Origin of the sequence: Pseudoalteromonas sp. SR43-7 (assembly GCF_014163785.1) — a bacterium.
In the GTDB taxonomy this organism is placed as follows: domain Bacteria; phylum Pseudomonadota; class Gammaproteobacteria; order Enterobacterales; family Alteromonadaceae; genus Pseudoalteromonas; species Pseudoalteromonas distincta.
In genome coordinates this window covers 173,015-230,685 of sequence record NZ_JACJDY010000003.1, presented here as the reverse complement: position 1 = coordinate 230,685, position 57,671 = coordinate 173,015, and the positions used below count along the sequence as shown (strand labels likewise).

Here is a 57,671-nt window from a genome sequence, read left to right as displayed (position 1 = left end):
AGAATTACACAGACTACAAAACGTAAACAGTAAACGCTTGCAAAGTAATTTAGCATTTTCTTTTAAGCAATTAATGCCTATTGAGCAAGCAAATCAAGCTGCAGAACTTAGCGCCGCAATGATCGATGGCCTATGGTTAAGAGCAGTACTGAGTAAATCAGACAATAATCAGTTTAAACACAGTGAAAAGTTAGCAAAGAGCTATGTACTTTCACTTATCAAGCAATATGGAGCCTAGCGTGACTACACCTGTCTATCAAAATTTTATTAACGGCCATTTTCTTGCAAACCAGAGCGGCAAAACATTTGATGTAACAAACCCAGCAACGGGTGAGGTTATTTACGCAGTAGAAATTGCCGACGAATTTATTCAAAACGCAGCCATTGCCAGTGCAAAGCAAGGTTTTGCACAGTGGTCAGCAATGACACCTATTGAACGTAGTCGTATTTTATTAAAAGCAGTGGCTATTTTACGCGAGCGCAATGATGAGCTAGCACTTGTAGAAGTACTCGACACCGGCAAACCAATGCAAGAAGCTAATTGTGTTGATATTGAAACCGGCGCTGATGTAATTGAATACTTTGCAGGCCTTGCGCCAGCACAAGTAGGCCAACAACAAATGGTTGGTGATGACTTTTACTACACACGTAAAGAGCCATTAGGTATCTGTGCGGGTATAGGTGCATGGAACTACCCACTACAAATTGCATGTTGGAAGTCGGGCCCTGCCCTTGCTGCTGGTAATGCATTTATATTCAAACCATCTGAAGAAACACCACTTGGCGCAATTAAACTTGCAGAAATATTTGTTGAAGCTGGCGTACCTGCAGGTGTGTTTAATGTTGTTCAAGGCGCAGGCGATGTAGGCCAGTGGCTAACGCAGCATAGCGATATTGATAAAGTATCGTTTACGGGTGAAGTAGGCACAGGTAAAAAAGTAGTGGCAAGTGCTGCCGGTACGTTAAAAGATGTCACGATGGAACTAGGTGGTAAATCTCCACTATTAGTATTTGATGATGCCAACATAGAGCAAGCGGTTAGCGCTGCTATGTTAGGTAACTTTTATACGCAAGGCGAAATTTGTACTAACTGTACACGTATTTACGTTCATAAAAATGTATATCAGCAGTTTATTGATGAGCTTAAAGCGCGCACTGAGAAAAACATTATTGCTGGCGACCCACAAGATTTAAATACAAACTTTGGCGCACTTATCTCTAAAAAGCACCAAGAACTAGTAATGAGCTACGTTAATAAAGGCATCGAAGAAGGTGCAACGCTATTAACTGGTGGTACAACGCTTTCACCTGAATCTGCACCTAATGGCTATTTTGTAGCACCGACTGTGTTCATTGATTGCAACGACGATATGACAATCGTTAAAGAAGAAATTTTTGGCCCTGTAATGAGCGTGCTTGTTTTTGACGACGAAGACGATGTTATTGCACGCGCTAACGCAACCCACCTAGGCTTGGCCGCAGGCGTATTTACTAGCGATATTAAACGTGCGCACCGCGTTATCCATAAGTTACAAGCCGGTATTTGTTGGATTAATGCATACGGTAACTCACCTGCTGAAATGCCTGTTGGCGGTTATAAGCAATCGGGTATTGGCCGTGAAAATGGTATACAAACTCTTGATCAATACACGCAAACTAAGTCTATTTATGTTGGTATGGCCGACATAGAAAGCCCATTTTAAGGCGCCCTACTATGAGTAATAATTACGACTATATTATTGTTGGCGCGGGTTCGGCGGGTTGTGTTTTAGCAAACCGTTTATCTGAAGATTCAAGTAACCGCGTGTTACTACTAGAAACTGGCGGTAGTGATAAAAGTATTTTTATAAAAATGCCAACCGCGTTATCTATTCCTATGAATAGTGACAAATATGCATGGCAGTTTCATACGCAGCCTGAGCCTCATTTAGATAACCGTGAGATGCATTGTCCTCGAGGCAAAGTATTAGGTGGTTCGTCATCTATTAATGGCATGGTATACGTACGTGGCCACGCAAAAGATTTTGACGAATGGCAGCAACACGGTGCAAACGGCTGGGATTATCAATCGTGTTTACCGTATTTTCAAAAAGCAGAAAGCTTTTATCTTGGTGAAAATACTTACCGTGGTGGCAAAGGCCCGCTTGGCGTTAATAACGGCAACGAAATGAAAAACCCGCTTTACCGCACCTTTATCAAAGCAGGTGTACAAGCCGGTTACGCGTCTACAGATGATTATAATGCATCGCAGCAAGAGGGTTTTGGCCCAATGCACATGACCGTAAAAGACGGCGTGCGCAGCTCTGCTTCGCGTGAGTATTTAGACCCTGTTAAATCGCGTAGTAATTTAACAATTATTACAGGTGCGCTAGCACAGCGCGTGATTTTAGATGGTAAAAAAGCCACTGGCATTGAATACAAAGTAAATGGCGACGTTAAAACAGCACATGCTGCAAAAGACGTAATATTAAGTGCAGGCCCAATCGGCTCTCCACATATTTTACAACTCTCTGGTATTGGTGATACTCAAGCGCTTGAAAAAGCAGGCGTTGAAGTACAGCATCATCTACCAGGTGTAGGTCAAAACTTACAAGATCATCTTGAGTTTTACTTTCAATACAAGTGTAAGCAACCTATCACGCTTAACGGCAAACTAGGCATTGTTTCAAAAGGGTTGATTGGTGCGCGCTGGTTATTAACGCGTTCGGGTTTAGGTGCAACGAATCATTTTGAATCGTGTGCGTTTATTCGCTCAAAACCAGGTGTTGAATGGCCAGATATTCAATATCACTTTTTACCAGCGGCTATGCGTTACGATGGTAGAAGTGCATTTGCAGGTCATGGTTTTCAGGTACATGTGGGTCATAACAAACCAAAAAGTCGCGGTAGTGTCACTATTGCATCTGCGAACCCTGAGCAACCACCAACCATTTTATTTAATTACCTTGAACACCAAGACGATATTGAAGGCTTTAGAGCGTGCGTTCGCTTAACACGCGACATAATCGAACAAAGTGCCTTTGATGAATACCGCGATGAAGAAATTCAACCAGGTAAACATATTCAAACAGATGAAGAAATAGATGCCTTTGTACGCCAAGCCGTAGAAAGTGCCTACCACCCTTCTTGCTCATGCAAAATGGGTGAAGATGATATGGCCGTTGTTAATTCAAATACGCAAGTACATGGTATTGAAGGACTACGTGTTGTTGACTCATCTATATTCCCAACAGTTCCTAACGGAAACTTGAATGCGCCTACAATTATGGTTGCCGAAAAAGCAGCTGACATAATTTTAGGTAAAGAACCATTACAGAAATCGGATGTGAATGTTGCCATAACAACAAACTGGCAAGAAACACAACGTAGTACGGAGATCTAACTTTAGCCACATGCTTAGGTTTCGTCTCGTCGGGCTAAACCATTGCGTGCCTTGCAGTGGCACACGATGTAAATAGGTTACGTTGTGTTAATGCGAGAATAAAACAATAAAATACGGAGTGCTTATGAATTATTTTTATTCATTATTGGAGGGTAACAATGACTATTTGGCTTAATGCAGGCATCATTTTTACCTTACTTGCTATTATCACTATTTTAATTAAATGGGGTAACGTTCGCGTAGTAGGTGTAACGCCAGTTCGAACCTTTACGTTTATAGCAATACTATTTACTTCTGGCCTTGATGTTGGCCTTATTATGTTTCCTTTAACTGAGTTTGCAGGTTATGCAGACATAAAAGCAAGCCCAGAATACGCGTTTGCAAATCCACTGGCTATTGAGTTTGGCTACTGGGGATTTTTGATCTGGGGATTTTACTTTCTTACGTGCTTTTATTTCTGTGTAATAGAACCTAAAGTGAAATTTTTCGAAATTCCTTGGGTTAAATTTATCAATAACGTTGTAATTATTGGTACATGTGCATTTACCGCTTATTTACTGCTTACAAACCTACCGTGGTATTTACCGGAATTAGGCGATGGAACAAGTATAGTTTCTGGGTTTTATTTAATTGTATTCGCGGCTATTTGTTTTGCTGTGTACTCAAGTACTGACATTAAATATGTACGTATTTTAAGTATCTCTACTACGTGGTTATTCTTAGCTTTAATCGCCTTTATGTGGACTGGCGCATTTGTGATAGGTGATAGTCAAATGTCAGCATTTACAGATAACTTAGGTTCTATTGGTACTTACTTTGCAAACATTAATGAATTTGTTTTACCGCTTAATGATTACCATGAGTTTTACTTATTCTGGTGGTTTGCGTGGAGCATAATGATTGGTCAATTTACATCACGCTTTGTTGGTGGACTTAAAACATACCAAGTATTAGGTGCAATGTTGATTTTCCCTTCTATTCCTATTGCGATTTGGTTTAGCGTACTTTATCACTACCATGAAGCGGGCATCCCAACTCAAGGTATTAAAAACTTCGCTATGGTATTTGTAGGTATTGTATTTGTAATTAACTCACTTGATTCGTTAGTGCGTTTATATACAGATAACCTAAACTTTACCGTAAAGCGTTTTGGCAAAATGAAATACATAATCGGAAATGTTGTTGCTCTATCATTACTTACACTATTGTTTAAATTAGAATTTTTACAAATTCAGTGGGTAGGCGCATTAGTTATCGGCTTGTTCTTTATCTGTGCAGCATTTATTGGTTACAGTAAATTTAAAACAGTAACGAATATAGATAGCTCACCAAAAGCAAACGCAATTGATTACACAAAAATAGACACAGTACACTAGGGATTAATAATGAATAACAAACTAAAACAACTTGTAGTAGCACTACCATTTGCACTTTTATCAACAACTGCAGCAGCTGATTGGTCAACAACAATCACTGCAGCGTCTGACTACACTTTTAATGGTGTAACACAGACCGATAGCGACCCTGCAATTCAAGGCAGCTTAGATTATGCTTTTGATAGTGGTGTTTACACTGGTGTTTGGGCTTCAAACGTAGATTTCGGTGACGACACTGATTTTGAGCTTGATGCTTACTTAGGTAAATATGTACAACTTGATGAGCAATTTAGCGTTGATTACGGTATCGCTTATTACACTTATCAAGGTAATAACAGTGACGGTAACTACGCTGAAGCTTACACTAAGTTTGGTTATGCAAGTGAATACGGTCAAACTGAGCTTAACTTTTGGTATAGCTGGGATTACTTTGGAACAGGTGCGGGTCATGTAATTTCAATGGTTGCTCACACTTATGAACTAGCTCCAAATCACGCACTACGTGCAAGTTTTGATATTTCAAACTCACTTGATGGTGAAAAGTGGGCTTGGGATACAAACCAGAAAAAATCGTACAAGCACTACCGCCTAGCTTATCAAACAAGCTACGAAGGTTTTGGTATTGAAGTGGCTGCTGAAAACACTAGCTTAGATTACGATTATGCTGATGAGCGTATTGTACTTGCTGTTTCACGCACATTTGATCTTTAATACATTAATTACTGATTAAACAAAAAATGCCACTCTATTTAGATTGGCATTTTTATTTTTCAAATAACTAACCAACTCACCAACTCACTAACTAACTAACTAACTAACTAACAATATCCCACGCACTTGTACCCGATGCAGAAAGATTGCTGGTGTTATTACGTAATACTTTATTACCTACATTAACTGATGACTCAGGGCGGCTTACTAAATACCCCTGAACTGAACTCACACCCATTTTTTTAACAAGCTCAAACTGCCCTATTTCTTCAACGCCTTCAGCTACAATTTTAAGGCCCAGCTTTTGTCCAAGCTCACTAATTGTATTTAATATATCGTTATATTTTTGGCTTTTATTGGCTTGAGCTATAAACGAGCGATCAATTTTAATAACATCAATTGGTAGATCAGCTAATGTACTCAACGAGCTAAAACCTGTACCAAAGTCATCAATTGCAATAGTGATGCCTTCTTCTCTTAATCTACTTAGCTCTTTGATTATTCTAGGACTGGCTTGAATAAATGTTGATTCGGTAATTTCTAGCATTAAAGACGTCGCCGGTAAGCCGGTTTTTTTTAGCTTCTTCATTATCCAATCATAAATATCACGGTGCTTTAACTGAATGCCCGAAACGTTAACAGATATTTTTACTTTGCGCATACCTGCATTATGCCATGCAGCCATTTGCCGACACGATTCAAGCATAATCCAATCGCCAAGCTCTAAAATTAAATTCGACTCTTCTGCTATTGGAATAAATTCTGAAGGTGGGATCATACCTTCAACTGGGTGGTCCCACCGGGTAAGCGCTTCAAAATAATCAATCATACAATCTTCAACATGTACAATTGGCTGAAAAGACAAGTAAAAATCTTTACACGCGAGCGCTAAACGCAATTCTTCGAGTAAATAATGGTAACGGCGCATTTTGTTACCCATTTCTGGCGAGTAAACTTTAAATATTCCCTTACCATCACTCTTAGCTCTGTACATAGCAACATCAGCTAATTGTAAAAGTGCTTGTGGGGTTGACGCACTTTCTGGGTAAGCAGCAATACCAATACTGGCACTAATTTTTACTATTTTATTGCCAAGCACAAAGTCTTTTTCAAGCTCACTTAACACGTGCTTCGCAATGTCAACAACTCTGTCGCTATCATCAAGTAGTTCTATAAATATGGAGAATTCATCTCCACCTAATCTTGATAAGTTTTGCTCTAATTGATTAGCGCTATTAATATTACTTAACTTATGGTGACGTAAAACATTTGCAAGTCGACTGGCCACTTGAACTAATATTTCATCACCAAAACTGTGGCCAAATGAATCATTTACTTGTTTAAAGCCATCCAAGTCGATAAATAGAAGCGCACATTTGAGATCTTCCTGATTAGCATGATTTATTTGTCTGTCTATGTGTTCAATATATGCATGGCGGTCAATTAACAGCGTGAGTTTATCTTGACAAATACTTGTTTGAGTTTGTTTTACATAATTAACTACGTGTGAATTTAAGCTATTTATAGATTGACTTAAGCTGCTTACACCTAATGGGTTCTCTGCCGGTTTAACTTGTAAATTAAATGCAGTAAGTAAGCTATTGGCTTGGCGGTTGAGCTCCGCTATTTGATTTTTATAATGACGTTTTCTACGTTCTCTACGTAAGTAAATACCTGAGCCAAATATCAATATACATAAAAATAAAAAGTTCATGGGTGATGAGAGTGTCATCATGATTAACTTATTAGAATCAGCGGCTACAAATTGGGTATCAGTGGTTTTAATAAGTAAAAAATCAGCTGTTGGCTGCTCAATTATATAATGCCCATTTAAAATGGGATTATACCAAGGAGCCATATCAAGGGAGGTATTCGTGATCTCGAAACTTCGTATATCAATATTAGTCTGAAATAGATTTATACGGTTTATCTGATTCGTTAACTCTATGTTTATGCAGAAACAAAATAGAACTATGATTAGGAAAATAAAACCGAGCGGCTTAAGTTTATTCATAAAAAAAATCCATCTATTTTGCTTCTCCTATCAAACCTATTACCAAAAGCGGATTATATCGCTTGCATTTAGTACTACGCAAGCATTGATATAACCCTAAGCCATTAGAATAACAAAAAATTGTAACGATAATGGATTAACTAACTATATCTACATATAGTATAGATGGGATTAATAAAAATAAACAAAAACGTTTTAATTGTTTAAAATTTAATACATACCGTCAATAAGCTCTATAATTTTTTCTTCCGCATTTATAAATTTATCCAACCCACCACCCGTGCGATAAGATGCTTGTGCTATTTTTTCATTTGTTTCAACATCTTTTACCCATATATTTGCGTATGCCATATATAGTGCTAAATCCCAACGCCAATTTGCTACATAGTAAGCCACGGCATTACAACCAGTAGTATCTGAATCAGATAATTCAGTCTGATAGTCTTGGTGTTTCAATACGTAATTAGCTGAAATAACTCGAGTTTCTACCTCATGCTTTGCAAAACCTTTTTTCATCGCATCAATAACACCCTCTTTAACAGCCTTATGTTCAGCAATACACACTGTTTTAGGTTTGTTTGTTTCAAAGCGAGTAATGTCTTGCTTGGCCGCACAACCCGCCAAGGTAGCAACCATTGCTGCTGCAACTGTTATTTTTAAAGTTTTCATATTTATTCCTTTTTTTTAATATTTAAAGCTGCCATGCATAGCTAACTTTTGTAAATAAGGTACGTTGATCCCGCTCAATATTTTTAAGTGAATCGTCTTGGTAACCTCTATCTGAGTAACCCAAATAAAACAGTGTTTGCGCATTAATTTTATATGAGTAAACAAGCTGACTACCATAGTCTTTGTTAATTTGGCTAACTTGATAAAAGTAGGCATTTTCGTCTCTATCAATATCTTCAAATTGTAAAATAAGCTTAAGAATTGAACGCATACTAAATTTATAATGAAGCCTAAAATCAACTAAGTTAGCTGTAAATACACGCTCCCCTTGTGGGTTATCTAATTGGCTGTAGTTATGTTTTACATCGAGCTGCCAATGGTCGTTAATGTCCCACACCATTTGGGTTTGGGTATCAAACGCATCGCCTAATTGCTCATTTGCATAATCAATGCGGCTAGCGTATTCAACATATAATGATAACTTTAAATCTTTAGTGGGTTTAAAGCCCGTATAAATGTAACCAATATTTTGATTATAAAAATTGTCATTATAATTTTCATAACGGTGTACTAAACCAATTTCAAAAATAGATTGTTTTTGACCTTTAAAACTCAAAAAGCCTTCGTATTCTTCTTCAAGTAAGTCGCCATTTTGTGCCCACGTTTTATCCCAGTCAGCTTCGTATGACCACGAGGTAAGTAAATCAGACTCATCTCTGTACCATGTTTGTCCGCCACCAAAGCCTACTTTTTCATAATCGACTTTAGCTTGATAACCTAAATCAGTGCGGTAGTCCTGCCCAATATTTTCATAAGATGCAAATAATTTGTAATCACGTTTATCGCGGGTAAGTTCTAGAGCATAAGCTTCATCTGATTGAGTTTCAGATAAGTTATAGTTTTGAATTAAAAATTCAGAGTTACGAGTATCAGCAGATGACACTTGATACAAAAGAGTATCCGATTGATTAAACCAGTAGGTACCATCCACTGATAATACAGTGTTGTGATAGTCATCACTTTCTCTGTGCGTGCTTGAAATACCAATAGTACCTTGCTGACCTAAGTCATATTGATAACGCCCTGCGGCTGCATTCGTTTTTTCGTTTAAGCTTGCAAAGCCAGAGCCCTGATTCGTTGGCAGTAAAATATTACTATTGTCGTCATCAGCTAGCATTAGCGCATAACTATGATCACCCGTTTTACCCGTCAGCTTTGCACCTAAAGTAGGCTCTGCAATTGTACGTGTGTATAAAAGCTCAAATAAGCTACTTTTAAAGTAAGAAGCACCATCTAAAAAGAAAGGACGTTTTTCAGCGTAATAAATTGAGAAGGTTGTATTTACATCAAGCTCTAAAGAGTCAGTTTCTACTTGCGAAAAATCAGGATTAATTGTCGCGTTTAAAACAGCATCTTTTGTTAAACCCCAGCGTAAATCTAAGCCCACTTCAGTATCTATATCACCCTTATCCCAATCACCCGGCAACGCAGATTTATTATCGTTACGCAGTGTGGTTAATGTAGGTGTTAATTGGATATTTTTACTTGATTCAATGTCACTAAAGCCAACTAACTTATCAAACTGGCAAAGGCTGCATTTCACATTTCTATCAAACCCCATATTTGATAGCTGATATAGCACATCACGTTGATAGTTTCTCATTACAGAAAAACCCCACGTTAGCTCATTTTGATTTTCGGGGAAACGTAGTGCCTTAAAAGGAATACGCATTTCAACAACATAACCTTGTTCGTTAATTTGCCCTGCGCTATCCCAAATAGCATTCCATGAGGTATCAGAACTCCACCCATCGGTGTCGGTCATTCGTATATCGCCTTGCGCGCCCAGCGGGTTAACATGGAATTCATAACCACTGCGTTCATCATTAAATGTATCAATAACAAGAATAACTACGTCGTCTTCCCATAGCGTATCGCGATCACGAAGTGATGCACGAATTTGCGTGGGGTCTGGGTCTTGTGCAACATAGGCAACATATAAGTTAGTGCCATCTTCGTAAATAAAGGCATCAGTTTTTACAGGGGGTGTGCCTTTTTCGTTAGGCTCATCTTGGTAGAGTAAAGATATACGTGTTGCATTTTGCCAGTGCGCCTCATCCATAACACCATCAACGGTGATATTTGAATTAATACGGGACAAGGATACTTGCTGTTTTTTAGCCGCTACATCTAGGCTTGAAAGTAATAAAGCGAAACTTAAAAATAGGAAGGTTAACTTTTTTATTATAGTTATAAAGTACTGCATAAACATCCATTTAGACTGTAATTACTCATAAGGAGCAACTTAAGCTGAGGATTGTAATTTATCCAGGTACATTTGTTAATACTTTGAAATGAAAAATTAACTATTTAATGATAAAGGAGTAACTAATTGTTATATATTACGTTTCGAGTAGTTTAAGCTTATCGTCTATGCCATTCCATACATCAGCGTCCTCTGGTGCAGGTTTAACCGCTGTAATGCGCGGCCAGACCAGTGCAAGTTCAGCATTCAATTCAGTAAACTCTTTTTGAGACTCTGGTAGCTCATCTTCTTGGTATATCGCATCAGCTGAACACTCAGGGACACATAAGCCACAATCAATACAATCAATCGGGCTAATTGCTAAAAAATTAGGGCCTTCAAAAAATGCATCTGCTGGGCACACTGATACGCAATCGGTGTACTTACATTTTATACAATTTTCGGTGACAACAAACGCCATACTATTTTAATACCTAAGATTTTGAACAACAGTTGTGGATCATACCCATCCACTCCAAAAATACAATAAATAAGTGCCATATCAGGCTATTTTAACGTAAAATGCGCGCCTAATGTTTGCACACTCGTTGTGCCCTGCATCCCCTTATTGTGAGCGGTAATAATACCCCGCTATGACACCTAAAAGAGATATAAATGATACGTTTAACCGAAATAAAGCTGCCACTTGATCATGACGAAGACGCAATTGGTCAAGCAATTGTAAATAAACTAAAAATCCAACCTGAACAATTGCACAGTTTTAATGTGTTTAAACGTGGTTATGATGCACGTAAAAAATCAGCTATTTTACTTATTTACACACTCGATATAGAAGTTGATAACGAAGCCGAGCTACTCGCAGCATTTGAAAAAGACCAGCATGTAAAAGTAGCACCAGACACAAGTTATAAATTTGTAGCCCAAGCTAACAATAATATCAAAGAGCGCCCTGTCGTGATTGGTTTTGGTCCTTGTGGTTTATTTGCGGGCTTATTACTTGCTCAAATGGGCTTTAAACCCATTATATTAGAGCGCGGTAAAGAAGTACGTGAACGTACAAAAGACACGTTTGGCTTTTGGCGTAAACGCACACTTAATACAGAATCAAATGTACAATTTGGTGAAGGTGGCGCAGGTACATTCTCAGACGGTAAGTTATACAGCCAAGTAAAAGATCCAAAGCATTATGGCCGAAAAGTCATTACTGAATTTGTAGAAGCAGGCGCACCCGATGAAATTTTATACGTAAGTAAGCCACACATTGGTACGTTTAAACTTGTCACCATGATTGAAAAAATGCGCGCTCGTATAATAGAGCTTGGCGGCGAAATTCGCTTTAGCACACGTGTTGACGATATTCATTTAGACGACGGGCAAGTAACAGGTTTAACGCTTTCAAATGGCGAGCAGCTAAACACTCGCCATGTTGTATTAGCCGTTGGCCACAGTGCACGTGACACGTTTGATATGATCCACAAAAAAGGGATTTATGTTGAAGCAAAGCCATTCTCAGTCGGTTTTAGAATCGAACATAAACAATCAATGATCGATGAATGTCGTTTTGGCATAAATGCAGGAAACCCAATTTTGGGCTCTGCCGATTATAAACTTGTTCATCACTGTGACAATGGCCGTACAGTTTACAGCTTTTGTATGTGCCCAGGTGGCACAGTAGTCGCTGCAACCTCTGAAGAAGGTCGCGTTGTTACCAATGGTATGAGTCAATATTCACGAAGTGAGCGCAACGCTAACAGCGCTATTGTGGTAGGTATATCACCAGAGCAAGATTTCCCTGGTAATCCACTTGCTGGAATAGACTTACAACGCAAACTTGAAGAGCAAGCGTATGAGCTTGGTGGTAGCAACTACGATGCACCAGCGCAGTTAATTGGAGATTTCTTAAAAGGTAAATCATCTGCAGACTTAGGTGAAGTACAACCCTCTTACACACCTGGTATTAAGTTAACTGACTTGAGTAAAGTGTTACCACAATTTGCAATTGATGCTCTTCGCGAAGCGATACCAGCGTTTAATAAACAAATTCGTGGTTTTTCAACTAACGACGGTTTATTAACCGGTGTGGAAACACGTACTTCGTCGCCTATTAGTATTAAGCGTGATAAAACATTCCAAAGTATTAACACCAAAGGGCTTTACCCTGCAGGTGAAGGCGCAGGTTACGCTGGCGGTATTTTATCAGCGGGTATTGATGGTATTAAAGCAGCTGAAGCGGTCGCACTGTCTATGTTAGAAAACGCTTAAACCTCTTTTTTAAGCTGTTTATCGAAAAGCCTCACTTTGTGAGGTTTTTTTGTGCTAAGTGTATAGAAAATAATAACACCTCAAGCACCTCAACAATGATCAAAACATTTACCTTTTCGTTGCTTATTGTATTAGCAATTTTTAACGCTAAAGCACAAGAGCTAAAAACCATTGATGAAATCCACACTGCATATAAAAATAATTCTATTAATGCACAGCAACTCACCCAAAGTTATATAGAGCGAATTAATAAACTTAACCCACAATACAATGCAGTTATTAGTATTGAACCTACAGCTATTGCTCAAGCTAAAACGTTAGATGAACTTGCCGCCAAAGGCTCTTGGGCAGGTCCATTACACGGAATACCTGTACTTCTTAAAGATAATATAGAAACGAAGGGCACACTTCCCACAACGGCTGGCTCTTTAGCACTTAAAAATAACGTTACTAATAATGATGCTTTTGTTGTTAAACAACTACGTAATGCGGGCGCTATAATTTTAGGCAAAGCTAATTTAAGTGAATGGGCAAATTTTCGTTCAACCTATTCATCGTCAGGCTGGAGTGCCGTAGGCGGACAAACACATAATGCGCACGATGTAACACGTAATCCATGTGGTTCTAGTGCAGGCTCTGCTGTGGCAGTCGCACTTAACTTTGCGCCCATAGCATTAGGGACTGAAACAGACGGTTCAATTACGTGCCCTGCCTCAGTAAATGGAGTTTATGCAATAAAACCGAGTATGGGCCAAGTATCACGCTCAGGTGTTGTGCCTCTTTCTAGTAGTCAAGATTCAGTAGGGCCGATGGCGCATTCACTTAAAGATGCACTGCTGGTTTTGTCGGTTTTGCAAGGTGAAGACTCTCTTGATGCAACAACTACAGGGTTTAAATTAAAAAAAGGTAATCTAAAATCAAAACCATCACTTATTATTGGTGCGCTGCCTAGCGACAAATTTACAATTGAAACGCAGCGCCTTTATGCCAAGCAGTTACAAGCATTAAAACAGGCTGGGCACACTATTATTAATGTAGATATTACTGATAACTTAGATACGCTATTTGTTGATGAATACTATATTTTACTTTATGACTTCAAAGCTGAAATTAATCATTACCTCGCAAGCACTCCAACACAAGTGGCTGTTAGAAGCCTAAAAGCACTTATTAATTTTAATATTCAAAATAAAAATACAGAAATGCCCCACTTTGAGCAAGATATACTAGTTCAATCGCAGGCTATTGATTTAACTAACAAAAAAAATACCATGAGACTAAAGAACGCTATCGCACTTTAGCAGCGACAGCCATTGCCAATGTATATAAAAACAACAAGCTTGATATTGTTATAGCGCCTACAGTATCACCCGCCTGGAAGACAGACTTAGTTAATGGTGATAATTTTAATGGCAGTAGTAGTTCGTTATCTGCTATTGCAGGCACAACTCACATAACTCTGCCGGTAGGCAAAGTAAGTGGTTTACCGGTTGGTTTGTCCATAATAGCAAATAAAGAGGGCGAGCAAGCGTCTTATGTATACGCAAATATTATTGATGAGGTGTTATCATCAGGCACAAAAAAACCTGAGTAAACTCAGGTTTTTTAAACTAAACGGCGTTAACTATGACTTTTTAAGTGACAGTTTTTCGCCTTTTAAGCTTTTACGAACGCTTGAAATACGTGAGCGATTTACTGCTCTCGCTTCACCGGTAGCTTGTCCTGATAACTTGTTAGAACGTGTACGGCGTAAATGCGCTGGTTTTTTACCAATTTTATCAATGAGTACTTCACGGTTACTTACTTCGTAACCTTCTAAATATACACGTTTGATTTTTTGACCGATTAACGTTTCAATTTCAAACAAAGTGTTTTCTTCTTCGCGGCTAACAAATGAGATTGCTTGACCTTGGCGACCAGCACGACCTGTACGGCCAATACGGTGAACGTAATCTTCTGCAAGCCAAGGTAAATCAATATTAATAACACGAGGTAAACCATCAATATCAATACCGCGAGCAGCCACTTCTGTAGCTACTAATACACGTACTTTGCCTTCTTTAAATTCACGTAAAGCACGACGACGGTTACCTTGAGATTTGTCACCGTGGCAAACGCCTGCCGGAATACCATCAAGGTTAAGCTCTTTAACAAGCTCGTCAGCTGTTTCTTTCATGTTTACGAAGACAAGCACTTGTTGCCAGTTTTTCTTACCAATCAATTCAGAAAGTAGTTCTTGCTTACGACGTTCTTCAACAGGGTAAACAACATGCTCAACAGTACTTGCTGTACTGTTAGTTTGATCAACACGCACTATTTCAGCTTGTTTTAATACTTTAGATGCAAATTGTTTAATTGCTGCAGGGAAAGTAGCAGAGAAAAGTAAAATTTGGCGCTCTTCTGCACAGCTTTTAATCACGTTTTGCATGTCTTCAATAAAGCCCATATCAAGCATACGGTCGGCTTCATCAAGAACAAGGTGTTTTACACTTGCAAGGCTTAAGTTACCTAAGCGAATATGATCAAATAAACGACCTGGTGTTGCAACAACAATATCTACACCTTCTTTTAAAGCATTTGCTTGGCCGGCGGTACTAACACCACCAAATAAACTAACGACTTTAAGTGATGTATGCTTTGCAAAATCTCTAAAATTATTTGCAATTTGTTCTGCAAGTTCACGCGTTGGCGCAAGTACTAACGCATGAGGTGCATTCGTTGTGCTGAGTTCAGACTCAACCAATTTTTGGATGATAGGTAAAGCAAACGCGGCAGTTTTGCCGGTACCAGTTTGTGCACTGGCTAAAACGTCTTTACCTTTACGAACAGCAGGGATTGCTGCGCGCTGAATGGGCGTAAGAGTGTGATAGTTAAGTTCGTCCAACGCCTGGATGATTTCAGGAGCGAAACTAAAAGATTTAAAATTCATGCTGTATAACCTACGGCCACATTATCAAGGGCCGCAAATTATACAGCAAAAACGAGTCAACAGTTAGTCATTAGTTCTATTTTAACGCGTTTAATCTGCTTTATAACGTTTAAATATTAAAGAGGTGTTAATACCACCAAACGCAAAGTTATTACTCATCACATAATCGGTATTAATCTCACGTCCTTGATGCCTTATGTAATCAAGCTGAGCACATTCGTCATCAACGTTATCTAAATTAATTGTTGGTGCAAACCAATTATCAGCCATCATATTAATGCTTGCCCATGCCTCTATTGCCCCACAAGCACCTAATGTATGCCCCAAATAACTTTTTAACGAGCTAATAGGTTTACTACCCAATGCTTTAAACGTTGCGTGAGACTCGGCAATATCACCTTTATCTGTTGATGTACCATGAGCATTAACGTAACCAATTTTTTCTGGTTCTAAATTAGCATCTTGTAGTGCCATTTCTATCGCTAGTTGCATTGTTTTTGATGTTGGTTGAGTAACGTGCTGTCCATCAGAATTACAACCAAAACCAACCACCTCAGCTAATATTGTTGCTCCGCGCGCTTTTGCATGTTCGTATTCTTCTAAAATAAGAGTACCCGCGCCTTCGCCTATCACTAAGCCATCACGATTTACATCAAAGGGACGAGGTGTTTGTTTTGGTGTGTCATTTTTTGTAGATGTTGCATAAAGCGTATCAAATACTGCAGCCTCTGTGATGCATAATTCCTCCGCTCCACCAGCCACCATTATTTTTTGTCGGCCAAACTTAATCGCTTCATAGGCGAAGCCTATTCCTTGAGATCCCGATGTACAAGCAGAGCTTGTTGTTATAACACGCCCTTTTAGACCAAAAAACACACCAACATTTACAGGGGCAGTATGCGCCATCATTTTAATGTAACTCGTGGCTGTTACACCTGACATCGACCCCGTTTCCATCATATTTGCAAAGGCGAGTAGTGGCTCAGTAGAGCCCGTAGATGAGCCATACGCTATGCCCGTAGAGCCATCAGTTAGACTTTCGTGCTCTAGTAGTTTGGCTTGTTCAAGTGCGCATTCAGTAGCACGAGTTGACATAAGTGACACTCGCCCCATTGAACGGATTTGTTTTCGTTTGTAATGACTTGGTCGCTCAAAGTGTTTAACTGGCGCGGCTAAACGGGTATTGAGTTCGTTAGCTATGTCCCACTCTGGCATAGTAACAACCGCATTTTCGCCTTTAATTAAGGCTTGTTTGAATTCAGACCAATCATCGCCCAATGCAGTGACCACCGACATCCCTGTTACAACAACGCGTTTAATCAAACCATACCACCATTAACCGAAATCACTTGGCGTGTTATGTAAGCTGCATCATCAGACATTAAAAAAGCAACTGTTCCCGCAACTTCTTTAACGCTCCCCATGCGTTTAAGGGGGATCATTTTCATCATTTCATCAATAGGTAATTCATCAGTCATCGCGGTTTCTATTAAACCAGGTGCCACACAATTAACTGTGATTTTGCGTTTTGCCAATTCTAATGCAAGTGCTTTAGTAGCTCCAATAATACCGGCTTTTGCTGCACTATAATTTACTTGCCCTCGGTTACCTGCAATACCTGATACCGATGACATTGTAATTATTCGCCCACCTTTACGGCTTTGTACCATAGGCATTACAGTTGGGTGTACTACATTATAAAACCCATCAAGGCCTGTACGTATTACACAATCCCAGTCTTCCCCTTGCATAGCAGGAAATGCCATATCGTTAGTAATACCTGCATTACACACCACGCCATAATAAGCGCCATGCTTAGCTATATCTTCTATTATTTGTGCTTTGGCTTGCTCTCTGTCGCATACATCAAATTGTAATAAACTGGTAGCTCTACCTAATGCATTAATCTCATCGCATGTTACTTGAGCTTGCTCAACACCGGCTCTGCAATGCACAGCAATATCAAACCCTTGCTCAGCAAGTTTTAACGCAATAGCTTTACCAATACCACGGCTTGAACCTGTAACTAAAATTCTTTTTGTCATTGATTTTCTCTTATAAATTCCAACGGATTTTCAGGCTGAAATACATTAATTTTTGCTTGGCAAAGTAGGGTTTCAGACGCGTGTATTTGGCATTCAAATACACTTAGACCTGACTCTTCTTGATATAGTTTTTTCACTTCAATAGTCAGCTTACTGCCGTTTTTAAAACACGGTCGATAAGTTTGATATTTCCGCGTGCCAATTAAAAAACCAATTTTTACAGGTTTATTTTCATCATTCGCTAACGCACCAGCGTAAGCGGCAATAGACTGCGCCATGTACTCAACACCAATATAGCTAGGTACGCCATTAATTGCAGGACTAAAAAAAGGGCTTTGCTCAGTGATAGTAACGCCGCATTGAGCTTCATCTTCGCTGTGTGTTAAAAGGCTATCTATTAAAATCATAGGCGCATCATGCGGGACTACTTGCTCTATAGGGTAATTAGTCAACGTTAACTCCCAATATTAAGCTGGCATTATTACCGCCAAACGCAAATGAATTAGATAAGCAGTATTTAAGAGCGGGCTTAAACGCTTGTTTTATTATTTTTATATCAGCCAAATCACTGCCTTCTTTAATCACGTTATACGGCAGCATATGTTGGCCGCTGTCTTTTAATAATAACCAACATATACCGGCTTCAATGGCGCCTGCAGCACCAAGAGTATGTCCTGTTAAATGCTTACTTGAGCTAAGCGGGGTATTGTTGCCAAACACGCGATTAATTGCAAGTGCTTCCATTTCGTCATTTTTTACAGTAGCCGTACCGTGAGCGTTAATATAATCAATATCACCAGAAGATAACTTTGCACTTTTTAGTGCTTTTTCCATTGAGGCTTGGGCACCCATCCCATTAGGATCGGGGGCTGACATATGATGCGCATCTGAGCTTTCGCCACTGCCTAGTAACATAACGCCGTTATTTGTTATTGGCGTATTTTTAGTCATTACAAATAAAGCGGCCCCTTCACCAATATTAATGCCGTCTCTGGTGCTAGAAAAAGGCTGGCATAGACCCGAGCTTAAAGAAGCGAGCGAATCAAAGCCATTAATTGTTAATTGGCACAAACTATCTGCACCACCACAAATTACCACATCGGCTAAATCAGTATTTAGCAAAGCTCGAGCGCTAATTAACGCTTTAGCGCTCGACGTGCATGCAGTAGAAATACTGTAACAAGGGCCTAGCGCCCCTATTTTATGTGCAATGTAATGAGCGGGTGTTGCTAGCTCTTGATCACTGTAACTAAAGTCACCGGGCCAGAGTTTTGTACTTTCATAGCTTTTACGCGCTCTTTCGCCATCATGAATACCTGATGTACTAGTACCCATTACAATTGCGATACGCGACTTATCAATATTCGAAAGTTTATCTAAGGTGGGCTTAATCTGCTCTAAAGCTAAATCAATAAATGTATTGATACGTTTATTATTTGATAAAGCAATAGACTGAACTTGCCCGACATACAGCGGAGTTTGCTCAGCACTTAAACTTTTATTTAAAGTTAATAAAGGAGTTGCAGGGTTATATTTATTTAAGCTTGTTGTGGTTGCATCTTGGCCTATGCCCATCGCACTCACAATGCCTAAATCATTCAGCCAATATGTCACTGTTCTACCTTTTTAAATGTTATTTGATACTGATGTAAAATATTGTTCAACGTTGTCGACTCATCACTATAGTCAATGGTAATTAATGTACCCTCATCGTTAAATACCTGCCGATTAGAGCCAACCTGCTCTATTAAAGCACCCTCTAACTGCTTTTGTAAAAATGCTACTGGCCAATGTACTAATGCAATATCCGCCAAAATATAATGAGGGTCTATCCCTTCTACCGCCAGCATATTTCGTGTTTTTACTGGGCCATTTAAAGGTTTTTCAAGCTCCATAATTGGAAAGCCTTGCACTGTCATTAACAATAACTTAATTGCACCTTTGTCATTTATAGCTAATTGGGCAAATACAATGTGTGTTTTTTGCTGATTCGTAATATACAAAACATGCTGCCAAGACTTATTAAACATTTGTGCTGGTACACTATTAATATTTAATTGAATATTAGGTGATAGATACACTCTATTTTTAGATGCTGTAAAACTCGTACATGCGCTTAATACAGCAAATATAAATACACTACACACCACATACTTAATTAATTTTGACATAACTGAGCCAACACATTTAAACGGCGTTCACTTTGTGCAACAAATGGGTTATTCGTATCCCATGCGTAACCCGCTAAAATAGCACTGATCATTTCTCGTACTTGGGTATTTTGTTCAGAGTAAAATATCACATCCTGAAAACGCGTATCGTACCACCCTGTTACAAATGTTCTAAAACAATCGACTCCAGCTTGTAATGGCTGTGCATAGTGAGCGTCAAAATCGACGACTTCGTTTTTTAAATAGCGATCAACAAGTGGGGCAATTAAATTTGCAGATTTGAGTGCAATTGTTACACCTGATGAAAATACCGGGTCTAAAAATTCCCCCGCATTACCCAATAAAGCAAAGTGCTTACCATATAACTTACTCACATTTGCCGAGTAGCCTTTTATATTTTTTGCTGGAGTTAATAACTCACGCTGTGCTAACAGTGTTTTTAAATAAGGGTCTTGCTCTATAAATTGATTTAGTAAATCGCTAGATTCATCATCATTAAAACGCTCTGACTGCGCCACAACCCCAATACTCGCAGTACCATCACTAAAGGGAATAAGCCAATACCACACGTCTGAATATTGAGGGTGTACGGTAATCAAAATTTTATTTCGATCGAAGCTTGTATCACTAATATTGTCTTTAAAGTGACTAAAATAAGCGCTTCGAACAGGAAAGTTAGAAGGAAGCTCTAAATCTAACAATTTTGGTAATACACGCCCAAAGCCACTTGCGTCCAATACAAATCGGGCATTAACGCGGTAAGCTTGCTGCTGCTCATTGTGTACCACTAATGATGCACCATTTGGCTCATCACAGTAGTCAACCACCGTGTGCTTATATCTGATTTCTACGCCTTGTCCTTGTGCTTTGTCTGCTAATAATTTGTCAAAGTCGGCTCTTTTCACTTGATACGTAGTGCCTGGGCCTTTAGTAAATTTTTCAGTGAAATTTATAGTTGTATTTTGCCCTGCCCGATGAAAAGCAGCGCCATCTTTAAACTGAAAACCTAAAGCCGCTGCATTGTTATGTAGTGTATCGATTAAGCCCGCGTCTTCTAAGTACGCCATACATTGCGGCAGTAAGCTTTCACCAATTGAAAAACGTGGAAACGCCTGCTGTTCAAGTACCAGTACCCGCCATCCCTTTTGAACTAAAAGACTACTAGCCAATGCACCAGAAGGCCCAGCGCCAATAACAACAACATCGTACTGCTCAAGATTATTCAAATTATTGTTCCTTTTGAGGCTTTAAAACACTCAGCGGTGATAAAAAGTAAATAGCTAAAATCCCTACCATTACACTCAGTCCAAAGCTAAAAATAGCGGGTGTATCAGAAGCACTCAACATGCCAAATACCCACATTGATGACGCAGCCGATAAGCTAATCGCTAACACATTTTTGGGCTCTAACTTATTTATTTGATAAAAAACGAGGTAATCAATTGCTAAGGCAATAACAAGTAACGCACCGAGTAAATTAAATAACGACAAGCTACCTTGAATCGCATTACATACCCAAAGCATGCTCAACACCACAACAGATAAAATGTTCACCTGCAGCAGCGCTATCTTAATCGTAAATCGCCAACTAAAAAGCAGCCAACTAATAAAACCCGCAAGCACTAGGCTTAATAGTAAATATTCACGGTAATCACTTAATAAAGCACTAATTTGTTTAGGTTTATTATAAAGGTAAATTCCATTGTTTTTTTCAACCTCATTAATTAGTTGATCAGATGAAATACCCGAAATAGACATCCATGTTATCGATTGACTTGGCTCAACAACCATTTGAGAAAGCAGTAATGGTTTAAATGTACTCGTGGCGAGTGTTTCATAAGTTAATAACGGTGCCTTTGTACTTGTTAACGCTTGCCCTGTAACGCGCTCTGCAATATCCAAAGTCCCTTTGTTTTTAGCCTGTTCAAACAAGGCTTGGTTATCCCTCTGCTTTTGTAAACTAGGCAACCAATGGCTAATGCTATTATTTTTAAAATTAGGGTTTAGTTGGGTTAAGCGTTTTAAAAATTGTTCTTGTTTTTGTAAAAGCGCTTCGTCGCTATCTGCAAACATAAAAACAATTTGGGTGTCCCATTGCCCAAGTAATAACAAATGCTTTTTTTCGTTTAGCATTAAATGTTCGGAGCTTGCATTTAATAGCTTTACATCATCATTAAAGCTAATAGGTTTTATTAAAAATAACGCACTTATAAGGGCTAATAACGTAATGAGTATTGGTTTTTTTAAACTATTACAATATAAAAAACCCTTAATGAGCTTTTGACTCATCAATAGACTCGAAGGCGATAACGTGAGTGTAGATTGCCACAATGGCAAAACTAAAACTGTAAATAGCCAAGCACTCACTAAACCCGCAATAACAAACACGCCAACTTGAGATAATAACGTTAGTGGCGCACCTAGTAAGCAGCAATAACCCAGCGTAGTCGTAATAAGAGACAGTAAAAGCGCAGATTGAGTCCCTTTGCTGTAGCCTTTTTCATGCTCTTTTTTGGCTAAGTCAGTCATACCATGAAATGCATAATCAATGGCAATACCAATCAAGGTGACTGCAAAAACAAGCGTTAATAAATGAATAGTATTAAACAGCAACACCATAGCGATAGCGCCACCAATAAGTGCGCTCAGTACGGTAAAGCTTGCTAATAAAATACTGTTTAAACGCCTAAATACCCAAAATACCATCGCAATAAGGGCTAATAAGCTAATGCCACCAAACAAGCTCATCTCGTATTTAGCTTGTTTAGCATTTTCAGCCGTATGAAATAGCACACCAGAGTAAGTAATGCTTAAATCAGGGTAGGTTTCATTAAGTAAATTGATCTGTTTAATTATCGAGCCAGCTAAATCAATTGATTTATTAACCCCTAAATTTTCAGGCGCTAAGTTTGCCAAAATGACACGGTATTCAACGCCTTTTAAACGTCGAGTTAAACGACCTTGTTCAAGCGTAAACAATTGGCTTTGTTTTAAGTTATCTTCTATAAATGCCGCTAAGCTCAAACTTGTATCTTTGCTTAAGGTAGCACTTACAAATGGGTTGCCTAACTGATTTAATTGCTCAAGGTAATAATGTTCAAACGTTGTTTTTTTGCTTAATGTTTGCTTGTAAGTATCACTTAATAACGCATGTTTGAAAGGTGAGAATGTTTGCGCTAAATCGTTAACGGACGGAAAGTTAAATGTGCTTTTAATTGCATTATCGTCGAGCCATTTTTGGAAATCTTCAAATGCTTTATTTTTATTATTTCCTGCAAACGAGAACATAATACGGTTAGCATTTTGCTGAAAAAAAACATCTTCCGCATGTGCAATTTGGGAGTGCGACTTTGGCAATAAGCTAAACATATCGGCGCTAAACGTTGGTTTAGACAGCCAAAAAGCTGCAGCAAAAAGTAAAATTAAACTGCTAAACCACCCTACAATAACGGTAATTCGTTTTGCCACTGCATTATTTAAAAACATAATTTTATTTGGAATAAGTAAACTCAATTTTTGTGTTATTTCCTGAGTGCTCATTTAGTGTAATACTGCTCACTTGCTTAGCAGTTTCACATAAAATAAAATCACTAAATAATTGCTTTAGCATAGCTTCTTTTGGTATTAACTGTGTGCAACTGTCTTGCATTTTAGCAATGTCAAAACGTGTTTCCAGAGCACTCATATTTACGCTGAGTAAGTCACTCAGTAATCCTACAAATTGCTCGCTACCGGGTTGTGGTATTAACTCACCATTGGCATTTTGTGCAAGTACTTTGCCGTTTTCTATTATGAGCATACTCTCAACAGGCATTTTCACTTGCCAAATGAGCTTTTCGTCAATTAACGAAAAAACACCCGACGAAATAAAAGGCTTAGCAAATCCATTAAATTGCTTATATTGCTTAAACTCACCTTTAATAGCTGCTGCATTTACTACAGTGCAAAACAGTAAAAAGCTAATAGCTATGCTCAATGTAAAACATTTTAAAAAATTCATTTAATCGCCTATAAAATAAAAATTTAATTCAAAACCGCTTTTAACTTATTAAATAAAATAGCGGGTGATTCAAATTGCATTTCTTTGGAGCTAACCTCAACCGCAACTTGCGTGGTTGAGGCTTTAGTAAGGCGCTTATTAGTTAGCGAGTCAGTGATTACGTAATCAATCCGTAGTCTATTCTCGTATTCTTTTAAATAAGCCGCTACTTTAATTTTTTGAGTAAATACTGCTGAGGCAACATACTTTATTTGCATATCAACGATTGGCCACGCGTAGCCCGATTCATGCATTTGCGGGTAATCATAATCAAATAACCGCAGTAACTCGCAGCGCGCTACTTCTAAATAACGTGGGTAATTACCATGCCATACAACATTCATCGGGTCGCAGTCATGAAATGGAATTTCAATTTCTACCACATGCGTTAATAATGCACCTTTACTATTCATACAACGCCCAACGTTTAGTTTGAATATACCCTATTGTTTGCCTTAGCACGGCTTCCATTGGTCTATCCTCAGTGAGGTTTTCAAAGTAATCAGTTATATCGGTATACATGTTTTGCATATCTTGCGTTAAAGTCGAAAACTCAAGATCGCCTTGCTTAATACGTAATCTAACACCTTGAATGCTGGCTAATAACGTACTTGCTAACACTTGTTCTGTTAGCTGTAAAATACGTAAACAATCGCGAGACGCAATAGTTCCCATACTCACTTTATCTTGATTATGACACTCCGTAGAGCGAGAAAAAACGCTGGCCGGCATGGTTAGCTTTAATGCCTCTGCAGTGTAAGCACTACAGCCAATTTGAACCGCTTTAAAACCATGATTAATATAGCGGCGCTCTGGTGCACTATCAGACAAGTTTGAAGGTAGGCCATTGTTGTACTTAGTATCAACCAAAGAAGCGATTTGTCTGTCTGCTAAATCAGCAAGGTTTGCAACGGCTGTTTTCATGCTATCCATTGCCATAGCAATGTGGCCTCCGTAAAAATGCCCGCCGTGCAATACATGCTCACCTTGGCCGTCAATTATTGGGTTATCGTTTGCTGAGTTAAGCTCGTTTTCTATCATATGCCTAAAAAACGGCAGACTGTCTTGCAGCACACCAATAACATGGGGTGCACAACGGATTGAATACCTATCTTGAAGTCTGTCGGCATTACGAGGGTGATCGTGATGGTTTAAATCTTCTCTTATCCAACGTGCAATTTGTTGCTGCCCAGGATGTGGCTTAACTGAAAATAATATCTCATCAAAATGATGGCTATTTCCTTTAAGCGCTAAACTTGATAATGCAGTAATACGGCTCGCCAGTTTAGCTAAGTAATTAGCCCTATCAAACGCTAAACACGCTAATGCAGTCATTACCGCTGTGCCATTCATAACGGCAAGACCTTCTTTTGGCCTTAGAGTGAGTGGCTCTAAGCCAACTTCTTTCATAACTTCTGCACTGTTACGTACTTGGTCTTTGTAAAACACATCACGTTCGCCTACCATCGCACCTGCAACGTAAGATAACGGTGTTAAATCGCCACTGGCACCTACTGACCCTTCTTGAGGGATCACAGGCACTATATCGTTATTTAAGTAATCTTTAAGTAGATGCAGCATTTCCCAGCTAATACCAGAGTAGCCCTGTGAAAGTGATGTTAAGCGGGTCGCTAAAATTGCACGCCCTTGCACTTTATTAAATACATCCCCGAGTCCACAGCCGTGAAAGCGAGTTAAATGCAGAGGTAATTCATCAACTAAATCAAGGGGTACAGCCACCGTTACAGAATCACCGTAACCAGTAGTAACGCCGTAAATTACGCCATCTTCTTTTAAAAGTGTGTCTAAAAAATGCAAAGCGCTATTAATTTTAACGCTAAAAGTTTCACAGCTATTTAATTGCACTTGTGTTTCATTAAAGGCAACTCGAACAATATCTTCAATTGATAATCGCTGATTGCCAAAAAGCTGTATATTTTGTTCAGTCACACTTGTTCTCCATTGATTGATCGCGCACTACCTGCTGATCACTTTTCCAAAAATCGTAAAAATTAAACCACTGATAAGGATATAAAGCTGCGTAATAACTCAAACGCTGTGCATAGTCAGTAATAATAAGTGTTAGCGCCTGCTGTCGCTCTCGTCGAGGCATTTTTAATGATTGGCTGTAATGTTCAAATATCACTTGATACTTTTTGCTTTTTTTATCTTTTAAACAAAACAAAAAGTAAACAGGGCAATCAAGCAGCGCGGCTAATATAAAAGGTCCCTGTGAAAATGGGGCTTTTTTGCCTAAAAAAGGTACCTGTACCGACCGAGAAGCCGTTGTTGTGCTTGTTCTGTCACCAACAATAACGATTATTTCTCCCTGCTCTACTTTTTCTTTTAGTAAAATAGCTAAGTCAGGCCCCATATCAGTCACTTGTATTAAATTAACCGACACATCTGGGTTAATCTTTTTAAGCATTTTATTAAATTCAACAGCGTGATGGGTAAACACCAGTACATTTATTTTTTTACTGCTGCGGTGCTGGCTAAGTGCCCTGCACACCTCTAAATTACCCAAGTGGGAACCTATAAAAATAGCCCCTTGATTCTGCTCATCTAGCTCAGCAAATAAATGCTCATTAGTGTATTTAATATCACGTTGGGTTATTCGCCCAAGCCAAGCATCAATTTTATCTAATGCGCTATCTGCAAAACTGCAAAAGTGCGTTAATTGCATTTTAAACGTAACAGGTTGTTTGCAGCCTTGGTAAACATAAACCTGCTCTAAAAACGTTTTAGATGCTACACGCGCTACTTTTCCTGTTAAAAAAAGATAAAAAACCACAGGAAACAAAACAATCCACAGCCCTTTTCTACCCAGTAATTTATGAGCAAACAACAGTATTTGAATACCTAAGAAATTACCGCGCTCTTGCATTTTAGACCAGTGTTTAGCGGCCATAACGCCTCTTTAATTTATGCCAAATTAACACAGGAGAGCGAATCAACATTCCAAAAAACAAGCGGGTGTGTAACCAAGAAATACGCACGTTATCGTGTAAAGGCTGAAAATGAGAAAGCCCATTTTCGGGGTAAATTACTTGGCTAGGTAAAAATACAAAAGGCACATTGCGCCAATATAAACGCACTAAAATTTCGGGGTCAAAATCCATGCGTTTTCCAAGCGATACCTCATCAATTAGCTTTGTACTTTGCTCAAGCGGATACACTCTAAAGCCACACATCGAATCTACAATTGTAAAACTTAACGTTTCAATCCATACCCAAACATGCGTTAAATAACGTGCTAAATAACGGTGTTTAGGCACTGAATCGTCATATATTGGGCAACAGCTTATAAGCGCTTTAGGCTGAGCGTTTGAAAGCGCTATTAGTTTTTTAATATCAGATAAGTCATGCTGACCATCAGCATCAACCTGTATCGCATGCGAAAAACCTAGCTTATATGCTTGCTTTAAGCCTGTCTGTACCGCGCCGCCTTTACCTTGATTATCGTCGTGGGTAACTACACTCAACTGCGTGTATTTTGCATCAAGCTTACTGAACACACTTTTAGCTTCGGCGTTGCTTGCGTCATCAACCATAATAATAGGAAGATTAAATGACGATAATTGGCTCAGTACATCATCAATTACCGTAATGTGATTATAATTTGGGATAACAATACAAAAGTTATTCATTTATTAGGCTATCAAAAACAACACGGCCAGATGCATGCTGTCCTTTGTTTGAATTATACGAAAAGGTATATTTATTCTCTGCCTTTTGCTCAAGCAATAATTCAACTGTTATACCTGGGGTAATCACTACCTGAAACTTTAATACTTCAACATTTTTAACAGATTGCTGAACATTATAATATTTACAAATTGCAGCCACAGCCCAGTCTAACTGCACAACACCTGCGAGTATTGGACCACCCGTAAAGTGTCCTTTGAAATAATCTAAATCATGAGGAACTAGTAAGCTTAATTTACACTTTTGCTCTACTTGTTCACAAGACAGTAAATCAGGCTGTGTTTTAGTCAACTTTTGCAAAAAGACTCTCCAATGCTTTTAAATTTAACTTTGCCTGTGAGTTGTATGGTAATTGTTCTACAAAACGCCACTTTTTAGGGATACAAATTCGCTCAAAGCGCGCTAATGCATGCGCTTTTAATAAATTATTTGTAGCTAACTTACCGTCACCATTAAAAAATATCTGCCCTTTATGCGTAAGCACAATAATAGCGCCTACTATTAATCGCTCACCAGGCAAGGCAATTACTTTAGCTTCACTTACCCACTCACTAGTACACAAATGCTGTTCTAGCTCGTCTAAACTTAATCGCTTTTCTTCTAATTTTATAATTCGATCGAATCGACCTAATAATCTAAATTGACCATTTTTAAGCACTTCGCCTCTATCATCTAGAGGGTAATTTTTGTCAGGAACGAGCGGTGAGTTTAAAATTAAACGCTGATCGTCCAAGGCCCTTACTTTAATACCCAAGAATGGCTGCCAAAGGCTAACCTTTTCAAGTGAAGTAACTTGTCGATATGCAATACCACCTGTTTCGGTACTACCAAAAACTTGTGTGACTGGTTTATTCAATTGCGTAAACAATGATACAGCATCTTCGTTCAGTAGCGGTCCACCTGATGAAAATATCCATTGTAAATTAGACTTATTATCCACTAAAACATTATCAATACATAACCGTTTTAACTGCGCAGGGCTTGAAACAAACACTACTTTTTTAAATAACTTAAGCTTTGTAGCTACATGTTCTGGGTAATGCAGTAGCTCAGTATTTACAACCTTTTCTGCGCGTAATGGCCACAATAATCTAAACAATAAGCCGTATATATGCTGATGCGAAACGCTCGCTATAAAAATAGGATTATCAACCAGTGCGTAGCTGTTTATTAATGTATTTAATTCTTTATTTATTACCTGCCACGTTTTTACAATTGGCTTTGCTTTACCCGACGAGCCCGACGTGTAAAAAACAATTGTACCTTCTTCAGGCCATTTAATTATTTCAAGAGATACGAAATGAGGTTGATTGTCTAACGTACCTACATCTAAAAAATCAGCCTCTAAATCGGCTACTAATTCAGATTCACCAATAAAAAAAGGCGTTTGTTTAAGTAAGGAGTTTAACGTTGCAGGTTGCCCATTCGACGGCAAAATCACTGCGTTACCGTGTAATGCTAAAGCAAATAGGTACACGGCAAATTCATAGGTGTCTGTGGTGTATAAAACAACCGATGATTTAGTATTTAACGTTGATAGCTTTGCTAAAACTTGGTTTATATCACTAACAAACTGATACTCTAAAATATTATTGTCGTTATGATTAAAACATGCTCTTAACGCATTACTCTGAAAAGCATTAAACACCGGCATTCCTTTTTACTTTTTGTCTGACTAGCCACTCTATCGCAAACAATGCGCCCATGCCTAAGTAAGCAATAAAACCATTATAAAAAGCCCAAGTTTCTAGGCTACTGAAAATACTGGTGTACAGGGCAATACCACCGTTTAATACAAAAAACACACACCACACTAGCGTTACTTTTTTTGTATAAATTACACCGTTTTCATCAAGTGAGGGCTCAGTAATTCGCGCAAAGGTTTCAATAATAGAAGGCCCTTTATACAAAGAATACGCAAACACAACTAACATAACTAAATTAATGATTACGGGATACAAACGCAGCCCTAAGTCGCTATCCATTACCTTGGAAATCAAAATAGTAATGGCTGCTAAAAATGTAGCGGGCTTTAACCACGGCATTTTATCAAACAAGGTTCTGCTTAACCAAAGTCTAAGCCCGAGTAAAAATAGCAGTAATACTGTAATAATCTGACTATTAAAACGCGTAAGGCCTACGTACACAATAATAGGGTAGCAAGCCAAGCAAATCATAATTAACGTTGTTAAAACTGCTTTTAACATAGTATTAGTTAACTAACTTTTCTATTTCGGTGACTATGTCTTGCACTGTGCGCACAAGCTTAAAGGCATCAGGCTCAATTTTTTTACCTGTGATTTCTCTTAATTTTACAACTAAGTCAACTGCATCAATACTGTCTAAATCAAGATCTTGGTACAGGTTAGCCTCTAAGCTAATATCTTCTGGGTCTATTTCAAATTCGTTTTCTAAAATGCCGTGTAATACATCATAAATTTCAGCAGCGGTTTTCATCTTTCTTCCTACTTTTATATATTAAGAACGTGCTTGTTCAATAAATTTTGCTAAAGAATTAACTGAGGCAAAGTGCGCTTTAGTTTGCTCAGAGTTTGCATCAATTTTCACATCAAATTGCTTCTTTATCGCAAGGCCAAGTTCTAATGCATCTATGCTATCTAGCCCTAGGCCATCTACAAATAAAGCGTCATCATCTTGAATGTCAGCAGTGGTCATGTCTTCAAGGTCAAGGCTTGAGATAATCAGTTGTTTTATTTGTTCTTTTAATTCGCTCATATATTTTTTAGCTCTTGTGTAAAATAATGTTGTAAATCTTTAGTCAATTGGCGTGATTGCATCGCAGGCATATCGCTGTGGTACGTTGCACAATTAAACTGCTGGCTCGCAAGCCCCATTGTAAAATGCGCCTGATATGGCGCGACCTTATACCAAGGTGTGCCTTTGGTTAAAGTGTTTGGCTTCATTTTAATTAAAAAAGTAGTAATGGGCGCATGACACCTAATTGCAATATTTGCAGCGCCTCGTTTAAACTTTAATGCTTTGTTAGGCTCTGTCCGTGTCCCTTCTGGAAATACAATTAAGTTATTACCCTTTTGCAAACTACGCTCACACTCTCGTAATAGCTCCTGTGGGTCATCATTACTTATGTAGCCGGTGCTTTTAATAACGCCACGCATAAAAGGGTTTTTAAATAAATGTGCTTTTACTACGCAATCTGCATTTTTTACTACCGAAATTAAAACAACAACATCAATTAAAGAAGGATGGTTTGCTAATATCAATTGCCCTTTTAAGCCTGCAATTTTTGCTTTATCGTTGACATGAAATCGAATAACGCCCGTTACATGCATTAAACTAACAAACCATTTGAAGCTATAATGTACTGTTTTTCGAGCCTTAAGCTTTTGTTTAACTGAGTCACTTTGAAATAGGCGCTGAGCAGGAAAAACAATAAAGGCTAATACTAAACCACCAATTCCAAAAACTGAAAAGCAAAATGCAGTCGCAATAATCCGCCAAATCAATCCACATAGCCTTTGTGCATTTTTAAGCATGGTACGTAAGCTGCCAATCGTGCTCAAGCGTGTTATGAACAAGTAATGTATTGCTTCGCTCATACAAAGCTTTAGCGCATTGGATACTCATTGGTAAGTCGCTTTTTTCCATGCCCATATTAAATACTTTATTTAAACTAAAATAGGGTTCGCCTTTTTGCGGCGCTCTTATTATTAAACCAATAGAGTGTGCTATTTGCTGTTCATCGGCATACTGAGCGTAAATATCGGGGAGAGTCTCATCGGTGTGAACTATTAACATGTGTGGCTGATCGTTATCAGCAAGTCTTACAAAGCCATCTACGAGTGCATAAATAAAGCTTTCGGCTCCTGCAGCAATAGCATTTGTAGCACTTGTATTACCCAGTATTATCCCGAAAAGCCCCGATGCGGCATTATGCACACTTAACCCAAAACCAGTGGGCGACAATGGCTGATCATTTACTACATCAACAAGTAAGTTAGCCGTTTTGTGAAAATCGCCGTGGCGAGAAGAAAAGACACTCGGTAAGTTAACATAGTTACCTTGTGTGCTTACTTGATGAGCACTAAAGAGTGCCATTTTAATAAAGGAAGTCATTCGGCGTCGCTGCATAGCAGGCACCCAACTAAGATTTAATACGGAGGAATCAAACCAATTACTCTCTTTTATTTGTCGCTGTTCGGGCTTTATCCATATAGCGAGTTCTTCAACAACAAATTTCACAGCTCTGCATATTTTATAAGATATAAGGGAGGGAATTTTACCGATTTTAGCAATAGAAGTAAATAATCATTAATAAAAAGCACTGAACTAACCCCTTGTTCAGCGCTTGCTCATATTGCTAAGAAAGTAGAGCTATATCATCCTGCTTTATGCACTTAGCTTTACCGCCGACAACATCGTTGTTGTTTAACTCATTAATTAAAACTTCGCCTTGAGCTTGTTGTTCATCACTAAGCGGTAAATACGGTAATCTAAATACTGGATTTACTGCACCTGTCATCATCATCGCAGTGTTAATAGCAATAGGGTTTGGCTCACAGAACAACCAGTTCATTAATGGTTGTAATGACGTATTTAACTCATCATTTTTAGTATCCATTAATTGGCGAAACAACCCAGGAATAAGGTTAGAAGTAACCGAAATAACACCGTGAGCTTTGTGTACATGACGAGCGTCGTGTGCTTCATCGTCGTTACCAGACCAACACGCAATGCCTTGCTGCTCATAGTGTGCAATGCGCTCATTGCCGCCACATTCTTTAATACCAATTAGGTTCGAATGCTGTGCTAATGGTTCAATAATATCAGGTGTTAGGTCTTGACCTGTGCGACCTGCTACGTTGTAAATAAAGGCAGGTCCAATATCAAGTACGCGTTTAAAGTGCTCTTTAACACCCGCGATTGACGTACGTCCGTAATATGGGTTAATTTGCAGTGCTGCATCCATACCGCTGGCAAAGCCATATTTAGTTGCTTTAATCGCTTCACGGGTGTTGTTACTACCGGTATTACCAACAATAACCAGTTTGTCACCATATTTGTTTGCACTGTGCGCTATAAGCATTAAATGCTCTTCCCAGTTCATTAACTGGCCTTCGCCTGTTGTGCCACCGACTACGATGCCATCAACGCCCGCTGCAATTTGTATTTCAACGAGTTCATCGTACTTTGCGAGATCAATTTCACCGTTTGCTAAATATGGCGTTTTAATAGCTGTAATAAGGCTTGCTTGTTTAATTTTCTCTAGGGTGCGCATAAAAATTCATTATTTATAAAACTTGCGCTATTTGTAACATACTTGCCGGTATTTTTGGAGGTATAAGCGCACATTTAATTATAAAATCGCTTGTGTTATTGAGTTTGGTAATACAAAATGAAAAACTGTATATATAAACAGTGTTTTATTTTAACGATACCAGAGGCTTTATGCGTTTATCTGACTACTTAGCAACTCATTTTTATAACACCGATGAACTGTGCCAAGCATTAAACATAGATGCAGATACACTTTTAGCTTGGCAAGAGCGAAGTGTGTTCCCCAAACCAAGTTACTGTATTAAAAGTCAACTTAGCTGCAGCTCATATTCGGGTTTGTATGAATGCGAAGAATATGACGACTATTATCCGCGCGGCTGTGTTAATTGGGGGCAAGGTCTTTTAAAACAAAAAATAGAATCATCAAGCCATGCTTTTAATTATTTTGCGCAGCAATATACTGCAAGCCTAACTAAACTCGCTCAGCATGGATTTACGTTTAGCGAAGAGCTATTTGGCTGTGAAATAGACGAGCACTTACAGCAAGTTTGGCAACAGTTTTTATGCAGTAAATATGGCGTACTTACTCAAAATGGATTAATAGATGAAATAGTCTCGGTAGACATTGGCAGGCTACTAGTTGACGACATTACAGAACTGCGCAGTAAAGCGAGTTTAAACCAAGAAGAAAGAGCGCTATTACACCCCGCCATAAAGCTTTTAAACAAAGCGCTAGGGCATGGCGCCGATCATGAAAAACAACATACATTACGCACCCGCTATATAGATGCACTTATTTTAAAATACGATTTATCTATTAAATAGTTTTGCATTAGTTTAATTATTTTAGGATTATTTGACGAAAAACAAGAGCTGTTAACTTAATTGTTACGCAAAATATAATTTAAAGGCACTGACTCAATGACAATCAAAACACAAATAAGTGTAATTTCTGCTGTAATCACTATCCTGTCTTTTAATACACTAGCTAAAGCTAACCACGAAATAGTAAATGACGACATAATAAAAATACAGCGTGCAGCGCTTGCTAAAAACACCGCTAATAAAGGTTTTGGGCCACAATCTCCACGCAATATTGATAATTATAAAGGCGAAAACACGGCAGTTTTCTCTCATGCCCCAACTTCATCAAATATGAATTTATGTAATATACACTTTCATAAAAATGCTGAACACGCCGGTGGCGAATTTAGCAAATATGCAGGAAATGGTAATGGAAAAGGCTTTAAAAGTGGCTACTTATATTCAGGCTCTTTAACTAAAAGTGAAAGTAAACCAGCAAAAATTGAAATTTGTCCGAGCGATCACGGCGCGCTTTTAGTTGGCGATACCATTGAGGTGCATAACGTTCATACGTCAGCAATTGTAAAACCAGGCCCTACCTTGGGGAGTTGTTTAAGTGATTCGATTAAAAATCCGCAACTACGTGTTGAAGCTCAAGTATATGTATTAGTAAACGATGCTAACGCACTTGATTTTACTGAAATAAGCGCCGTGTCATCTGTTAATGGTTACTATCAAGCTATTGCTACACCGACAAATACGGGTAAACCTGTTGTTTATAGCGGTTCAACTACTGGCCCGAGTTACAACGAAGCAGGCTCTCCTTTTCAAGTAACATGGTCAGTTAAACCAAAAGTGGCAAAGGTTGATATAAACAGTGTTGGCAAATGGTGTGAAAGTAACACCTTTAACGAAGATCATGCACACGGCGTACGAAATCTCGTAATAAATCCCGCACTACTCTCTAAAATTAAATAATTAAAATTTAGCCAAATAAAAACAACCCACTAATTAGTGGGTTGTTTTTATTATGACCGTTAAAATGAGTACTTCGCTTAATGGGATAAAAATGTCACATTAAATGTATTTAAATCTTCATATGTAATACATGTTTGCTCATTAGTATTAAGCTCAACCACGCCACAGTAAGAACCTGTTATAAACACTTGCCCTGCTTTTAAGTTAATTCCCTTTGCTGATAAGTAATTAACCGCCCAATAAAGTGGAAGCTGCGCAAGTTCTGCAGGGTGCACACCTACCAAGTTTAACTCCAGCTCAGTTTGCTTAACGTTGATATTTACAGTACTTGCGTTATACGCTTTGGCTTTATCTATTTGCGGGCCTAAATACACGCCTTGATTAGATAGGCCATCGGCCAGTTTTTCAATGTGAGTGCTTGGAGTGTCTTCATCAAACCTTTTTTGAATAAGCTCAAGTGCTAAATGGGCGCTGGCAAATGCAGTATCTACGTCTTTATTTGTATAGGTTTTATTACTTGGTAAATCGCTTTGCAAAATAAATGCAATTTCTGGTTCAATAAGCGCTTTATTGTTTGTTGTATACAGTGGGCAATTTTCAGCTTGTTTTATAGGTGCATGTAAAAGAGGCGCTAATATAATTGAGCCATCATCTAAAGGCAGCATACACTTCCAGCCATATACGGTTTGATCATTTAAATAAATCATCAACTTTTGTACTTCTATCGCATCGTCAGTTGAGTCTAGTACTAACTCTTTAGGAAAGTTTGAACGCGCTGGGTTTTCTCCTCTTTGTGCTAAGAAGTGAGTAGCAATTAGTTTTAGCTGTATTTAGTTGTTCACATAAATCTCTTTAAAATACGTTACTGGTTAAGCAGTAAATAGGAAGGATTACATTATTAATGTATTAGCTTAAGCATTAGAACATCATATTAAATGCCTATAATTAAAATTGTATTTAAAACAAAGCGTGGTAATTATTTAAGTATCAATAGATTTAAGCGATCGTAAAAACAGCCCTAAGCCGCCAAACGCTAAAATTATAATAACAATCAAATCAAACGACGTCATAGTTCGCATACTAAATCGAACACTCGATATAACGCCAAATATGAGTGCGGTTAACGAACCTAGAGATAGCACCCAACCTAAAATATTTTTAGAATTGTAAAAAATCAGACCCACACCAAAAATAAATGGGATCATAACCATGCCGCCTGTAACGCCAAAGCCACCTAAAACATTAACACTATAAATGCGAGAACTTAGTCCAAAATTAGAGGTCACCGAAATTGCGTTTAGGAGCATATAAAAGCCACCGCACATCATAATTAAACCAATAAAAAAATGCCCAATACCACCAGAGCTTCCACCAGCACCTTTCATTATTAATTATTCCTTTTAGATTTTTGACTTATTTGTTTTAGATGGTAATTGCTCGAGTATTCACATTGACCGCAATCTACATAATCAATCAGTGCACACGCGAAAGCACTTATCGCGTAATTACATGCCAAATAACATAAAACCAAGATAAAAAACCGTGCAAAATTGCCCATAACACAGACTCGTTAGCACTCCATGAAATAGCAATTGCTAGGGCCGTACCAAAAGAGACTCCATATTTTACTATCTCATTTCTTGAGTTTCTCATTAATTATATTCCTAGTTTTTAACTTATTAGCTACTTGATTTGCTTACTAAAACTGACAGCTCTTTACCATCAATATTAATACTTGCTTCTTTGCCTAATTCAACAACTAAAGAGGGAGCCATGTGTTTTCCACCTAGTTTTAGGTCAGTTGCTAAACTAACAGTAAAATCATCAATTGGCGTTACTGTAAGAGCAAAACTATACGAATTATCAACTGAAACTGACGCCTCTTCGTTTGAATTGACTACCAAAATAGGTGAACCAATTAAGTTTTTATTATCATAAAATTTAGCATTCACTACAAAACTATCATTAGCTTGTGCAAATGAAGCAAAGCCTAACAACGCTACTATTGCGATTAATTTTTTCATTATTATCTCCATATAAATTATACAGTTTAAAGCTGTTAAGGCTTTATTGGCTGTGATTTTTTAGCTAGCAATTTACCCGCTAATGATTAAAAACTTATGTTTTAGCTCTGATGACATAACCAACGCCCAGCGAACTAATATAGAACAACACTCCAAATACACTAATATCAATGAGTAGCTTTAGAATGTCAAAAGTATCTGTAAACACAAGATACTCAAAAGAAAATAAGTGAAATATAACTTTTGATCCAAAATACGCAGCTAATAAAGGGATTACAAAAACAAGAATAGATTGATTAGATTTATTAATTTCCATACCCATGTCTCCGTTATAAGTTTATTTAACTCAGCTCTAAAAATATAACACACTAAAAATATATAAATAGTTTGCTATTTTGAGTCTCTTATTCAGTACCACTCGAACTATTTACGGCTGACTAAAATGCCATATTATATTTCTACAATTTACACCAGAGAACTTTAATGTAAACAACAAATTAAATAGGCTATTTATTAGAGTGGGTTGTGGTACCAAAACGACTTTTAATAAAGTTATGAACCTCTTTTGATTTCGACGCACTACGAATGCGAATTAACAAAAAAGAGTCCTAATAGGTTTCATTGATATTGGCGAAGTTGGGTATTTAGGCAGGTTGGGGTGTAAGAATAAAAGGTGATGTAGGTTAACAGCACCTATTTGAATATTTACTTTATGACATGTAATTTAGCTAAGTATTTTAATACGTACCATAAAAGGCACTATAAAAAGAATTTAACCAATTGATTTATATACATCAATACTACTATTGGTTAAAAGTCCAGTAACTTGCGTACCAAACGCTTTAAAGTGTGGCTCGTTTTTATGCGCTTCAAAGTGCTCATCAGACGCCCACTGTTCGCTAACAACGTAATCGGTATGTTCATCATCACTTTTTACCGATAGTTCATAACGTAAGCACCCTACTTCTTGGCGCGATGACTTTTGTAAGTTTTCAAGTGCTGTAAGCATCACATCTGCATCAATATTTTTGCACGACAGTGCAGCTATAACCGTTAACATGTGTATTCCTTTTAAAAAGTTAAGGTGTAGATAATCTACACCTTAAAATATTTAGTTTAACTTTGCGTTTGAGGTAAGTTTACTGATCCCACTGCGGCGCAAAGTCTGGTGTTGCTTGGCGGTCGCCACAATCTAGACCATCAATGCGGGCTATGTCTTCATCATCTAATTTGACGTGGTCGTTAAAGTTATCTTCTAAGTTTTTGCGCTTAGTTGATGATGGAATTGTCGTCATGCCGCTTGCGTTAACCCATGCTAAAACAACTTGTGCTGGACTTGCATCGTGCTTTTTAGCAATGTCGATAATGGTTTGATCTTTAAGTACTTTGCCTACTACAAATGGCATGTACGCTGTCACATGTATATCGTGCTGAGCACAAAATGCACGCAATTTAGTATTAGTTAAATATGGGTGAACCTCAACCTGATTGGTAAATATTTCACGCGAGTCAAGTGTTTGCATTGCTTCATTTAAGTTTGCAATGGTGAAGTTTGATACACCAATGTGCTTAGTTAAACCAAGCTGCTTCGCTTTTAGTAATTCAGTGAGGTATTCACTCATTGGCTCGTCGTTAGCAGGCGATGGCCAATGAATTAGCAGTAAGTCGACAGAATCAACTTGTAGCTTTTCAAGTGACTTTTTAACGCTTGGGATAAAGTCGCTTTTATTTAATTTGTTATTCCACACTTTGGTGGTTAAGAATATTTCACTGCGCGGAATATTACTATCTTTTATGGCTTGACCTACTTGCTCTTCGTTGCCATAAATTTGTGCGGTATCAATATGGCGAAACCCAACTTCGAGTGCCATTTTTACTGAGTTATAGGCAGTGTCGCCCTCTAAGCGGAATGTTCCCATACCGAGTTCTGGCATTTCTATTACACGTTTTGTCATGGTTTATCCTTATAAAATAATCGGTTAAAAACAAGCTCTTTTAAAGCTTTACGAAATACACCTTTTACTTCTTTTGTGCCGTCACTTAAAAATCTATGACCTCATAACAGGTATGAGGTCATTAATTTTAGTTTCAAGGTTAACAGAAGATACTTTATGCTTGCTGAATTTCACGTTTATCAAGCATACCGCTGTAGCGTGTAACACCGAGTGCTAAAACAGAGATAACGGCGCCTATCCATGCTGTATCTTGCAGTGTCATGTTCTCTACTACACTACCGCCAATAATTGAGCCAAGTGCAATACCAATATTAAATGCGGCTATGTTTAAACCTGATGCAACATCTACCGCATTGGGCGTGTGCTTTTGTGCTTGCTTTACTACATAAAGTTGCAAGCCTGGCACATTACCAAAAGCAAATGCGCCCCATACTAAAATAGTAAGTACAGCAGCAATTTTTGATTCCATCGTAAAAGTAAATATCAGTAAAATAATACTCAAAGCGCTGAATATAATGCTCAGTGCGCTAATTGGGCCGCGTTTGTCGGCCAACTTTCCACCCCAAATATTACCTACCGCGACCGATACACCGTAAACAAGCATTATTAAGGCAATAGCCGAAGGCGCAAAACCTGTTTGTTGCTCTAAAATAGGTGCTAAATAAGTAAACGCTGTAAACGTGCCGCCATAGCCCAATATCGTCATTAAATACACCAGTAATAAACGCGGTTTTACGATTACCTGTAGTTGCTCTTTAAACGTCGCTGGTATTGATTGTTTTAAGTTTTTAGGCACTAAAATAGAGCTGCCGATTAATGCAATTAAACCTAATACCGACACAACTAAAAACGTTGCACGCCAACCAAAGTGTTGTCCAACCCATGTACCTAGTGGCACACCAGTTACGAGTGCTACAGTAAGCCCGGTAAACATAATGGCTATTGCACTGGCTTCTTTGTCTTTGCTTACTAGGCTAGTGGCAATCATCGATCCGATTGAAAAAAACACACCATGGGCAAGCCCCGTTAAAATGCGCGCAAGTATTAATGTTTCGTAACTTGGCGCTTGCCATGCAAGTAAGTTACCTAAAACAAATAAGCCCATTAAGCTTATTAGTACCACTTTACGATTCCAACGACCTGTTAAAGCTGTTAGCACCGGCGCACCAATGGCAACGCCAACCGCATATAAACTTACAAGCAAACCTGCTGAAGGTAGACTTACGCCTAAGTCGTTTGCAATGGTGGGTACTAATCCCACTATTACAAACTCAGTTGTTCCTATTGCAAATGCGCTTAAGGTAAGCGCCCACAAAGCCAATGGCATAGTTATATCCTCATTAATATTTGAAGAATGTAGTTTGGCTAAAATATCGTTTGCAAAAAATAGCATTAGTGACAAAATACTTTTGTTAATAATGCAAAGATGGTGTTGGTATACTTATGGCTGTTCATTCAAAAACTGAAGATTTAGAAACGTTTATAACGGTAGTAGATTGCGGAAGCTTTTCCGGGGCGGCTAATTTGCTCGATCAACAGGTGGCTAAAGTGTCGCGAGCTGTATCACGCCTTGAAAATACATTGCAATGCACTTTACTAAACAGAACAACACGCCGATTAGAACTTACCGAAGAGGGCCATACTTTTATAAAATATGCGCGCGAAGGATTAAATACGCTTTATACCGGTGAAGAAGCTATAAAGCTTTTAAAACAAGCGCCAAGTGGCAAGCTGCGAATAGATGCTGCAAGCCCTTTTGTATTGCACCAACTTACGCCTTTAATTGGCGAATTTGCCAAGCAATACCCTCACATAACGCTTGATATAACCTCGCACGACAGCATTATTGATTTACTTGAACATAAAACCGATTTAGCCATACGCATTGGTGATTTAAAAGACTCAAATTTACATGCTCGTAAACTCGGCAGCAGTCAGTTACGTATTGTAGCCAGCCCAGAATATATAAAAAACAACACAGCAATTACGCAAATAGATGACTTACAAAATCACAAGATAATTGGTTTTAGTGACTCCCCTAAATTAAACACTTGGCCGTTAGTAAAGCCCGCTTTATTTACGTTTTCGCTTAGCGCAAGCAGCGGCGAAACAGTGCGCCAACTATGTATTGCAAACCAAGGCGTTGCGCTACTATCTCACTTTATGATTGGCAATGACCTAAAAACAGGTAAATTAGTTGAAGTGTTACCCAGTGCAGTTAGCTCACCTAATAACCGAGAGGTTGTACAAGCCGTGTATTATAAAAATAGTGCGGTATCGTCTCGCATTACAGCATTTTTAGATTTTATAAAACCCAGGCTTAGTTTATAAATTTTGGGCATTGATGTGCTTATCAAATATTTCACATTATTTTTTGACGCTTTTGAATAATCAAAAAGTATAAATAATAAAAGTCGTAATTAAAGGTATTAATCAAAATGGATTCTTTAACGCAGGTAGCATTAGGTAGTGCTGTAGGTTATGCGGTATTAGGCAATAAAATAGGTCGAAAAGCCGTTTTATGGGGAGCAATTTTAGGCACACTCCCTGATTTAGATGTATTTTTGCCTTATGGTGGCTCTGTAGAAGCATTTACTTATCACCGTAGCTTTAGTCATTCGTTATTAATACATTTATTAATTAGCCCGCTCATTGTATGGCTAATATTAAAAATACACACCGGAATGAAAACTTATAAAGTGCGCTGGTTTTGGCTAGTATTTTTAAGTTTATCTACACATGCCATATTAGACAGCCTAACGGTATACGGTACACAATTACTTTGGCCTTTTACTGAGTACCCCTTTGCGGTTTCTAGTGTGTTTATTATTGACCCCGCTTACACGCTTCCTTTATTAATTGGCGTAATATGTACGCTAATACCCAAAATACAAGCAGCAACGGCTTATCGTATAAATGCAGCGGCCTTAGTTTTAAGTAGCTTATATTTATTTTGCGCTTTAATTTTAAAAGTAAATATTGATGAGAAGGTAAAAACTGCACTCAACAACAGGCAAATACCAGTAAATGCGTATATTAGTACGCCTGCCCCGCTAACCACTTTGCTGTGGCGTATTGTTGTGATGTCTGACGGACAATACTACGAAGGTTATGCATCAGTATTTGACGCGCCCAGCGATGTTACACTAACGCCTTATCAAACAACGCCTTCATTGTTAAATAATATTAGCGATGAATGGGCTATAAAACGCTTGCAGTGGTTTACTAAAGGGTTTTATTCGGTGCGCCAACAGCAAAGCAGTATTGTACTTTCTGATTTACGTATGGGGATGGAGTGCAACTATGTGTTTAATTTTGTAGTGGGTCAAAAAAATAATTCAGAGGTGAGCATTGGTAACTTTGAAAAAATAAGTCAAAGACCAAACTTAAGCAATCTTCATAAAATATGGGACAGGATTTGGCAACCAAATGTGTCTTTAGCATCACCCTCTGCAAAAAATGACTGTAATAGCGAATAACGTCATATTATAAGATTCGTACTAGCATGAGGAAGTGAAGTTCAGGCAGCAATTAAACTAAATAGCTCACTAAAGTGATTGCTGCTTTTTTTGCTGATACATGGCAACATCAGCATCTTGAATCATATCCTCAACCGATTTACCTGTATCGTATTTAAAGTGTGTTACCCCTACACTGTAATCAATTTTGTATGGCTTATTTAAGGTATTATTGGTATGCGCAATTGCATCCGCAAACCTTTGTAAAACAAACTCAGCTTTTGTTTCATCTAAATCACTTAGCATTACTACAAACTCATCTCCGCCAAGTCTGCCTATTACTTCACAATCACAAAATGAACTAAGCATAATTTGCGCAAATTTATTCAATACAAAATCGCCTTCGTGGTGTCCATAAACATCATTAATTTGTTTAAATTTATTAAGATCAAACAATATAAACGACATTGATACTTTGTTTCGCCTACATATATTTAGCGTATGCTCAGCAAGGTTCAAAAAGCCACGCCGGTTAGAGATTCTTGTCAACTCGTCAATTGTGGCTAGTTGAATTGATTGAATCTCTTGCTCAACCAACGTGCCTAAATCTCTTAGTAATTGTTTTTCTTCATCATTAAGGTGTCTAGGTTTATTATCGGCAAGGCATAAAGTGCCTATAATAACCCCTTGCCTTAATTTTAAAGGAAAGCCGGCATAAAAGCGTACTTTAGGATCGCCTGCAACAAAAGGGTTATCAAAAAACCTTTTATCTTGGGCTGTATCTGGGATTATTAAGAGCTCGTCTTGATTTATGGTATGGCCACAAAATGAGGTTTCGCGAGGAAGCTCAGGCGCATCAAGCCCCTGCCTAGATTTAAACCATTGGCGGTCTTCGTCAATTAAAGTAACCAATGAAATAGAAACATTAAACATACGCTTGGCAATACGAGTAACACGATCAAAGCGCTCTTCATGCGACGTATCTAGAATTTTTAATGTTTTTAACGCATGTAATCGCTCTGCTTCGTTACTTGGGATATCAGGTTTAATCATTAAAGCTCAATTAATTTTAAGTGTTTTATGAATTACGAAATGGGAGCGAATATTTTCGAGTATATAACCCATAAACTTATTTAAATTATAAACAGTCTGTCTATTAAAACTAGAACATTACCTTAAAATAGCAATAAATACTTATGAATATCAGTAAGTCGTACTTAAATAAAGATAAGATTAAATCCGCAAAAAATTATGATGAAAACAGGTGGGAGTAGTGGTTGATACAACATTACTACTTTCTAGTTAAAAAGTAGTAGTGGCTATTTAGTTTTATTTAAATAACCACTGGATTTGGCATACTTACAAAAATAAACACTTTAATTTTGGTGCTCATATTGTCCACGGTAAACTTCAAATACTTTTAAAACAGTATGTTGCTCTTTAGTTAGGTTATCAAACCAAGTATCAAACAGCTCATCATCTTCTTGCTCACTAAGTGCCATATACCTTGCTAGTAACTCTACAATATCATTGTGGTTGCAGGTTAACGGATTTACTTGTTGCGCCAAGGTACTGTGGTCGCGCTCTCTTAGGGTTTCCATCACCCCTTGGTCAATTTGTTCTTGTTGTTGTGTTGCGTCACTCATACATAACCTCTGTAATAACTTTATAACCGTATTTGTTAACGTTTTAACTCTTAAATATAGTTATAACAGCCTAAACGCCAATAGCCAGCATTTTTAATTCAAGTGCTTATTTTTTGATTTGTTTGCACAAATAGCCAGCAATTACGCCCCTTTTGGGGAGCATTTAAATAATTTGCAATGAGAGAATAAATACGTCAAATTAAAATGATATATTATCACATATTATTTATTGAGGCGTATTATGAAACCAAATATTCATCCTTATTACCAAGTGGTTGCGTTTCACGATACTGCTGCCGATTCTTACTTTATTATTGGCTCAACCATTAAAACAGGCCGCACAGTAGAAATAGACGGTAATACTTATCCATATGTACCTATTGACGTATCAAGTGACTCACACCCATTTTATACAGGCAAGCAAAAAACTGTTGCTACAGATGGCCGTGTTGCGCAGTTTAACCGTCGTTTTAAAAATTTATCGACTGTTAAAAAGGAAAAGGTATGAAAGTATTAAGCTCTCTAAAAAGTGCCAAGCAACGTCCGGGGTGTCAAATTGTAAAACGCAAAGGTCGTGTATTTGTAATCTGTAAAAACAACCCACGCTTTAAAGCAGTACAAGGAATGAAAAAGAAATAAGTTAAGCCGTGGAGCACTATACATAATTAGGTAGCCTGTTAAAGCTACCTAATTTAGGGAGGATTATTTTACCACTACTGAAAACTCTGGCACTGCCTGAATTACTTTTTTTACCGTACAGGTATTAACGGCTGCAATAAGCGCCTTTTTATATTTATCAGGAAAACCGTCTGGTAGGTTAATTTCAATTGAAAATAACTTTTTACCGTTATCATCTACATTTTCATTATTTTGAGTAAGCGTCATACCTTGCGTTGAAATATCACGCTGCTCACAAAATTTACGTGCATAAAAACCTGCACATAAAACCATACTTACTAAAAAGTAATCAAACGGTTCTGGATGCTCTGCGTTGCCACCAGCGTTTACACTTTGATCGCTGATTACTTCTAGGTCGCCAAATTTAGCGCTTTGCTTTTGGCCTTCTAACATTGAAACTGAAATTTCCATTGTGTTTCCTTATATTTATTGCTGCAGATACTTTTAACGCAATTAGCTTAAAAGTAGCGACTAAAGATACATATAGTTTAGGTTTATGAACCGAACAGTAATTCAAAGAACCCTGGAGGCTCATGTAGCTCATGATATTTTTTACGTAAATTATCTATATTTTTTAACGGTTCTTTTGCTGCACTTAGACCCTGCTCGTTCGCTGCTTTTTTAGCAAGCTCAGCTTGGGCAATCACTTTATCAAGGCCCTGCAATGACTGCTCAGGCTTTTTGTAAAACTTACCTGTTTTACTCACTTTAACCAGCTTTATGAATTCATCAATCGCAGTATTAAATTCACTAAGTTGAGTTGCCTGCACCGCTTGTTTATATGCAAGGCCCGTGTTTTTCATATTTACTTCAAGATCGACAGGTTCCTCGGCTAAAACCAATGAGCTAAATAATAACGCAATATTTAATAAGAAATATTTCATGAACAACCTTATGAATGAAAGACGCCGAATTGTATCAATTAAAGTAAAAAAAGTAACTCTACTACTCTAAACTTTGGAAGCTATCTGTAAAGCCCCTTTACAGTTTGTATTAGCGGTGGAAGACAGAACTTAATCTTGAATTTATGAAAATAAATTATCAAGCTAACCCTATACGATACAAACCTCAAAAGTAACAAAATAATCCCCAAAAACACAACTATAAAACCATGAAAATAAACATATAAATATTTATACTTTTAAAAATCAATAAGTAAAAAACAATAAAAAAGACAAACAAGATACAAAATATAAACACATTGCCAATAGGGCAAACAAGAAGTTAACAGAAACATTTTAAACCATTGTTTTAACTGCATTTTAACAAACCGCTTGTCTTCTTTATTTGTAGGTTCAGCGATAATCCATTGCCTAAAAAACTGCAAGTGTTAAATCTGGGTGCGCAATGTAAATTTTGTATACAAATAATTACTAACATGAATTTTATATTGCACTTAAGTTTAAAAAAACAACTAATTCATCTAGGGGATAATATGAAATCTTATAACCAGCTCTCAAGCGGCATAAAAACAGCTCTCTGTTTAAGTGCAATTGGTTTGGCGCATACTTCTATTGCAGCAAATGCTGAGGATACAAAAATAGAACGAGTTGAAGTAACAGGTTCAAAAATCAGCCGAGTTGGTGCAATTGCACCTGCACCTGTAACTGTAATTACTGGTGAACAACTTCTTAATACTGGTGCAGTGAATATCGGTGAAGCGTTAAATAAACTACCAGCACTAGGTAACACATATTCTTTAGCAAACTCAGGGCGCTTTATTGGTACTGCAGGTCTTAATATTCTTGATCTACGTAACATGGGTACTGACCGTACGCTTGTACTTGTAAATGGTAAACGCCATGTTTCGAGCTCAGCTGGCTCACAATCTGTTGACACTAATACTATACCAAGCGTATGGGTTGAGCGTGTAGAAATTGTAACAGGCGGTGCATCTGCTGTTTACGGTGCTGATGCTGTAACAGGTGTTGTTAACTTTATTTTAAAAGATAATATTGAAGGTTTAGACTTTACTGTAACTAAAGGCGTTTCAGATTTAAGTGATTACAACAATGAAAAGGCAACCTTTTCATATGGTAAGAACTTTGATGATGGCCGTGGTAATGCTGCATTTGCAGTTGAATACTCAGCTCAGGACTCTTTAAATGCGTTAGATCACCCTTGGACTGATGGTTCATACTCAAGTCTACGTAACCAAGCCCAAAACGATTCTAATAAAGACGACCCTAATTTTCCTGATAAGATTTATACGCCAAATGCTGGTTACTACGCAATTAATAACGCAGGCGTATTTAGCCTAGGTAATGGTTATGTAAATACATTTAATGCAGATGGCTCTCATCGTGACATTTATACTGGTGACAACGTTGACGGTCTTCTATGTGCAGATTGTGATTCGTTTAACCTAGCCCAGTTTGACGAGATACAACCAAAATTCGAACGTTACAATGTTAACTTTAAAGTTAACTATGATGTAACAGACGATTTAAATGCTTATTTTGAAGCCAAATACGTAAACAGTGAAGGTGAAAGCATTGGCCAACCCGCATTTTTCTTTGGCGATCCACGTAATACCATACAAATTGATAACGCATATTTAGACCCAAGTGTTAAGAAGCTTATGGAAGAAGCTAACGACGGTGAAGGCGTAGAATCAATAAATGTACTTCGTATGATGACTGATTTAGGTCGTCGCATTGAAAACAATACACGCGAAACAACACGATTTGTAGCTGGCCTTAAAGGTACGGTCTTTAGTGATTGGGATTTAGATGCATCTATTGTACGTGGTAAAACAGAATTAGAACGCGTCAATGGCGCGAATATGATTCTTGAAAATTACTCTAACGCACTTGATGCGGTAGATGATGGCAGTGGTAATATTGTATGTAGAAGTGAAGCAGCACAAGCTGAAGGCTGTGTTCCTGTAAATATTATGGGCTTTGGTGCGCCAAGTGATGAAGCAATTGACTACATTAATACTGTTTCTACAGGTACATCTGAAATCACTCAAACTGTAGTATCTGCTTCTTTGGCCAATGGTGGATTATTTGAATTACCTGCAGGTTATGTAGGTATGGCTTTTGGTGTTGAATACCGTAAAGAAGAAAGTGAAACAAAAGAGCCAAATAATGCTGAAGGCACATTCTTTAATGCACTTGGTGAAGACAAAGGCGACTTTGATGTAAGTGAAATTTTTACAGAAGTTTCAATTCCACTACTTTCTGATATACCATTTGTTCAAGACTTAGTGCTGGATGCAGCTGTACGCTACGCTGATTACAGCACAATTGGCGATGCAACTAGCTGGAAATTAGGGCTTGATTGGACTCTAAACGATGAGCTTCGTTTTCGTTTAACACAATCAGAAGCGCTAAGAGCGCCAAATATTGGTGAAATTTTTGGTGCACCGAGCCAAACTTTCTACAGTGTCGACGATCCTTGTCAAGCTGATAACTTAAATGATTTACAAAACAGTAGTACACGCCGTGCCAACTGTGCTGCATTAGGTGTGCCAGAAGGTTTTGATTCTGACTATGATTCACAAACACTTGAAGGTTTACAAAGCGGTAACCGAGATGTGAAGGGTGAAGAATCTACAAGTACTACTATTGGTCTAGTTTACCAACCAGAGTTTATTGAAAACGCAACACTTACTATCGATTACTGGAAAATTGAGCTCGAAGATGCAATCTCGACTATCAGTGCGCAAGATATCCTAGATCGTTGTGTTGATAGCGGCTCAGGTATTTCAAATCAATATTGTAATCTTATTACACGTGATGCAAACAGTGAGATTTCGTTAATTCAAAACTCAGTGCTTAATGTGTCAGGTCAAGAAGCATCTGGTGTTGACTTTGAATTAGGTTACGACTTTGATGCGCTTGAAGGTAGCTTTAAAACACGCTTTATTGGTACATATTTGATTGAGCGTAAAGAGTTCCCATTCCAAGATGAGCCTAGCGACTACATTGAATATGCGGGCGTTACAGGTGAAGCGCAATGGCAAGCTAACTTAAATATAGAATACAGCTACGAAAACTTATACACATCTTTGAGCACTCGTTATATCGAAGAAGTAAGCTTATACACAGATCAAGATTTAAGCGATAACCCCAATCCAAATAGTTTAACTACTTTTGGTACATACATAATTACTGACATGACAGTCGGTTATAACTTTGATAACGGTGTTGGCTTAAAAGTGGGTGTAGATAACCTATTCAATCGTGAGTTACCTTATGGTACACGTGGTGATGGTAGCGGAAGTGCTAGCTACGATAATATAGGGCGTTTTGGTTACATTACTTTTTCATATAAAATGTAAATTTTATTGTTAATAAAAGGCCCATAAACTGGGCCTTTTTTACTTTTCAAAGATGAAATTTACTCATTTTATATTTATTAGCAACAAAAACAGCGTATTTTAAATTACTTCACGACAACATGAAATTACATAAATAAAACATTAAAGACTAATAAACCTTCTATTAAAATTTATTAATTAACTAACCTTCTCCTAAAAAATTAATATGAAAGCCATAAAAAAGTTCATTATTAACACTCAAATGAAAACAAAAAACACTACATGATAATGAAAAGTGCATAGACAATAAAAAACCTTATTTTTAGTTACAAACTCATATCAAATAATTAAAATTATAAATGTAAAAAACGCAACAAACTGAACTTTATAAAAATTGATACAGAAATAACTCATTTGAATCCATCAAGTTACCTCTCTTCTATTACTGGTTTCCCCGTGCAATAATCGCCGACCTCATAAAAAAGTTATAGGTTTTTATCTAATACAGACTGTATTAAGTAAAAATAAATATTGTATTAAATTACTATAAAATGTCCTTTGGAAAACACATGAAACGTCATAATTTACTTTCTACTAGCATTAAATGTGCATTAATTACTGCTGCTGCAACAGCAAGTAACTCTGTGCTTGCACAAGATGAGCAAGCAACAAAAATTGAACGCGTTGAAGTAACGGGTTCACGTATTTTACGTGAAGGTGCTATTGCACCTGCACCAGTAACAGTTATAAGTGGCGAGCAGCTAATTAATACAGGCGCTGTAAACATTGGTGAAGCGCTAAACAATTTACCAGCACTTGGCAATACATATTCTATGGCTAACTCAGGCCGTTTTATTGGTACTGCTGGTTTAAATATTCTTGATTTACGTAACATGGGTACAGACCGTACCTTAGTACTTGTAAATGGTAAGCGTCATGTATCAAGCTCTGCAGGTTCTCAAGCTGTGGATACCAATACTATTCCAAGTGTATGGGTCGAGCGTGTAGAAATTATCACTGGTGGTGCATCCGCTGTATATGGAGCTGACGCGGTAACAGGTGTTGTAAACTTTATATTAAAAGACAACATTGAAGGTATGGATTTTAGTGTTACCCGAGGTTTTGCCGATTTAAACAGCTACAACAACGAAAAAGCGACGTTCTCGTACGGCTCTAATTTTGATAACGGCCGTGGTAATGCCGCTTTTGCTATTGAGTACTCTGGCCAAGATTCATTAAATGCACTTGACCACCCTTGGACTAGTACTTCGTTTAGTAGTTTACGTAATCAAGCCCAAACAGATGCAAACAAAGATAGCGCAGCCTTCCCAGACAAAATCTTAACACCTAATGCTGGTTATTACGCAATTAATAACGCCGGTGTTTATGCACTTGAAGATGGATATACTAATAGCTTTAACGCCGACAGTAGCGCTCGCGACTTATACATAGGTGATAATGTAGATGGCTTGTCATGTGCAAACTGTGATTCGTTTAATCTTGGTCAATTTGAAGAGATTCAACCTGAGTTCGAGCGCTACAACGTAAACTTTAAAGTTAACTACGATGTTACCGACGACTTAAATGTCTACTTTGATGCAAAATACGTAAACAGCCAAGGCGAAAGCATAGGCCAACCTGCATTTTTCTTTTTCGACAGCGACAATAGCATTAAAATCGACAACCCTTACCTAGACCCAGCCATCAAAGCACGTATGCAAGAGGAAGGTGTTGATTCGATCATGGTTAACCGCATGATGACCGACCTTGGCCGCCGCATTGAAAACAATACGCGTGAAACAACGCGCTTTGTTACCGGCTTAAAAGGTACTGTATTTGAAGATTGGGAATTAGATACATCAGTTGTTTATGGCCAAACTGATCTTGAGCGTGAAAACGGCGCTAACATGATTTTAGCCAACTACTTTAATGCACTTGATGCCGTTGAAGATACAAATGGTAACGTAGTATGTCGTAGCGCTGCTGCACAAGCTGACGGCTGTGTACCTGTAAATATTATGGGTTTTGGCGCACCATCTCAACAAGCTATTGATTACATAAATACAGTATCAGTTGGTACCTCAACAATTAAGCAAACGGTTGTTTCTGGCTCACTTGCTAATGGCGCTATTTTTGAATTACCAGCAGGTTATGTAGGTGTTGCATTTGGTGCCGAGTACCGTAAAGAAGAAAGCGAAACTAAAGAGCCAGATAACGCAGAAGGTACTTTCTTTAACGCACTGGGCGAAGATAAAGGCTCGTTCAACGTACGCGAAGTATTTTTTGAAGCGACGATGCCAATTTTAACTGATTTGCCGCTTATCCAAGATTTAGTATTTGACACTGCAGTACGTCATGCTGACTACAGTACGATTGGCGAAGCCACTAGCTGGAAACTTGGCCTTGATTGGACTGTAAATGATGAGCTACGTGTACGTGTAACACAATCTGCAGCACTTCGTGCGCCAAACATTAGTGAAGTATTTGGTGCACCGAGTCAAACTTTCTACAATGTAGACGACCCGTGTCGCGCTGAAAACTTAGGTGACTTATCAAACGGTGCAACACGTACTGCAAACTGTGCCGCATTAGGCGTAGCGAGTGACTTTAATTCAGATTACGATTCAGCCTCTTTAGATGGTTTAAGCAGTGGTAACCGCGATGTTAAAGGCGAAGAGTCAACAAGTACAACTGTAGGCATTGTTTACCAACCAGAGTTTTTAGAAAACGCGCTACTTACTATTGATTACTGGGAAATTGAACTTGAAGATGCAATTGACACAATTAACGCGCAAGACATTCTTGATCGCTGTGTTGATAGCGCAACAGGTATAAACAATCAGTACTGTAACTTAATTACACGTAATGCTAATGGTGAAATTACTTTAATACAAAACTCTGTATTAAATGTTGCTGGCCAAAAAGCATCAGGGATAGATTTTGAACTAGGTTACGACTTTGACGCGCTTGAAGGTAGCTTTAAAACCCGCTTAATTGGTACTTACTTAATTGAACGTAAAGATTACCCGTTCCAAGACGACCCTAGTAACTACATTGAATACGCAGGTACTACAGGTGAAGCTAAGTGGCAAACTAACTTATCTGTAAGTTATGTTATGGATAACTTTTTCTCAACAGTTGAAACACGCTTTTTAAGTGAAGTAGATTTATATACAAATGTTGAGCTTGAAAATAACCCGAACCCAAGTAATCAAATGTCTTACGGTAAATACTTTATTACCGATATGACTGTTGGTTACAACTTCGATAGCGGTTTAGGCGTTAAAGTAGGTGTTGATAACGTATTTAATCGTAAACTTCCGTACGGTTCACGTGGTACAAGCGCGGGCAGCGCAAGTTACGACAACATTGGCCGCTTTGGCTACATTAACTTAAGCTACAGCTTATAATTAATAAAATAACTTATTAGGGCGTGTTGATCATTGGTGGGTGAATTTGCAGCAGTATGTTTGGTTTTTAGGCAAGGCAGAGCCTATGTAGTGTGGTTATTCCCCATAAATAGGCGATAACGCAGCATAAATACCAAACATGCGCTGCCCGAAGGGTTCTTTCTAGGGGCAATTAACTCTTTGTTGCTCGGTTTTTACTTAGCCCACTAGGTTACAAACCTCGCGTCGCGATTTAATTGCCCCTAGATTGAACAAATTTCAATCCACAAAGATCAACACGCCCTAGTTAAAACAAAGGCTCGCAGTGCGAGCCTTTTTTAATACATTTTATTTAATATTACTCAGCCACACGCTTTGGTATGGTTCTAGCTCTATTGTTAATTGGCTTTCTTCAATCGTTTTATCTGCCACCAAATCAAACCACTTTTGGGTGTTAATTAAGTTTAAGTCGGCCAATGTGAGTGTTTGTGGTTTATCACTAATGTTATAAACACAAAATATGCTTTGGCGTCTGTCTATACTTTGTCGCCAAAAACCAAATAATCCCCCTGCTAAATGCAGCGTAAACTGTGTAGCATTTGGGTGGAAGGCACTTTGCTTTTTGCGTACTGCCAATAAACTTTTTATGCCGTTAAACACTTTATGATGATGACTGTACTTTTCACCAATTGCCGCCAGTAGCTTTGACTCTTGCCAACGATGGCGGTTAATAGCACGGTTATGCTGTGAATTTTCAAAGCGTTCGTAATCGTTAGTTGTACCCAACAAACTATGAATATAAAGCCCTGGGATACCTTCAAGCGCAAACATAATTGCGTGAGCACACATAAACCGCTCCAGGCCAAACTTATCTGGGCCATTGTGCGTCCCTTGGAGAGCATCAAATAAAGCAATATTTAGCTCGTACGGTGTATGTGTGCCATCGTTACTGGTTCGCATTGATACACGTCCACCAAATTGCATTGTGGTACTTACTAGAGATGCCACTTCACTGGGTTGCAATAAACCTTCAATTGGTCTGAGTCCTATTCCATCGTGCGAGGCTATAAAATTAAAGTATGCCGTACCATTTTGCGCAGGTGGCATACTCATCATCCAATGTTTAAGTGCTGCACTATCGCCACTTAATAGTGTATGTAGCAATAAAGGCGGTAAGGCAAAGTTATAAATACTGTGCGCTTCGTTGGCATTACCAAAATAAGATAAGTTTTCTTGGTTTGGAATATTGGTTTCGGTAATTATAACTACGCTCGGCTCCGCGTGCTCAATAAGTGTTCGCATTAGCCTTACTGCTTCATGTGTTTGCGGCAAGTTAATGCAACTTGTATTAAGCTGTTTCCACAAAAATGCAACCGCATCGAGTCTAAATAAACGCACGCCATTGTCTAAATAATGCCTAATTATTCCCACAAACTCTTTAAGTACCTCGGGGTTTGCAAAATCAAAATCAACCTGATCGTGACTAAACGTACACCACACGTGTTTTTCGCCGCTTGGCGTAGTTACAGTATTTAATAACGATGAGGTTCGCGGGCGTACAACTTGGCTTAAATCATCCGTTAAGCTCGCCGTTTTGAAATAATCTTTACCAGGGTGTAAATCATTTAAAAAGTTCTCAAACCATACACTTCTGCTTGAGCAATGGTTAATAACCAAATCCGCCATTAGCTTTACATCTTTAGCGATATTTTGAATATCTCCCCAATCACCCAAGGACTCGTTCACTTGCACGTAGTTCATTACGGCAAAGCCTTCGTCAGAGCTGTACGGGTAAAATGGCAATATATGCAGCGCATTTAACTGCATATCACATTGCTCTTTTATAAACCTGTGTAGTGTTTTAAGCGGTGCCTCCATTGGGCTCGATACGGCAAATTCGCTATCATCGTGTTTAATAATAGAGTCGCCATAAGCAATCAATACTATATCTTGTTCATCCCATCGGTTTGTATGGGGTGTCGGGTCGCGCAGTGCATTGCTACCTAATATAATTTTAATAAGTTGCTGAGCAAGCTCAGTAACCGATAAAGGCAGCTCAACACCCTCATAAATAATATGAAGATGTTGCTCTACTCGTTGTAAAAATAATTCGCTAACTGTGCTCACATGCGCCCCTAATATTTATTGTTTAGACTTATAGGCTAGTTAACCTGCACGCAGGTTAACTATATTCTTCGTTATCTAGCTCTACGGCTTCTTTTAAGCGCTCAAGTACGTCTGGCATTGCTGATACAACACGGTTCCAACTTGGCACAAATGGCGCTTCCATTGGGTTTTCTAAAAAGTGTTGCCCTGCTTCCATAATATTTTGTGCAAACATTTCTACTGCTTTTTCTTCTTGGTGTACATCAAGCGTTAACCCGTTCATAAGCGCATCGTTGTGATAGGTTTCAATAAAATCTAGCCCGATACGGTAGTAAGTCGCTTTTAATGAACGAATTGTTTCGCTGGTAAAAGTAACACCTTGAGTCGCCAGCTTTCTAAACAATGCCTTAGTAATATCAATCGACATTTTAGACAAGCCTGCGCTTTGGTCATCAAGTGAAAGTTCTTGGTGCTTATGATCGTAATTATCTGCAATATCTACTTGGCATAAGCGGTTATGAGAGTAATTACGATACATTTCACTCAGTACGCCTATTTCAAGGCCCCAATCACTTGGGATACGAATATCGTTTAATACATCGCGTCTAAACGAAAACTCACCTGCAAGTGGGTATCTAAAAGAGTCCATATATTCAAGGTAGTCGGTATTGCCTAAAATTGTTTTAAATGAGCGAAGCAATGGCGTTACTAATAAGCGCGATACACGGCCATTAATTTTGCCATTAGCAGTACGCGGGTAAAACCCTTTACAAAATTCATAGTTAAAACGCGGATGCGCAACGGGGTAAATTAAGCGAGCAAGTAGGCTTCTGTCGTAGGTTAAAATATCACAATCATGCAGTGCGATAGACTCTACTTCTGCTGTTGCTAATTTATAGCCCATGCAGTACCACACATTACGCCCTTTACCCAGCTCGCGTGGGGCAACACCTAGCTCTTGTAATTCTTTATCTAGTGCTTGTAAGCGTGGGCCGTCGTTCCATAATACTTTATGATTTTGGTTTAGCTCTTTAAAAAAGCCTAGTGCATGACGGTATTGTGCTTCGTCGGCTCTATCTAAGCCTATCGTAATTTGTGATAAATACGGTACTTCACACAACTCGCTAACTATATTTTGCAGCGCAGGGCCTTCAAGTTCACTAAATAGCGAAGGAAGTATTAACCCCATAGGGCGCTGCTTACTAAAAGTAAGTAGCTCTTTTTCTAGGTCTTCTATTGGTCTGTCGGCAATATTATGTAGTGTTGTAATAATGCCATTTTGGTAAAAATCAGCCATGAGATGTTTGCTCCTCAGAAATACTTAAAATACTGCTAATACACGGCAACGACGTTATTTCTTCAATCCAACCCAGCGGTGCTGGTGATTGAGAATATCGTGCTTTGTTGTGTGACAATTTAACCGGCTTTTTACTCGCCGGATTGGCGATAATAATGGCGATATTTGCATGCTCTAACATTTGCTTATCGTTATCGCTATCACCCAATGCAATGACCGTGAGAGGCTTTCTGAAATGATGGGTAAACTGTTTAACTAACCACTGCTGTGCAGCGCTTTTATCGGTATTTTTGGCAATATGAATGAAGCGCCCACCAATTTTTATATCGTAGCCGAGTGCTTCAACATCGTTTACAAAAGCTGTGAGTAATTCGTCATTGCCATACCAATAAAGAGGGTCTGAATAATCGCGGGTTTGTGCGCGTCTTGCTTGCGCATCATCGAGACCTGTAAGTTCTGATATTTGCTCACTCGATAAGTCACTAAACAATTTGTAATGTGCTTTATAATCTGCCTTTAAAGTATTTAAGTCCTTTAATAAACTCGATAGCGGCTTTGCCATTGCGTAGCACCAATACGCGCCTATTTTTTTACAACCAATTGGCTTTAATTCAAAATAGTCTTCTGGAATAAATACCGCAGCACCGTTTTCTACAATAAAAGGCTGCTGAATGTTTAAATCGTTTTTAAGCTCTATAACTTCGCAAAAAGTTTTGCTGGTATTAAACACCACGGGAATATGCGCATTTTGCAGCTGCTGTAATAACTCACTGATATTATTAGTATTGTAATCGGCGTGATCGAGTAATGTGCCGTCCAAATCTGTAAAAATAATAGGTTGAAGGGTGTCATCACTCGTTAGGTGCATACCGCTAATATCGCGGTTGCTATCAAGTTCAATTAAAGCGTTTGCTTTAGCGCTCAGTGTGTTTAAGTTCTCACGCGTAATGCGCTCAAAATGAGAAATAAAATACACCAATTGCTCGTTAGTCATGGTGCCTGAGCCTTCACCTTTTTTGGCTATTAGCTTTTGTTCTTGCTCTTGTCGCCATGTAAAAACATCACTAAAACTCGGTGCTTTTAGCATAATGGTATAATCAATTAGGTTAAAAACGGCTTTATATTCGTTTGCCAAACAGCTGTTTACACAGCGGCGCCAAACGCCTTCTTTATCAAATTGTTGCTCTAACTCGTTAAGCGGCTCACTCAATGAAAACAACGGTTGTGGCTCACTGCCCACGCACCACCCTTCTAAAATAACAATATCAACTGGCTTTTCGTTTGTTAGCCAATCACTTGCTGGCACGCAGTCGTCTTCGTGTTTATTAAAACGTGGAAGCGGTACGTTTACCTCTCCTGCCAGTAAGTTAGTTATTGTGCTATTCATTAACGCTACATCGTGAGTACCCGGTACTCCGCGAGTAGTAAAAAGAGGATGTACGTCTTTGGCAAGTTCACTACGTGCTTGTTTTGCTAAATAAAAGTCATCAATTGACAATGCTACACTGTTAAGTGGTGTGTTTTTAGAAAACCACGTAACTAAAAAATCAGCGAGTGTTGTTTTTCCTGAGCCTTGGCATCCATTTATGGCAACAAAAATAGGAGTATTTGTTTTTTTAGATTCGAGGATGTCATGCGCAAGTGGAACAAAATATTGCTCACTCAAATATTGATACTTTAAAGGCAGTTGGTGTTTTGCTAAAAACGGGGTTATATCCACAATATTGGCCTCTGACATAGTAACTCCTTTGCATACGGTGCGTTCTGGAAATTAAATGCAGATACTAGACCATTATTATTTTTGTATATTTATTAACAAGTTAAAAAAATAGCGCATTAAAAATGCGCTATTATGGTGCAATATTTTTAACTTACGTGCACTATTAACTCTCTTGAGGCTGCGCCTTAGGTAATACAAGGTTGAGCACAATGCCTAAAATAGCGCATAAACTTACGCCCTCTAAACTAAATTGGCTACCACCAATATGCATACCGCCAATACCGCACACCAAAATAAGTGCAACAATACTTAAGTTACGTGGTGCTGTTAAATCATCGCCCGACTTAACTAATGTATTTAAACCCACTACAGCAATAGAGCCAAAAAGTAGAATCATAATGCCGCCCATTACAGGTACAGGTATAGTCTGTAAGCCAGATCCCATTTTAGCAACAAAGGCTAAAATAATGGCGATAATGGCTGTCCACATCATTACTTTAGGATTGAAGTTTTTGGTAAGC

The 57,671-nt window shown here is 38.3% G+C and carries 55 protein-coding genes and 1 pseudogene (2 of these 56 running past the window's edge); 15 read left to right on the top strand and 41 right to left on the bottom strand.

Features of this window, described 5'->3' with window-relative positions; translation table 11 throughout:
• The 5 genes from betI to H5087_RS03670 all read left to right on the top strand — a co-directional run.
• On the top strand, nucleotides 1–238 hold the 3' portion of the coding sequence (gene betI, locus H5087_RS03690; protein ID WP_182671240.1) for a transcriptional regulator BetI. It extends 338 nt beyond the left edge of the window; only the last 238 of its 576 coding nucleotides appear in the window; its start codon lies off the left edge, out of view; the stop codon is at nucleotides 236–238.
• Between the two features lies 1 nt (nucleotide 239).
• A complete protein-coding gene (betB, locus tag H5087_RS03685; RefSeq protein WP_182671200.1) occupies nucleotides 240–1,703 on the top strand; it encodes a betaine-aldehyde dehydrogenase in 1,464 nt (487 codons plus the stop codon).
• Between the two features lie 11 nt (nucleotides 1,704–1,714).
• Nucleotides 1,715–3,382: a choline dehydrogenase gene (betA, locus tag H5087_RS03680; RefSeq protein WP_182671199.1), complete on the top strand. Its 1,668-nt coding sequence runs from the start codon at nucleotides 1,715–1,717 to the stop codon at nucleotides 3,380–3,382.
• Between the two features lie 158 nt (nucleotides 3,383–3,540).
• On the top strand, nucleotides 3,541–4,758 hold the full coding sequence (locus tag H5087_RS03675; protein ID WP_182671198.1) for a BCCT family transporter: 1,218 nt from the start codon (nucleotides 3,541–3,543) through the stop codon (nucleotides 4,756–4,758).
• Between the two features lie 9 nt (nucleotides 4,759–4,767).
• Complete coding sequence (locus H5087_RS03670; RefSeq protein ID WP_182671197.1) at nucleotides 4,768–5,469, top strand: TorF family putative porin; 702 nt, start codon at nucleotides 4,768–4,770, stop codon at nucleotides 5,467–5,469.
• A 103-nt stretch (nucleotides 5,470–5,572) separates the two neighbouring features.
• Here the strand turns inward: H5087_RS03670 and H5087_RS03665 are convergent, their stop codons facing one another.
• The 4 genes from H5087_RS03665 to fdxA all read right to left on the bottom strand — a co-directional run bounded on the left by H5087_RS03665 (nucleotide 5,573) and on the right by fdxA (nucleotide 10,878).
• Nucleotides 5,573–7,327, bottom strand: a complete 1,755-nt coding sequence (locus H5087_RS03665) for a putative bifunctional diguanylate cyclase/phosphodiesterase (protein ID WP_370626122.1) — start codon at nucleotides 7,325–7,327, stop codon at nucleotides 5,573–5,575.
• 366 nt (nucleotides 7,328–7,693) lie between these two features.
• Nucleotides 7,694–8,152 (bottom strand): Sbal_3080 family lipoprotein, encoded by a 459-nt coding sequence (locus H5087_RS03660; protein ID WP_002958624.1) that lies wholly within the window; start codon nucleotides 8,150–8,152, stop codon nucleotides 7,694–7,696.
• A gap of 22 nt (nucleotides 8,153–8,174) precedes the next feature.
• Nucleotides 8,175–10,418 (bottom strand): carbohydrate binding family 9 domain-containing protein, encoded by a 2,244-nt coding sequence (locus tag H5087_RS03655; RefSeq protein ID WP_182671196.1) that lies wholly within the window; start codon nucleotides 10,416–10,418, stop codon nucleotides 8,175–8,177.
• 136 nt (nucleotides 10,419–10,554) lie between these two features.
• On the bottom strand, nucleotides 10,555–10,878 hold the full coding sequence (fdxA, locus tag H5087_RS03650; protein WP_182671195.1) for a ferredoxin FdxA: 324 nt from the start codon (nucleotides 10,876–10,878) through the stop codon (nucleotides 10,555–10,557).
• Between the two features lie 194 nt (nucleotides 10,879–11,072).
• On the opposite strand from fdxA, the gene H5087_RS03645 reads away from it, so the two are divergent.
• Nucleotides 11,073–12,680: an NAD(P)/FAD-dependent oxidoreductase gene (locus H5087_RS03645; RefSeq protein ID WP_182671194.1), complete on the top strand. Its 1,608-nt coding sequence runs from the start codon at nucleotides 11,073–11,075 to the stop codon at nucleotides 12,678–12,680.
• Between the two features lie 95 nt (nucleotides 12,681–12,775).
• A pseudogene (locus tag H5087_RS03640) lies at nucleotides 12,776–14,274 on the top strand (amidase family protein).
• A 30-nt stretch (nucleotides 14,275–14,304) separates the two neighbouring features.
• Here the strand turns inward: H5087_RS03640 and H5087_RS03635 are convergent.
• The 21 genes from H5087_RS03635 to dapA form a co-directional block, all read right to left on the bottom strand.
• The gene (locus H5087_RS03635) at nucleotides 14,305–15,609 is read right to left on the bottom strand and encodes a DEAD/DEAH box helicase (protein ID WP_002958629.1); all 1,305 of its coding nucleotides are present in this window, start codon (nucleotides 15,607–15,609) and stop codon (nucleotides 14,305–14,307) included.
• Between the two features lie 90 nt (nucleotides 15,610–15,699).
• Entirely contained in the window at nucleotides 15,700–16,929 is a 1,230-nt protein-coding gene (locus tag H5087_RS03630; protein ID WP_182671239.1) for a beta-ketoacyl-ACP synthase, read from the bottom strand.
• The gene (gene fabG / locus H5087_RS03625; RefSeq protein ID WP_002958631.1) at nucleotides 16,929–17,654 is read right to left on the bottom strand and encodes a 3-oxoacyl-ACP reductase FabG; all 726 of its coding nucleotides are present in this window, start codon (nucleotides 17,652–17,654) and stop codon (nucleotides 16,929–16,931) included. The genes H5087_RS03630 and fabG overlap by 1 nt, the downstream gene beginning before the upstream one ends.
• Entirely contained in the window at nucleotides 17,651–18,106 is a 456-nt protein-coding gene (locus H5087_RS03620; protein ID WP_002958632.1) for a hotdog family protein, read from the bottom strand. Before H5087_RS03620 ends, fabG begins: the two co-directional genes overlap by 4 nt.
• Nucleotides 18,099–19,268 carry a beta-ketoacyl-ACP synthase gene (locus tag H5087_RS03615; RefSeq protein ID WP_182671193.1) on the bottom strand — a complete coding sequence of 390 codons (1,170 nt, stop codon included), beginning with the start codon at nucleotides 19,266–19,268 and terminating at the stop codon, nucleotides 18,099–18,101. The genes H5087_RS03620 and H5087_RS03615 overlap by 8 nt, the downstream gene beginning before the upstream one ends.
• Entirely contained in the window at nucleotides 19,265–19,825 is a 561-nt protein-coding gene (locus H5087_RS03610) for a DUF3261 domain-containing protein (protein ID WP_182671192.1), read from the bottom strand. Before H5087_RS03610 ends, H5087_RS03615 begins: the two co-directional genes overlap by 4 nt.
• The gene (locus tag H5087_RS03605) at nucleotides 19,813–21,051 is read right to left on the bottom strand and encodes an NAD(P)/FAD-dependent oxidoreductase (protein WP_182671191.1); all 1,239 of its coding nucleotides are present in this window, start codon (nucleotides 21,049–21,051) and stop codon (nucleotides 19,813–19,815) included. Before H5087_RS03605 ends, H5087_RS03610 begins: the two co-directional genes overlap by 13 nt.
• Before the next feature lies 1 nt (nucleotide 21,052).
• Nucleotides 21,053–23,365, bottom strand: a complete 2,313-nt coding sequence (locus H5087_RS03600) for an MMPL family transporter (RefSeq protein ID WP_259397726.1) — start codon at nucleotides 23,363–23,365, stop codon at nucleotides 21,053–21,055.
• Nucleotides 23,316–23,825, bottom strand: a complete 510-nt coding sequence (locus tag H5087_RS03595) for an outer membrane lipoprotein carrier protein LolA (RefSeq protein ID WP_076924771.1) — start codon at nucleotides 23,823–23,825, stop codon at nucleotides 23,316–23,318. The genes H5087_RS03600 and H5087_RS03595 overlap by 50 nt, the downstream gene beginning before the upstream one ends.
• Before the next feature lie 23 nt (nucleotides 23,826–23,848).
• Nucleotides 23,849–24,277 carry a thioesterase family protein gene (locus H5087_RS03590; RefSeq protein ID WP_007580812.1) on the bottom strand — a complete coding sequence of 143 codons (429 nt, stop codon included), beginning with the start codon at nucleotides 24,275–24,277 and terminating at the stop codon, nucleotides 23,849–23,851.
• Nucleotides 24,270–25,814, bottom strand: coding sequence for a histidine ammonia-lyase (gene hutH, locus H5087_RS03585; protein WP_182671190.1), 1,545 nt, complete (start codon nucleotides 25,812–25,814; stop codon nucleotides 24,270–24,272). Before hutH ends, H5087_RS03590 begins: the two co-directional genes overlap by 8 nt.
• Nucleotides 25,807–26,775, bottom strand: a complete 969-nt coding sequence (locus tag H5087_RS03580; RefSeq protein WP_182671189.1) for an acyltransferase — start codon at nucleotides 26,773–26,775, stop codon at nucleotides 25,807–25,809. Before H5087_RS03580 ends, hutH begins: the two co-directional genes overlap by 8 nt.
• Entirely contained in the window at nucleotides 26,765–27,514 is a 750-nt protein-coding gene (locus H5087_RS03575) for a glycosyltransferase family 2 protein (protein WP_182671188.1), read from the bottom strand. Before H5087_RS03575 ends, H5087_RS03580 begins: the two co-directional genes overlap by 11 nt.
• Nucleotides 27,507–27,872 (bottom strand): thioester dehydrase, encoded by a 366-nt coding sequence (locus H5087_RS03570; RefSeq protein WP_182671187.1) that lies wholly within the window; start codon nucleotides 27,870–27,872, stop codon nucleotides 27,507–27,509. The genes H5087_RS03575 and H5087_RS03570 overlap by 8 nt, the downstream gene beginning before the upstream one ends.
• On the bottom strand, nucleotides 27,856–29,220 hold the full coding sequence (locus tag H5087_RS03565; protein ID WP_182671186.1) for an AMP-binding protein: 1,365 nt from the start codon (nucleotides 29,218–29,220) through the stop codon (nucleotides 27,856–27,858). Before H5087_RS03565 ends, H5087_RS03570 begins: the two co-directional genes overlap by 17 nt.
• Entirely contained in the window at nucleotides 29,213–29,779 is a 567-nt protein-coding gene (locus H5087_RS03560; RefSeq protein WP_002958647.1) for a hypothetical protein, read from the bottom strand. Before H5087_RS03560 ends, H5087_RS03565 begins: the two co-directional genes overlap by 8 nt.
• Nucleotides 29,780–29,783: 4 nt before the next feature.
• Nucleotides 29,784–30,029: an acyl carrier protein gene (locus H5087_RS03555; protein WP_002958648.1), complete on the bottom strand. Its 246-nt coding sequence runs from the start codon at nucleotides 30,027–30,029 to the stop codon at nucleotides 29,784–29,786.
• 21 nt (nucleotides 30,030–30,050) lie between these two features.
• A complete protein-coding gene (locus H5087_RS03550) occupies nucleotides 30,051–30,308 on the bottom strand; it encodes a phosphopantetheine-binding protein (protein WP_002958649.1) in 258 nt (85 codons plus the stop codon).
• Entirely contained in the window at nucleotides 30,305–31,087 is a 783-nt protein-coding gene (locus tag H5087_RS03545) for a 1-acyl-sn-glycerol-3-phosphate acyltransferase (protein WP_002958650.1), read from the bottom strand. Before H5087_RS03545 ends, H5087_RS03550 begins: the two co-directional genes overlap by 4 nt.
• A complete protein-coding gene (locus tag H5087_RS03540; protein ID WP_182671185.1) occupies nucleotides 31,080–31,793 on the bottom strand; it encodes a beta-ketoacyl synthase chain length factor in 714 nt (237 codons plus the stop codon). The genes H5087_RS03545 and H5087_RS03540 overlap by 8 nt, the downstream gene beginning before the upstream one ends.
• Before the next feature lie 118 nt (nucleotides 31,794–31,911).
• Entirely contained in the window at nucleotides 31,912–32,829 is a 918-nt protein-coding gene (gene dapA / locus H5087_RS03535) for a 4-hydroxy-tetrahydrodipicolinate synthase (RefSeq protein WP_182671184.1), read from the bottom strand.
• A 170-nt stretch (nucleotides 32,830–32,999) separates the two neighbouring features.
• On the opposite strand from dapA, the gene H5087_RS03530 reads away from it, so the two are divergent.
• Together H5087_RS03530 and H5087_RS03525 are read left to right on the top strand one after the other, a co-directional pair.
• Nucleotides 33,000–33,653 (top strand): DUF6058 family natural product biosynthesis protein, encoded by a 654-nt coding sequence (locus H5087_RS03530; protein ID WP_182671183.1) that lies wholly within the window; start codon nucleotides 33,000–33,002, stop codon nucleotides 33,651–33,653.
• A gap of 96 nt (nucleotides 33,654–33,749) precedes the next feature.
• The gene (locus tag H5087_RS03525; RefSeq protein WP_182671182.1) at nucleotides 33,750–34,610 is read left to right on the top strand and encodes a delta-class carbonic anhydrase; all 861 of its coding nucleotides are present in this window, start codon (nucleotides 33,750–33,752) and stop codon (nucleotides 34,608–34,610) included.
• 77 nt (nucleotides 34,611–34,687) lie between these two features.
• Here the strand turns inward: H5087_RS03525 and H5087_RS03520 are convergent, their stop codons facing one another.
• The 8 genes from H5087_RS03520 to H5087_RS03485 all read right to left on the bottom strand — a co-directional run bounded on the left by H5087_RS03520 (nucleotide 34,688) and on the right by H5087_RS03485 (nucleotide 39,916).
• Complete coding sequence (locus H5087_RS03520; RefSeq protein ID WP_259397725.1) at nucleotides 34,688–35,317, bottom strand: 2-keto-4-pentenoate hydratase; 630 nt, start codon at nucleotides 35,315–35,317, stop codon at nucleotides 34,688–34,690.
• A 273-nt stretch (nucleotides 35,318–35,590) separates the two neighbouring features.
• Entirely contained in the window at nucleotides 35,591–35,995 is a 405-nt protein-coding gene (locus tag H5087_RS03515; RefSeq protein WP_182671181.1) for a hypothetical protein, read from the bottom strand.
• 109 nt (nucleotides 35,996–36,104) lie between these two features.
• Nucleotides 36,105–36,263 carry a hypothetical protein gene (locus tag H5087_RS03510; RefSeq protein WP_007378675.1) on the bottom strand — a complete coding sequence of 53 codons (159 nt, stop codon included), beginning with the start codon at nucleotides 36,261–36,263 and terminating at the stop codon, nucleotides 36,105–36,107.
• 26 nt (nucleotides 36,264–36,289) lie between these two features.
• Nucleotides 36,290–36,634, bottom strand: coding sequence for a hypothetical protein (locus H5087_RS03505; RefSeq protein ID WP_182671180.1), 345 nt, complete (start codon nucleotides 36,632–36,634; stop codon nucleotides 36,290–36,292).
• A gap of 94 nt (nucleotides 36,635–36,728) precedes the next feature.
• Nucleotides 36,729–36,950: a hypothetical protein gene (locus H5087_RS03500; protein ID WP_182671179.1), complete on the bottom strand. Its 222-nt coding sequence runs from the start codon at nucleotides 36,948–36,950 to the stop codon at nucleotides 36,729–36,731.
• 456 nt (nucleotides 36,951–37,406) lie between these two features.
• Nucleotides 37,407–37,694 carry a putative quinol monooxygenase gene (locus H5087_RS03495; RefSeq protein ID WP_002958660.1) on the bottom strand — a complete coding sequence of 96 codons (288 nt, stop codon included), beginning with the start codon at nucleotides 37,692–37,694 and terminating at the stop codon, nucleotides 37,407–37,409.
• A gap of 79 nt (nucleotides 37,695–37,773) precedes the next feature.
• On the bottom strand, nucleotides 37,774–38,589 hold the full coding sequence (dkgB, locus tag H5087_RS03490) for a 2,5-didehydrogluconate reductase DkgB (RefSeq protein WP_024605501.1): 816 nt from the start codon (nucleotides 38,587–38,589) through the stop codon (nucleotides 37,774–37,776).
• A 154-nt stretch (nucleotides 38,590–38,743) separates the two neighbouring features.
• On the bottom strand, nucleotides 38,744–39,916 hold the full coding sequence (locus H5087_RS03485; RefSeq protein ID WP_182671236.1) for an MFS transporter: 1,173 nt from the start codon (nucleotides 39,914–39,916) through the stop codon (nucleotides 38,744–38,746).
• Nucleotides 39,917–40,032: 116 nt separating this feature from the next.
• Here H5087_RS03485 and H5087_RS03480 point away from each other — a divergent pair, with 116 nt between their 5' ends.
• Complete coding sequence (locus H5087_RS03480) at nucleotides 40,033–40,920, top strand: LysR family transcriptional regulator (RefSeq protein WP_182671178.1); 888 nt, start codon at nucleotides 40,033–40,035, stop codon at nucleotides 40,918–40,920.
• Nucleotides 40,921–41,027: 107 nt separating this feature from the next.
• A complete protein-coding gene (locus H5087_RS03475; RefSeq protein WP_182671177.1) occupies nucleotides 41,028–42,068 on the top strand; it encodes a metal-dependent hydrolase in 1,041 nt (346 codons plus the stop codon).
• A 69-nt stretch (nucleotides 42,069–42,137) separates the two neighbouring features.
• Here the strand turns inward: H5087_RS03475 and H5087_RS03470 are convergent, their stop codons facing one another.
• Both H5087_RS03470 and H5087_RS03465 read right to left on the bottom strand, forming a co-directional pair.
• On the bottom strand, nucleotides 42,138–43,100 hold the full coding sequence (locus H5087_RS03470) for a sensor domain-containing diguanylate cyclase (RefSeq protein WP_182671176.1): 963 nt from the start codon (nucleotides 43,098–43,100) through the stop codon (nucleotides 42,138–42,140).
• A gap of 323 nt (nucleotides 43,101–43,423) precedes the next feature.
• Nucleotides 43,424–43,693 carry a hypothetical protein gene (locus H5087_RS03465; protein ID WP_039487544.1) on the bottom strand — a complete coding sequence of 90 codons (270 nt, stop codon included), beginning with the start codon at nucleotides 43,691–43,693 and terminating at the stop codon, nucleotides 43,424–43,426.
• 241 nt (nucleotides 43,694–43,934) lie between these two features.
• Between H5087_RS03465 and H5087_RS03460 the strand changes: the two genes are divergently transcribed.
• A complete protein-coding gene (locus H5087_RS03460; RefSeq protein WP_182671175.1) occupies nucleotides 43,935–44,201 on the top strand; it encodes a type B 50S ribosomal protein L31 in 267 nt (88 codons plus the stop codon).
• Nucleotides 44,198–44,332, top strand: coding sequence for a type B 50S ribosomal protein L36 (ykgO, locus tag H5087_RS03455; RefSeq protein WP_002958669.1), 135 nt, complete (start codon nucleotides 44,198–44,200; stop codon nucleotides 44,330–44,332). Before H5087_RS03460 ends, ykgO begins: the two co-directional genes overlap by 4 nt.
• Nucleotides 44,333–44,395: 63 nt before the next feature.
• On the opposite strand, the gene H5087_RS03450 is transcribed toward ykgO, so the two are convergent.
• Entirely contained in the window at nucleotides 44,396–44,782 is a 387-nt protein-coding gene (locus tag H5087_RS03450) for an OsmC family protein (protein ID WP_002958670.1), read from the bottom strand.
• 83 nt (nucleotides 44,783–44,865) lie between these two features.
• Entirely contained in the window at nucleotides 44,866–45,255 is a 390-nt protein-coding gene (locus H5087_RS03445) for a cytochrome b562 (RefSeq protein WP_101217007.1), read from the bottom strand.
• A 551-nt stretch (nucleotides 45,256–45,806) separates the two neighbouring features.
• Here H5087_RS03445 and H5087_RS03440 point away from each other — a divergent pair.
• Together H5087_RS03440 and H5087_RS03435 are read left to right on the top strand one after the other, a co-directional pair.
• Entirely contained in the window at nucleotides 45,807–48,659 is a 2,853-nt protein-coding gene (locus H5087_RS03440; protein ID WP_182671174.1) for a TonB-dependent siderophore receptor, read from the top strand.
• Nucleotides 48,660–49,207: 548 nt separating this feature from the next.
• A complete protein-coding gene (locus H5087_RS03435) occupies nucleotides 49,208–52,048 on the top strand; it encodes a TonB-dependent receptor domain-containing protein (protein WP_182671173.1) in 2,841 nt (946 codons plus the stop codon).
• A gap of 327 nt (nucleotides 52,049–52,375) precedes the next feature.
• On the opposite strand, the gene H5087_RS03430 is transcribed toward H5087_RS03435, so the two are convergent.
• From H5087_RS03430 to H5087_RS03415, 4 genes are all read right to left on the bottom strand, one after another.
• The gene (locus tag H5087_RS03430) at nucleotides 52,376–54,154 is read right to left on the bottom strand and encodes a sugar phosphorylase (protein ID WP_182671172.1); all 1,779 of its coding nucleotides are present in this window, start codon (nucleotides 54,152–54,154) and stop codon (nucleotides 52,376–52,378) included.
• Between the two features lie 55 nt (nucleotides 54,155–54,209).
• Complete coding sequence (locus H5087_RS03425; RefSeq protein ID WP_182671171.1) at nucleotides 54,210–55,430, bottom strand: glycosyl transferase; 1,221 nt, start codon at nucleotides 55,428–55,430, stop codon at nucleotides 54,210–54,212.
• Nucleotides 55,423–57,168 (bottom strand): HAD-IIB family hydrolase, encoded by a 1,746-nt coding sequence (locus tag H5087_RS03420; RefSeq protein ID WP_182671170.1) that lies wholly within the window; start codon nucleotides 57,166–57,168, stop codon nucleotides 55,423–55,425. Before H5087_RS03420 ends, H5087_RS03425 begins: the two co-directional genes overlap by 8 nt.
• A 145-nt stretch (nucleotides 57,169–57,313) precedes the next feature.
• On the bottom strand, nucleotides 57,314–57,671 hold the 3' portion of the coding sequence (locus tag H5087_RS03415; protein WP_182671169.1) for a uracil-xanthine permease family protein. The gene runs 881 nt beyond the window's last position; the window shows 358 of its 1,239 coding nt (coding positions 882–1,239); its start codon lies off the right edge, out of view; the stop codon is at nucleotides 57,314–57,316.

Excerpts from the sequence above, each read along its gene's own strand:
- betA (WP_182671199.1), top strand. The coding sequence starts at position 1,715 with ATGAGTAATAATTACGACTATATTATTGTTGGCGCGGGTTCGGCGGGT.
- H5087_RS03675 (WP_182671198.1), top strand. The coding sequence starts at position 3,541 with ATGACTATTTGGCTTAATGCAGGCATCATTTTTACCTTACTTGCTATT.
- H5087_RS03670 (WP_182671197.1), top strand. The coding sequence starts at position 4,768 with ATGAATAACAAACTAAAACAACTTGTAGTAGCACTACCATTTGCACTT.
- H5087_RS03665 (WP_370626122.1), bottom strand. The coding sequence starts at position 7,327 with ATGGCTCCTTGGTATAATCCCATTTTAAATGGGCATTATATAATTGAG.
- H5087_RS03660 (WP_002958624.1), bottom strand. The coding sequence starts at position 8,152 with ATGAAAACTTTAAAAATAACAGTTGCAGCAGCAATGGTTGCTACCTTG.
- H5087_RS03655 (WP_182671196.1), bottom strand. The coding sequence starts at position 10,418 with ATGCAGTACTTTATAACTATAATAAAAAAGTTAACCTTCCTATTTTTA.
- fdxA (WP_182671195.1), bottom strand. The coding sequence starts at position 10,878 with ATGGCGTTTGTTGTCACCGAAAATTGTATAAAATGTAAGTACACCGAT.
- H5087_RS03645 (WP_182671194.1), top strand. The coding sequence starts at position 11,073 with ATGATACGTTTAACCGAAATAAAGCTGCCACTTGATCATGACGAAGAC.
- H5087_RS03635 (WP_002958629.1), bottom strand. The coding sequence starts at position 15,609 with ATGAATTTTAAATCTTTTAGTTTCGCTCCTGAAATCATCCAGGCGTTG.
- fabG (WP_002958631.1), bottom strand. The coding sequence starts at position 17,654 with ATGACAAAAAGAATTTTAGTTACAGGTTCAAGCCGTGGTATTGGTAAA.
- H5087_RS03610 (WP_182671192.1), bottom strand. The coding sequence starts at position 19,825 with ATGTCAAAATTAATTAAGTATGTGGTGTGTAGTGTATTTATATTTGCT.
- H5087_RS03600 (WP_259397726.1), bottom strand. The coding sequence starts at position 23,365 with ATGAGCACTCAGGAAATAACACAAAAATTGAGTTTACTTATTCCAAAT.
- H5087_RS03595 (WP_076924771.1), bottom strand. The coding sequence starts at position 23,825 with ATGAATTTTTTAAAATGTTTTACATTGAGCATAGCTATTAGCTTTTTA.
- H5087_RS03590 (WP_007580812.1), bottom strand. The coding sequence starts at position 24,277 with ATGAATAGTAAAGGTGCATTATTAACGCATGTGGTAGAAATTGAAATT.
- H5087_RS03580 (WP_182671189.1), bottom strand. The coding sequence starts at position 26,775 with ATGGCCGCTAAACACTGGTCTAAAATGCAAGAGCGCGGTAATTTCTTA.
- H5087_RS03575 (WP_182671188.1), bottom strand. The coding sequence starts at position 27,514 with ATGAATAACTTTTGTATTGTTATCCCAAATTATAATCACATTACGGTA.
- H5087_RS03560 (WP_002958647.1), bottom strand. The coding sequence starts at position 29,779 with ATGTTAAAAGCAGTTTTAACAACGTTAATTATGATTTGCTTGGCTTGC.
- H5087_RS03555 (WP_002958648.1), bottom strand. The coding sequence starts at position 30,029 with ATGAAAACCGCTGCTGAAATTTATGATGTATTACACGGCATTTTAGAA.
- H5087_RS03550 (WP_002958649.1), bottom strand. The coding sequence starts at position 30,308 with ATGAGCGAATTAAAAGAACAAATAAAACAACTGATTATCTCAAGCCTT.
- H5087_RS03545 (WP_002958650.1), bottom strand. The coding sequence starts at position 31,087 with ATGCTTAAAAATGCACAAAGGCTATGTGGATTGATTTGGCGGATTATT.
- dapA (WP_182671184.1), bottom strand. The coding sequence starts at position 32,829 with ATGCGCACCCTAGAGAAAATTAAACAAGCAAGCCTTATTACAGCTATT.
- H5087_RS03530 (WP_182671183.1), top strand. The coding sequence starts at position 33,000 with ATGCGTTTATCTGACTACTTAGCAACTCATTTTTATAACACCGATGAA.
- H5087_RS03525 (WP_182671182.1), top strand. The coding sequence starts at position 33,750 with ATGACAATCAAAACACAAATAAGTGTAATTTCTGCTGTAATCACTATC.
- H5087_RS03520 (WP_259397725.1), bottom strand. The coding sequence starts at position 35,317 with ATGATTTATTTAAATGATCAAACCGTATATGGCTGGAAGTGTATGCTG.
- H5087_RS03515 (WP_182671181.1), bottom strand. The coding sequence starts at position 35,995 with ATGAAAGGTGCTGGTGGAAGCTCTGGTGGTATTGGGCATTTTTTTATT.
- H5087_RS03510 (WP_007378675.1), bottom strand. The coding sequence starts at position 36,263 with ATGAGAAACTCAAGAAATGAGATAGTAAAATATGGAGTCTCTTTTGGT.
- H5087_RS03505 (WP_182671180.1), bottom strand. The coding sequence starts at position 36,634 with ATGAAAAAATTAATCGCAATAGTAGCGTTGTTAGGCTTTGCTTCATTT.
- H5087_RS03500 (WP_182671179.1), bottom strand. The coding sequence starts at position 36,950 with ATGGAAATTAATAAATCTAATCAATCTATTCTTGTTTTTGTAATCCCT.
- H5087_RS03495 (WP_002958660.1), bottom strand. The coding sequence starts at position 37,694 with ATGTTAACGGTTATAGCTGCACTGTCGTGCAAAAATATTGATGCAGAT.
- dkgB (WP_024605501.1), bottom strand. The coding sequence starts at position 38,589 with ATGACAAAACGTGTAATAGAAATGCCAGAACTCGGTATGGGAACATTC.
- H5087_RS03485 (WP_182671236.1), bottom strand. The coding sequence starts at position 39,916 with ATGCCATTGGCTTTGTGGGCGCTTACCTTAAGCGCATTTGCAATAGGA.
- H5087_RS03480 (WP_182671178.1), top strand. The coding sequence starts at position 40,033 with ATGGCTGTTCATTCAAAAACTGAAGATTTAGAAACGTTTATAACGGTA.
- H5087_RS03475 (WP_182671177.1), top strand. The coding sequence starts at position 41,028 with ATGGATTCTTTAACGCAGGTAGCATTAGGTAGTGCTGTAGGTTATGCG.
- H5087_RS03470 (WP_182671176.1), bottom strand. The coding sequence starts at position 43,100 with ATGATTAAACCTGATATCCCAAGTAACGAAGCAGAGCGATTACATGCG.
- H5087_RS03465 (WP_039487544.1), bottom strand. The coding sequence starts at position 43,693 with ATGAGTGACGCAACACAACAACAAGAACAAATTGACCAAGGGGTGATG.
- H5087_RS03460 (WP_182671175.1), top strand. The coding sequence starts at position 43,935 with ATGAAACCAAATATTCATCCTTATTACCAAGTGGTTGCGTTTCACGAT.
- ykgO (WP_002958669.1), top strand. The coding sequence starts at position 44,198 with ATGAAAGTATTAAGCTCTCTAAAAAGTGCCAAGCAACGTCCGGGGTGT.
- H5087_RS03450 (WP_002958670.1), bottom strand. The coding sequence starts at position 44,782 with ATGGAAATTTCAGTTTCAATGTTAGAAGGCCAAAAGCAAAGCGCTAAA.
- H5087_RS03445 (WP_101217007.1), bottom strand. The coding sequence starts at position 45,255 with ATGAAATATTTCTTATTAAATATTGCGTTATTATTTAGCTCATTGGTT.
- H5087_RS03440 (WP_182671174.1), top strand. The coding sequence starts at position 45,807 with ATGAAATCTTATAACCAGCTCTCAAGCGGCATAAAAACAGCTCTCTGT.
- H5087_RS03435 (WP_182671173.1), top strand. The coding sequence starts at position 49,208 with ATGAAACGTCATAATTTACTTTCTACTAGCATTAAATGTGCATTAATT.
- H5087_RS03425 (WP_182671171.1), bottom strand. The coding sequence starts at position 55,430 with ATGGCTGATTTTTACCAAAATGGCATTATTACAACACTACATAATATT.
- H5087_RS03420 (WP_182671170.1), bottom strand. The coding sequence starts at position 57,168 with ATGTCAGAGGCCAATATTGTGGATATAACCCCGTTTTTAGCAAAACAC.